Here is a 57434-nt window from a genome sequence, read left to right on the forward strand (position 1 = left end):
TTGTTTCGTAGAGTTACGGTGGTTATAGCGCCAGGGAAACGCCCGGTCCCATTCCGAACCCGGAAGCTAAGCCTGGTAGCGCCGATGGTACTGCAGTCGAAGGATTGTGGGAGAGTAGGACACCGCCGGACACAATTTAAAGAGACCCGGAACCCCGGTTGAGGACCTGCATGGTTCTCCCGGGGTTCCGGGCTTTTCTGCGCCCACAACCTTTCGCCCTGGAATGCTCGTATCCGTGCGCAGATCGCGTTCACGCGGTCAGGGAGTGCACTTACCCGTGCACAGACTGCGCTTACCCCGGATCGGCTCGAGTGCAGTCTGTGCACGGGTGAGTGCGGGGTGTGCGCGGGTGAGGGCAGGCTGGGGACGGGGTGGGTAGCCTGGCGGGGACTGGGTGGGGGTGAAGTGACGCGGGTCGAAGCGGTGAGTAAGCGGTACGGGTTTGGCCGGTGGGTGCTGAGGGACGTGAGTCTTGAGGTGTCCGCGGGTGAAGTCGCGGCGGTGGTCGGCGGTAACGGGTCGGGGAAGTCGACGTTGTTGCGGATGCTGGTCGGGTTGTCGCGGCCGACGAGCGGGACGGTGTCGGGGCGGCCGGCGGTTGTCGGATATGTGCCGGACCGGTTTCCGCCGAACGAGCGGCTGTCGGCGATGGCGTACCTCGGGCATATGGGCCGGATCCGCGGTCTCAGCACTCGTGACGCGGAGAGTAAGGCGGCGCAGCTGCTCGAACGGCTCGCGTTGGTGGGCGGGGTCGGTACTCCGTTGCGCACGTTGTCGAAGGGAAATGCGCAAAAAGTCGCGTTGGCCCAGGCACTTTTGATTCAGCCGAGACTGCTGGTGCTCGACGAGCCGTGGTCGGGGCTGGACGCTTCGGCGCACGGAGTCCTCGCGGAGATCATCGGCGAGGTGGCCGGCGCCGGGGGAGCCGTGGTTTTCACCGACCATCGTGAACAGGTCACCAGGACACACGCTTCACGGATCTACGGCATCAGCGAAGGTCGAGTCACCGCGAGTGAAACGGCCGAAATCGGAGCCGCTGTGGAAATCGTGCTCGCCAAGCGTGCGAACGCGGTCGAAACGGAATGGTCCGCGATCGACGGCGTGATCACCGCGGCAGAGAACGGCGAGAATGTCGCCATCAGAGTGACGCAGGCCGATTCCGACGCGCTGCTCATGGCCGCGCTGAACCAAGGCTGGTCGGTCAAAAGCGTTGCGCCCCAACGGGGAGGCGCTCGGTGATCGCGCTCTTCCGCTACACGCTCTCCACCATGCTGCACGCGCAGCGCTACCTCGCCCCCGTCCTGTTGTTCATGGGCGCCGTTGCCGTCGTATCCAGCAACGACTCCGGCCCGCTCGCCCCTACCTACGCGTTGTGCGGCGCGATCCTCCTGCTCTGCTCGACCTGGCTGACCATCGCACTGATCAGCGTCGACGACCCCGTGCACCGCGCGATCACCGTCGTCAACGCGGGCCGGTCGCACAACGTGCTGCTCGCGTCCATCGCCGTCGCGTTCGCCAGCAGTCTCGTGCTGACGGCGTTCGGCCTGGTCTTCCCTCTGCTGGTCGGCTCGCACGTGCTCACCGCCGACGACCTGCTCCTCGGCGTCGAAGCGCATCTCACCTGTGCGTGTGCCGGGATCGCGATCGGCCTGATCTGCTCACGGCTGGTGATCCGGCGCCAGGGGTATGCGCTCGTCGTCGCGATCGGGCTTGTCGCCGCGGTCCTGCTGGTCCCCGGCCTGCCGCCGGTCCACGTCCTGTTCCAGAAGATGGCGAACGTCCAGCGCGCGGCGGACCTGGTCGCGCCGGCCGCGGGTTACACCGCGATGGGGATCGCGCTGCTCGTCGTCAGCGCGATCGCCACCCAGTTCGTCACGACCCGGCGGGACTGACCGCGCCCACTAAAGATCGACTCAGTGCTGCGGGTCGAAATCGGTGATACCGCCCCAGCGTCCCGGCGGAAGCACGATGACCTGCGCCTTTCCGACGACGTTGCCCACCGGCACCAGTCCGTTCTGGCCACCACCGCCCTGGCAGCGTGAGTCGCAGGAGTTGTTGCGGTTGTCGCCCATCACCCAGAGGTAACCCGGCGGCACCGTGACCGGCTCGAACGGCTCCTGCGTCGGCGCCATGTCCGGCCGCCAGTAGACGTACGGCTCGTCGAGCGGCTTGCCGTCCACGATCACCCGGTTCTGGGAGTCGCAGCACTGCACGGTCTGACCGCCGACGGCGATGATCCGCTTGACGAAGTCGTCCTCACTCGGCTCGGCCATCCCGACCAGCGCCCCGAGCTTGCGCAGACCCGTCGCGACGAAGTTGCCCGACTCGGCCGCCTGGAACTCCGTGTTGCCCCAGCTGGCCGGGCGATGGAACACCACCACGTCGCCCGGCGAGGGGTCGACGAAGTCGTAACTGACCTTGTCCACGAGTATCCGGTCACCGGTACATCCGGTGCAGCCGTGCAAAGTTGTTTCCATCGACGCCGACGGGATGACGTACACGCGGGCGACGAAAACCTGAAGCAAGATCGAGAGCACCAGCGCGACCCCGATCAGGATCGGCAGCTCGCGCCAGAAGGACGACTTCTTCTTCGGCTTACGGCGCCTGCCAGGCGATTCGTCCCCTTGGACCGCCTCTGTCACCGGGTCGTCCGAGTGTCCTTTTTCGTCGCGCGCGTTCGCGGGTTCGTCCACTTCGTGAGTGTAGCCAGGGGAAATAAGGCCGCGGTGTCGTCGGAAACCGCTGTCGTGGCAGAGCGTCACACCACACGAACGGCCTAGCACGAACCGGTGAATTTTTGGCAGTATGCGCAGCGGGACGATCTTTCGCGTGCCTAAGCGATGGTGCTAAGGGGTGTTCGCATGGCTGAGTTGACCGGGCTGTGGCTGATCGGCGCGAGAGGGTCCGTCGCCACGACGGCCGTCTGCGGCCTGGCCGCGTTGCGGGCGGGTCTCGCGCCGGCCACCGGGTGTGTGAGCGAGCAGCTCGAGTTGGACCCGGCGGTCTTCCCCGGCTGGGACCAGCTTGTCGTCGGCGGACACGACATCTCGTCGACGCCGTTGGAGAAGCGGGCGGACGAACTGGCCGAGGCCGGGGTCATCCCGCGCCGGATCCTCGCCATGATCGGCGACGAACTCCGCCGGGTCGACGACGCCATCCGCCCTGGTTATCACCCGTCCTCGCATCCCGGAGCGCAGGCGGCCGCGGCCGCGCGGCTGGTCGAAGATCTGCTGGAGTTCAAGCGCCTCAACAACTTGGCGCGGGTCGTCGTGGTGAACGTGTCGTCCACCGAGCCGCCGGTCCCGCCACTTCCGGAGCACGAAGACCTCGACGCGTTGAAGCGCGCATTGGCCGATCCCGAACGTTGTGTGCTGACACCGAGTTCGCTCGCCGCCTATGCCGCGTTCACCGCCGGCTGCGCTTTCGTCGACTTCACGCCGTCGCCCGGTCTCCTGCTTCCGGTGCTCACCGACCTCGCGCGCAGCGTCGGCGTGCCGTACGCCGGCCGCGACGGCAAGACCGGGGAAACGTTGCTGCGCAGTGTGCTGGCGCCGATGTTCAGCGCGCGGGGCCTGCGGGTCCACTCGTGGTCGGGCACGAACCTGCTCGGCGGTGGCGACGGCGCGAACCTCGCCAATCCCACCAAGGCGGAGGGCAAGCTCGAGTCGAAGGCGCGTGGGCTCGCCGCGCTGCTCGGCCCGGACGTCACGGCCCCGCTGCATATCGACAATGTGCCTGACCTCGGTGAACGCAAGGTCGCTTGGGATTACGTGTCGTTCGAAGGGTTCTTGGGTGCCCGGATGAGCCTGCAGTTCAGCTGGGACGGCTACGACTCCGCGCTGGCCGCACCGCTGGTGCTCGACCTCGCCCGTCTCACCGCGGGTGCGCAAGTCGCCGGGCAGGCAGGCCCGTTGGGGGCGTTGGGGTTCTTCTTCAAGGATCCGCTCGGCAGTGACGAACACCGGCTCGCCGAACAGGCGCGCGAGCTGACCGAGTGGGTCCGGGCGACCGCCGCATGAAGGCCTGGTTGCAGCTGGTGCGGGCGCCCGCGGCGCTCACCGTCCTCGGTGACACGGTCGCCGGCGCGGCCGCGGCGGGCAAGCCGTTGCGGGGTAAGCGACTCGCGCTGCCGTTGTCTTCCGTCGCGCTCTACTGGTCGGGCATGGCGCTCAACGACTGGGCGGACCGCGAACTCGACGCGGTCGAACGTCCGGAGCGGCCCATCCCGTCCGGGCGGATTTCTTCGGAGCAAGCGCTTGCGGCGGCCGGCGCGCTCAGCTTGTCCGGTCTTTGTCTCGCCGCGTTCGCCGGTGGCCGTGACGCTTTGCGCGTGGCGGTGCCGCTCACCGCGGCGATCTGGGCCTACGACGTCAAATTGAAGTCCACCCCGGCCGGTCCGGCCGCGATGGCGTTGTGCCGCGCGCTCGACGTCACGCTCGGGGCGGGCGCCGGACGGTGGAAGTCGGCGCTGACCCCGGCTGCGGTGCTCGCGGGCCATACCTTCGGCGTGACCGCGGTTTCGCGCGGCGAGGTCCATGGCGGTTCGCCGGCCAGCGCGCGCTTGGCGTTGGCGGGAACCGTGTCCTCGGCGGTTGTCGCTGGTAGCGGCCGGATGAGCGCACCTTTGCACCGGCTCGCGGCGACGGCGTTCGCGCTCGGGTATGGCGGTTTCGTGGGGAGCGCACAGCTCGCGGCGAGCCGGGACCCGTCGGCGGCATCAGTGCGCAAAGCGACGGTGGCGGGTATACACGGCATGGTCCCGCTGCAGGCGGGATTGGCTGCCAGGCGGGGTTCCGTGCTCGGCGCGGTGCTCGTCGCGTGTGCGCTGCCGCTCGCTCGCCGGCTTTCGAGGAGGAACAGCCCGACATGACGTCGTTCCGGCTCGGTTATGGCACCAACGGATTTTCCAACCACCGCCTCGACGACGCGCTGCGGCTGATCGCGGAGCTCGGGTACACCTCGGTGGCGCTCACCCTCGACCACCAGCACCTGGATCCGTTCGGTGACAACGTCGTCACCGAAACGGATCGGGTGGCGGGGCTGCTTTCCGAGCTGGGTCTGCGCTCGGTGATCGAGACGGGCGCGCGGTATCTGCTGGACCCGCGGCACAAACACCATCCGACGCTGGTCTCGGCCGACGCCGGCGCGAGGATCGACTTTCTCGTGCGCGCGATCCGGATCGCGGAGTCGCTCGGCGCCGACTGCGTTTCGTTCTGGTCCGGGGTGAAAGCGTCCGATGTGGACGATCAGCTCGCCTGGCGCCGGATGACCGAGCACCTGAAACCGGTGCTGGAGGAAGCGCAGCGGCGGGACATCCGGCTGGGCATGGAACCCGAGCCGGGCATGCTCGTGCAGCATCTGCAGCAAGCGCTTACTCTCCGCCGCGAACTCGGCGAGCCCGACGCCTTCGGCATCACGCTCGACATCGGGCACTGTGTCGCTGTCGAGCCCGTCGACGCCGCGGCCTGTGTGCGGCTCGCCGGTGACCTGCTGGTCAACGTGCAACTGGACGACATGCTGCCCGGGGTCCACGAGCATCTCGAATTCGGCGAAGGTGACGTCGACCTGGCGGGGACGCTGGCCGCGCTGGCGGAGGTCGGGTACACCGGCGTCGCCGCGGTCGAACTGCCGCGGCACAGTCACGCGGCACCGGACGTCGCCCGGCGGGCCATCGAAGCGTTGCATGCCGCGATGCCGGTGGGCGCTCGGTGAACGACTCCTGGCTCGCGGACGCCTGGCTCGCCGACGCCGAAATCCGGATCCGGGCCGACCCGGCCGCCATCCACACGCTCTTTCCCGAGGTGGGCCGCAAGGTCGGCCGCGGGCCGCGGTATCCCGACAAGGACCCGGAAGGACTCGTCTACGGCACCGTCGACGACCAGGTGCGGGCCCGGTTGCTCGGTCTCCTCGCCGAGGTTCTCCCGGCGGAGACGATTGACGCTGAGGTCATCGACCTGTACCGCTACGGCGACGACGCGGAACGCCGTGGCGTGTTGCGTGGCCTGCCGAGACTGCCCGAATCCACGGTGCCTTTGGGGCTGGAACTGGTCGCGGACGGCCTGCGTACCAACGACATCCGCTTGGTTGCGGCCGCGCTCGGCGCGTTCGCGGCCGAGCATCTGGACCAGCACCAGTGGCGGCACGGCGTGCTGAAATGCCTGTTCGTCGGCGTGCCACTGCTCGCTGTCGTGGACCTCGACCTCCGGGTCGACGCCGAGTTGCGGCGCATGGTCGCCGACTACGCCGACGAACGCCGTGCGGCCGGTCGTGAGCTCGGGCCCGACGTCCTGACCTTGCTGGAGGAGCGATCATGAGAATCTTCGATCCGCATATCCACATGACCTCCCGCACCACCGACGACTACGAGAACATGTACCGGGTCGGCGTCCGCGCGCTGGTCGAACCGGCGTTCTGGCTGGGGCAGCCGCGCACCGGGGTGGTGGCGTTCACCGACTACTTCGACAGTCTCATCGGCTGGGAGCGGTTCCGGGCGGCCATGTTCGGTATCCGCCACCACTGCACGATCGCGTTGAATCCCAAAGAGGCCAACGATCCCCGGTGCGTCGAGGTGCTTGACGTGCTGCCGAGGTATCCCGCGCTCGTGGTGGTGGACCACCTCAACGAACCCACGGTCGGGCTTGTCACCGATTCCGGGCGCTGGATGGGCTTTTCGATCTACCCGGACACCAAAATGGACGAACACCGGATGGTCGCGCTGCTGCGTGAGTACGGAACCAGCCGGGTGCTGGTCAACTCGGCCGCGGACTGGGGCCGGTCCGATCCGCTGAAGACACACCACGTCGGTGTCGCGATGCTCGAAACCGGGTTCAGTGAGTCCGATGTGGACACCGTGCTGTGGCGGAACCCGGTCGAGTTCTACGGCCAGAGCGGCAGGCTCGTCCTGGACGAACTGCCCGGATTCACCGCGAGCACGGACGTCTTCGCGGGTAACTCGGTTCTCCGGGGCGGGGGCAACGACTGATGGGCGGCCTCTGTTACTGCACGAACGTCCATCCGGCCGAAGACCTCGCGGGAGTGCTCCGGCAGCTGGACACCCACGCGGCTCCGGTGCGGGAAGCGGCGGGTTTCGACCGGCTCGGACTCGGCTTGTGGCTCGCGGCCGACGTCGTCGCGGCACTGGCCGCGGATCCCGCCGAGCTGACGAAGTTGCGCCGTGAGCTGGACGCGCGTGAGCTGGATGTGCTGACCCTCAACGCTTTCCCGTACGGCGGTTTCCACGCCGAGGTCGTCAAGCATTCGGTCTACCGTCCACGATGGACGGACCAGGCGAGACTGGACTACACCGCCGGTTGTGTCACGGTGCTCGCCGGGTTGCTGGCGGAAAACGCCGACAGCGGCAGCATTTCCACGTTGCCGCTGGGCTGGCGGGAGCCGTGGACCGGTGAAGACGACGAGGCCGCGGGCGCGGCCATGAACGCGATCACCGAGATTCTGCGTCAGACGTCCAGCCGATTGGGCAAGCCGATCCGGCTCGCGGTGGAACCGGAACCGGGCTGCATCCTCGACACCGTCGCCGACGCCGTCAGCTGGCTCGCGCCGCGCGTCGATCCCGAATTCATCGGGCTGTGCCTGGATACCTGCCATCTCGCGGTGTCGTTCGCCGAACCGGCGGAGACCGTGGCGTCGATCTATGACGCCGGGTTGTCGGTGGTCAAGATCCAGGCTTCGGCGGCGTTGCACGTCGAACAACCCGCTGAGCGGGAGTCCCGGCGACTGCTCGCCGAGTTCGTCGAACCCCGTTACCTGCACCAGGTCCGGGAGCTCACGGCGTCCGGCAAGGTACTGGCGGCGGACGATCTGCCGGACGGGCTCGACGACTTGCCCGCTGAGGGCCCGTGGCGGGTGCACTTCCATGTGCCGCTGCACGCGGAACCGCAGCTCCCGCTGACGTCGACGACCGAGGTGATCCGCCAGTCGGTCGCCGCGGTACCGGCCGGGGCGTTGATCGAAGTGGAAACCTACACCTGGGAGGTCCTGCCGGAACGTCACCGGCAGGACCTCGTGCACGGCATCGCGGCCGAACTGCGTTGGGCCGCAAAGGAACTCCGATAGCTAGGATGGTTGTCGCATGAAACCACTCGTGGTGCTGGACGTCGTGGGGATGACCCCGCGGCTGCTCGCGCATATGCCGAATCTCGCCAAACTGGCCCAGCGCGGCTGGCAGGCGGAACTGGGCACGGTGCTGCCCGCGGTGACGTGCAGCGTGCAGTCGACGCTGCTCACCGGGCTGACGCCGGCCGAACACGGCATCGTCGGCAACGGCTGGTATTTCCGCGAGCTGGGTGAGATCCACTTGTGGCGCCAGCACAACAAGCTCGTCCACGGGGAAAAGCTGTGGGAGTCCGCGCGTTCGGCGCAGCCGGGCTACCGGGCCGCGAACGTGTGCTGGTGGTACGCGATGGGGGCGTCGACGGATCTTCTGGTCACCCCGCGTCCGGTGTATCACGCCGACGGCCGCAAATCGCCGGACTGCTACACCCGGCCGCCGTCCCTGCGCGACGAGCTCACCGCCGAACTCGGCACGTTCCCGCTGTTCCAGTACTGGGGGCCGACCGCGACGATCGAGTCCAGCCGCTGGATCATCGGTGCCGCCCGCCGGGTGCTGAAAACCGAGAAGCCGGACCTACTGCTGGTTTACGTGCCGCACCTGGACTACGACCTCCAGCGGTTCGGGCCGGACTCACCTCAGGCCGTCGAGGCCGCGAAGCTCGTCGACGCCGAAATCGCGCCGCTGCTGGATGATGCCGAAGCCGCGGGCGCGACCGTGGTGGCGCTGAGTGAATACGGCATCACCAACGTTTCGCGGTCGGTCGACATCAACCGTGTCCTGCGTACCGAAGGGCTGCTCGAGGTCTACACGCAGGCGGGCATGGAGTACCTCGACCCGTGGGCGTCGCGGGCGTTCGCCGTCGCGGACCATCAGGTCGCGCATGTGTACGTCGCCGACGACGCGGATCTCGAGAAGGTGCGAGACATCTTGGCCGCGCAGCCCGGCGTCGACGAGGTGCTCGACCGCGCCGCGCAGGCACGCTACGGCATCGACCATCCGCGCGCGGGGGAGTTGGTGGTGGTCGCGGAGCCTGATTCGTGGTTCACCTACTACTACTGGCTCGACGACGAACGCGCGCCGGATTTCGCCCGCGGTGTCGAAATTCATCGCAAGCCCGGCTACGACCCCGCCGAGCTGTTCTTCAACCCGGCCGACCCGCTGGTGAAGGCCAAGGCCGGGCTGACGCTCGCGCGCAAGAAGCTCGGGCTGCGCTACACGATGGGTGTGGTCCCGCTGGACGCCCACTGGGTCAAGGGATCCCACGGCCGGCTGCCGGATTCGCCCGCAGACGGTCCGGTCCTGTTGTGCTCGGATCCGCGCCCGTCGGAAGGTGTTGACAGTACTGGGAAAATCCGGGCGGTCGAGGTCGCCGACCTGTTACTCCGATTGCAGGGCTTTTCCGGAAGGGGCTGAATACCGCCGTCGCCGTTGTATCCTGATGGGCCAGGTACGCACCGGCGACGACTGGAGAATCCCATCGCACGCAGCAGCGGCACCTCCGGCGATGCGCTGCGCATCGATTTCGAGACCGACGCGGACGGTTGTACCCTGGTGCGGCCGTCGGGGCCTTTGAACGCCGTTACCTACGGCCATTTGCGCGACGTCGTACTCGAATGCGCCACGGCGATGCCCGCGGCGGTGATCGTCGACGTCGACACACTGGCAGTCCGGTCACCGGTGTCGCTGCTTGCGTTTTCCGTCGCCTGGGCACGCACCACGAAATGGCCGGGAGTGCCGATCCTGCTGGTCGCCGGGAAACCGACGAATCGTGCGTTGCTGGCGGAGAGCAGGGTCGCGCGATACGTGCCGGTGCACCCGGACCTGCGGTCGGCGAAACGTTCGCTGATGCCCGTGAAGCCGCGGCAGCGGGTCACGTTGCCGCTGGCTTGGGACAGTCGCAGCCCGCGCAGGGCGAGCCGGTTCGTCACCCAGACGTGTACATCCTGGGGGATTGGCCATGAAGCCACCGCGGACGCGGCTGCCGTCACCACTGAACTGGTGGAGAACTCCGTGGTGCACACCCATTCGGCGCCATTGCTGCGACTCGAACTCCACCGCAGCGTGCTGACCGTCGCGGTGTCCGACGGCGATCCGGCGCCCGCGGTGCTCGGCGACTGCTTCCAGGCACGCGGACTGAACCTGGTGGCCTATTTCGCGCGGGCGTGGGGATGTATGCCGACGTCGGAAGGCGGGAAGGTGGTCTGGGCGGTGCTTCGCCAGGCGAGGACTCCCTGACGCCGTGGATCGCGTCCGGGTGCGCGTGGATCGCACTCGGGTGTGCACAGACCGCACTCGGGTGCGCGTGGATTGCGAACACTCGAAGCTGACCGGTTGCTGACAGGATTCGAATAAAGTTCCGCGATGCTACTGGCGTGTGGAAAAGAATCTTGGTGCTGGTGACGGTATTCGGCGTTGTTTGTGGCGGGGCGGCGAGTGCGTCGGCGGGGGTGGGGAGTGACGGGATCGGGGATCCGGCGTTTCCGCAGGACGGGAATGGGGGATATCGGGTTTCGCATTATGAGGTGAAGCTGGATTATGATCCGGCGAAACCTGATTTTTTGTTTCGCGACCTATGCGGAATGGCTGTGGAACGAAGCCAAAGAAGGCCACGACCTCGACGCCGACTACCGCAAGATCGTCGCGGAGCGGAAAGGCGACCCGGAGTTCTGGAAGTACCCGCTCGCCGAGCCCGGTGATGCGTTCTACGGCGGCTCGTACACGGTCGGCCCGCTGATGCTGCACGCGTTGCGGCGCACAGTCGGTGACGACGTCTTCTTCCGGACGCTCAAGGACTTCCTGCGGCAGAACCAGTACGGAAACGCTTCTTGGCTTGACTTCGAGAAGCTTGTGGCGCACGAATCCGGGCGGAATCTGTCCGCGTTCTTCCAGGCCTGGGCGCACAGCGACAAGGTGCCCGCCGACGAATTCCTCTATCCCAGCTCATAGAAAGTGTTGTCCATGTGGAAAAAACTCGTCACCACGGCGGTGGTCGTCAGTACCGGCATCGCCCTGAACGCGGCTCCGGCGTCGGCCGGTTTTTCGGCGGGGTCGGATGGCTTGGGTGATCCCTATTTCCCGCAGGACGGGAATGGCGGCTACCAGGTGTCGAACTACGACGTGAAGGTCGGCTTCGACCCGGCCAAGCCCGAGTTCCTGGCCGGGGACACCACGGTGAACGCGATCGCGACCCAGGACCTGGACCGGTTCAACCTCGATCTCGAAGGGTTCGAGATCGCCAGTGTCACGGTGAACGGTGTGCCCGCCAAGGCTTTCAGCCGGGCGGGAGCGCATGAGCTGGTGATCACGCCCAAGAACCGGGTCCACAAAGGATCGAAGCTCGACGTCCGGGTCGTCTACCACGGCAAACCGGTGGGACCGAGCTGGCACAAGCTCACCGGCGGCGGGGTGAGCGTCACCGGCGAGCCACACTCCGCGACGGCCTGGTACCCGCTCAACGATCACCCGTCGGACAAGGCGACCTTCCACCTGACGGCGACCGTGCCCGACGGCTGGACGGTCATCGGCAACGGCCTGCCGGGACCGACGACCGAGCGAAACGGGCAGAAGACGTTCCGCTGGAACGAAGACCGGCCGATGGTTTCGTACGCGAGCACCATGGCCATCGACAAGTTCACCGTGCACACCACGAAACTCGCCGACGGCACGCCGGTCGTCAACGCCTACGGCCAAGGCACCTCGATCATCCCGGATTCCGAAGGGCAACTGCCCGAGATCCTCGGCTTCCTGTCCTCGAAGTACGGCAAGTATCCGTTCTCCTCCACGGGATCCATCGTCGTGAGCTCCTCGGACGCGAACGTGATCGGCGCGCTGGAAACCCAGACCCGGCCGACCTACCAAGGCGCGTTCTTCGACGTCTCGGCCGTGCACGAGCTGACGCACCAATGGTTCGGCGACAGCGTCTCGTTCTCCGACTGGCGCGACGGCTGTCTCGCGGAATGCTTCGCGCAGTACGCCGGGCAACTGTGGGACGAGTACAAGTTCGGCGCGAACCTGGACGAGAGCTATCGCGCTATCGTCGCGGAAAACAAGGACACAGCGCCGTTCTGGGACGTCACGCTGTACGACCCGGGCAAGGACCAGCCGCTCCCTCCCGCCATCTACGACCGTGGCGCGCTCATGCTGCACGCGCTGCGGCGGACCGTCGGGGACGACAAGTTCTTCGGAATCCTTCAGGGCTGGACGAAACAGCACCAGTACGGCAACGCCTCCTGGCCCGACTTCGAGACGTTCGCGGGTCAGCGATCAGGCCAGAACCTGACCGGGTTCTTCCAGGCCTGGGCGCACGGCACCACGATCCCGGCCGAGCAATACCTTTATCCCGGCACGCTCAAGCCGTAGCGGCACTTTCGGCGGGGAGGCGCAGGATGAACGTCGAGCCCTGGCCGGGGACGCTGGTGGCGGTCACGGTCCCGCCGTGGCCTTCCGCGAGTTTGCGGACGATGGCGAGGCCGAGACCGCTGCCCCCGGACTGCCGGTTACGCGATTTGTCCGCCCGCCAGAAGCGGTCGAACACGTACGGCAGGTCCTCCTCGTCGATGCCGACCCCGGTATCGATGACCTCGAACACGACGTCGTCACCTTCGCGGCGGTCCTGGACGGTGACGGTGCCGCCGCCCGGGGTGTGCCGGATGGCGTTGGACACCAGGTTGTCGACGGCCTGCCGCAGGCGCACCGGATCGGCCGACAGGTCCAGCTCCGGGCTGGAGTGCACGACGAGTTCGACGTTCGCGGCGGCGGCACGCGGGCTGTGCGCGGTGGCGACCTGGTGCAGGATGTCCGACGCGCTGATCGCCTCCTGGTGCAGGCGCAGCGTTCCGGCGTCGGCCATCGCCAAGTCCTGCAGGTCGTCGATGATGTGCTGGAGGTGCAGGGCCTCCTCCAGCAGGGACGACACGAGCGTCTGGTCGAGTTTGCTGACGCCGTCCTGGGTGGCTTCGAGCCAGCCGCGGATGTTGCTCAGCGGCGTCCGTAGCTCGTGGGCGATGTCGCTGACCATCGCTTTCCGGGTGCCCTCAAGGCGTTCACGGCTTTCGGACATCGCGTTGAACGCCGCCGCGAGCTTCCCGATCTCGTCCTTGCTCTTCACCACGACCCGCGCGCCGATGTCGCCCTCACCCATTCGCTGGGCCGCGCCGGTCAGCGCGCGCAGCGGCCGGATCAGCCGCGAGCCCGCGAGCACGGTCACCACGATGGTGAGCAGCAGAACCCCGCCGGCCACTCCCGCGATCCGCGACCAGTTCTGCGACGACAGGTCGAACGCGCTGGGCGGGACACCGCTCGGGTTGGTGATGAACAGCAGCGCGGGCGGCGCGACGAACGGCGTCAGCTGCTCGTGGCGGGCCGAGGTGATGCAGCCCTGGACCAGCCGGTCGGTGTCCGGGCCGGCCGGCTCCTTCGTGAACCAGCTGAGGTCCAGCTGTACGGCTATGGCGGTTTGGCCGCTGCGGGCGAGACAGTCGTTGACCAGCTGGTTGAGCTGGTTCAGCGCCACCTGTTCGGTTTTGGTCGGCTGGGAGAGCACCCGCGCCTTGCACGTGTTGTCGACGTACGGGTCGGGGCTGACGACCGTGGGATGGCCGCTGGGCGAGGTGACGATGTTCCCGAAACCGGCCCGGTCTTGGACGCATTTCAGCACCCGCGTGGCGAGGGCCTGGAGATCGTCCCGTTCGGCTTGGGACAGGTCGAACGGGCCGACGGCCTGGGGATCGATGCGGTCGGCCGCGGAGTCCGCGACCAGGCTGGAGTCCACGGACAGCGGATCGACCGTCGCCGACGCCTCGATCGGCAGCGGGCCGGGGCTCTTCGCCGAGTCGGCGATCGGCGCGCGCTCCGGGGTGGTCAGCACGACCCGGCGACCGGTGATCTGCGAGTAGGTGTCGACGAGCGGGCCGACGTCGGCCCAGTTCTGGTGCTTCGAGGCGTATCCGAGCAGGCCCTGGTAGATCTTGCTGTCGTCGGCGAGCGCCTGGCCCTGTTCCTGCTGGATCGCGCCGGACGTCGTCCGCGCCGCGAGCCACGCGGTGGCCGCGATCGCGCACACGGCTACGAGCGCGGACACCGCCAGCAGCCTGACCAGCAGACTACGATGCACCGTTCTGCCTTTCCTCGCCCGCGGTGAGCTTGTAGCCGACGCCGTAGACGGTCATCAGCCGGGCGGGTTTGCGCGGCCGGGTCTCGATCTTCTTGCGCAGGTTCATCACGTGGACGTCGATGGCGCGGGTGGTGATGTACCGGTCGAACCCGTGCAGGTGCTCGAGCAACTGGCCGCGGGTGAACACCCGATCGGGATGCGCGGCCATCACCTCGAGCAGCCGGAACTCGCCGGGAGTGCACTCGATCGGCTTACCGTCGACGGTCACCTCGTGGCGTACCGGATCGAGGGTGAGCGTGCCGACGCGCAGCAGCGGATCGGGCGGGGTGGCCGCCACACGGGTGCGGCGCAGCAGGGTGCGGACGCGGGCCATGAGCTCGCGCGGGCTGTACGGCTTGGTCACGTAGTCGTCCGCGCCGAGGTCGAGACCCAGCAGGAGATCGTCCTCTGTGGAGCGTGCCGTCAGCATCAGCACCGGCAGATCGGTTTCCTGGCGCAGGATGCGGCAGACGTCCAGACCGTCCACTTTGGGCAGCATGATGTCGAGCACGAGCAGGTCCGGCGGCGTCCGGCGGACTTCGTCGAGCGCGGCCCGCCCGTCGGAGACGACGATGACCGAATGCTGCTCGCGCTCGAGATACCGGCGTACGAGTTCGGCCTGTTTTTCGTCGTCTTCGGCCACCACGATATGCGCGCACATGCCGCTGATCATAGGTCGGCGCGGCGGTCTCGGCCCGGCCGTCATGGGAGTACTACCGGCTCCTGACCGCTTCCTGACAATCCTTGGTGATAGTGGCCGTCATGACCTTCTTCCTCGACAGCGCCGGCCTTCGCTGGGGCGCTGTGCTGTTCGCTTCCATCGCGGTGCTGAGTGCTTGCGGCGGCCAGCCCGCCGGCCAGCCCCAGGTGGCCTCCTTACCGAGTGCTTCGGCCCCTGCGCCGACGTCGTCCACAGTGGACGAATCACAGCGGCCGCAGTTGCGGCTGGACGACACCGACGAGGAGATCAAGCAGGCGTGGGCTGGCTACAACAGCTGTCTGAAGGAGCACGGGCACAAGGTGATCGCGGCTCGCGGGGACAGTCCCGACCAGAACGACAACAGTCCTGCGGGGAAAGCGGCCACGGTGGCCTGCAAGGGAAAGCTCCCGCTGCAGCCGCCCGAAATGGACGCCGGCAAGAACCCGCGGTTCCTCGACGACTACCGGGACTGGATCACCTGCCTGAACCAGAAAGGCGTGCCCGTCAAGGCCACCGACCCGCCCGGCAGCGGCTGGACGTACACCGCGCAGCCCAAGATGTCCGCTACCGCGAGCCGCAAGATCGAGCTGGACTGCAAGATGGAGGCCTTCAGTGGAAAGTGAGGACTCCGCAGGTCGCAAGAAGGCCGTCGTCGTGGTCCTGTCGGTAGCGGTCGTGGCCGCCATCGCGGTGGGCGCGTTCGTGGTGATCAGCCACGGCAAGGCCACCCAGGCCGCCGCGAGCCCACCGGCCGCGGTGAGGACGGTCGCGATCGAGAAGACCGACCTCACCGACACCCAGTCGTTCTCCGGCACGCTTGGTTTCGGCACCCCGCAAACACTCAAAGGCGCCGGTGAAGGCGTGGTCACCAAACTGCCCAAGACCGGGGATATCGCCCAGCGCGGCGAATCGCTGTATTCGGTCAACGGCAAGGAAGTCCCGGTCTTCTTCGGGGACACTCCGTTGTTCCGCAAGCTCGACAACCCGGATCTGCAGGGCACCGATGTCGCGATGGTCGCGGACAACCTCGCCGCGCTGGGTTACAAATCCGGGACCCGCGCCAAGGATCCCGAGAAGGCGAAGTTCACCGCGGCGGTGTCCGACGCGCTCAAGCGGTGGCAGAAGAAAGCCGGGCTCGACGACACGGGCACGCTCGACGTCGGCCAGGTCGTGGTGCTTCCGGGCGCGGTGCGGGTGAACGCGGTTTCGGTGCTGCTGGGCGATTCCGTCGCCGCGCCGCTGATGACGGTCACCCCGACGGACAAGGTCGTCACGGTACCGGTGGACGCCACCGAGGTCGGCTCGATCAAAACCGGGGCCGCGGTGACGATCGTGCGGCCCGACAACAAGGAGATCCCGGCGAAGGTGACCGCGATCAGCACCACGGTGAACGGTGCGAAGGATCCCACCGGCGGACTGGGCACGCAGGGGCCGCCGAAGGTCGACATCCTGGTCACCCCTGACGACGAACAGGCCGTCGCCGACCTCGATTCCGCGTCGGTGCAGGTCCAGGTCACCACGCAGACGCATCCCGGGGTGCTCGCGGTGCCGGTCGGCGCGCTCGTGGCGTTGCGGGAGGGCGGATACGCCGTGCAGCTGCCCGGAGGCCAGCTGAAAGCGGTGCAGACGGGGATGTTCTCCCGCGAACTGGTCGAGATCACCGGCGACGGGCTCGCGGCGGGGATGCAAGTGGTGACGACGTCGTGACGACTCCGGTCCTGGCCCTGCACGGGGTGAGCAAGATCTACCCCGGTGACGTGGCCGCTTTGGACGACGTTTCGCTGGCTGTCCACGCGGGCGAGCTGCTCGCGATCGTCGGGCCGTCGGGGTCGGGCAAATCCACGCTGCTGAACATCATCGGCACGCTGGACCTGCCGAGCCACGGCGTCGTGGAGATCGGCGGACAGGACGTCACCCAGCTGTCCGACCGGCGGCTTTCGGCGTTGCGCGGGCGCTGGCTGGGCTTCGTGTTCCAGCAGTTCCACCTCACCGACGGGCTCAGCGCGACCGAAAACGTCGCGACCGGGTTGCTGTATGCCGGGGTGCCCCGCAAACAACGCCGTCCGCTGGCGCTGGAGGCGTTGGACCGCGTGGGGCTTTCGCACCGTGTCGACCATCTGCCGCACCAGCTTTCCGGTGGCGAGCGGCAGCGGGTGGCCATCGCGCGGGCCGTGGTCAACGACCCCGCGCTGGTGCTGGCCGACGAGCCGACCGGCGCGCTGGACACCGCCAACGGGCAGGCGGTTCTTGACCTGCTGATGGCTTTGAATGGTGAGGGCACGACGATCGCGATCATCACCCACGACCGCGACATCGCGGCGCAACTGCCGCGGCAGGTCGAATTCCGGGACGGGCGCGTCGTTTCCGACACCCACGCGGGGAGCCCGGTATGACGGACACACAGCCCGTCCGGCTGGCCCTGACCGACATCCTGCGGCTCGGCATGCTGGGCATCAGCACCCGTAAACTGCGCGCGGCGCTTTCGGCGCTGGGGATTTCGATCGGTATCGCGACGATGATCATCGTGACCGGCATCCCGGCGTCGAGCCAGGCAGCGCTACTCGAAGAGCTTTCGGCGTTGGGTACCAACATGTTGCGCGCGGAACCCGCGCCGAACCAGACGCCGCCGGTGTTGTTGCCGGAGAGCTCGCTCGGCAGCGTCGAGCGGATCGGGCCGGTGACCGGGGCGGCGATGGTGGCCAACACGCACACGGTCGTCCGCCGGTCCGACCGGACCGATCCGAACGACGGGTCCGGGCTGACCGTGTTGGCCAGCAGCCTGGGATTGCTCGACGCGATCAACGGGAAGGTCCACTCCGGAAAGTTCCTCGATCCGTCCACACAGGACTTCCCGACCGCGGTTCTCGGTTACGTGGCCGCGACCCGGCTCGGGATCAACCAGCTCGTTCCCGGGCAGCAGGCACCGCAGGTGTACATCGCGAACCACTGGTTCAGCGTGATCGGGATCCTGGACCCGATGCCGCTGGCGCCCGACGTCGAGCGGGCGGTGATGGTCGGCTGGGGCGCGGCGAAGAGTCAGCTCGGCTTCGACGGGCATCCGACGGTGATGTACGTGAAGGCGAGGGAAAACGCGATCGAGGACGTGCGCGCGGTGTTGCCCGACACGCTCTACGCGCAGCTTCCGGGACTGGTCCAGGTGAGCCGCCCGTCCGACGCGCTCGCCGCGAAACGCGCGTCGGAGAGCAATTTTTCCGCGCTGTTCCTGGGTTTGGCCGGGGTCGCGCTGCTCGTCGGCGGGGTCGGGGTGGCCAACACGATGTTCATCTCGGTGCTCGAACGGCGTCGCGAAATCGGGCTGCGACGGGCTTTGGGCGCGACCCGCGGGCAGATCCGGAGCCAGTTCCTCACCGAGGCGGTCGCGTTGTCCGGGCTCGGCGGGCTCGCGGGGACCGTGCTCGGGGTGGTGGTGACGCTCGGCTACGCGACGTACCAGGGCTGGCCGCCGGTGATTCCGCCACTCGCCGTGGTCGGCGGGGTGCTCGGGGCGGTGGTCGTCGGCGTGGTGGCCGGGATCCATCCGTCGATCCGGGCCGCGCGGCTGACGCCTACGCAAGCGCTTGCATCGACATGACAAGGGGGAAAACGATGAGGTATTTCGTCTGTGGCGGGGTGCTGCTGGCGCTGCTCGCCGGGTGCGGCACCGCTGAGCAGAAGGCGCCGGAGGTGGCGTCGCTCGCCACGCCCAGCGCCAGTTCGCCGAGTTCGCCCAGTTCATCCGGTTCGCCGACGGCCACGCCGGAGGACGAGCGGCCGCGGCACCGGGTGGACGAGACGAAAGAGGAGTCCATGCGGCTGATCGAGCCGTGGCTCGCCTGCATGAAGAAGAACGGCGCGGACATGGACGAGCAGCCCAACTCGTCGATCAAGGCCGCGGAGGAGTGGAGCGCGGCGCACCAGGACGCGAGGAACGCGTGTATCGGCAAGCTGCCGCTGCTGCCCTGGGGCGAGGACCGCGAGAACCCGGCGTACCGGGACAACGTCCACAACTGGGTGAAATGCATGACCGACCAGGGGATGGACGTCGTCGAGACACCGGATGACGCCGAGTCGCCGTGGCACTTCGGGGATGGCAAGCAGCCCGCCGACGCTCCGGCGATCGAGCAGCGATGCGAGGTCAAGGTCATGGGGCCGAGCGACAAATGACCGTCCGGTTGAGCTTCGAAACGGAAACGGTTGCGCCGGAGGAAGAGGTCGCCGAGGGCGAGGAGGTCGACGAAGCGGTCACGGGGTCTCCTGAGTAGCGTCAGGGGACGCACGAAAAGGGAGAACCGGATGTCCTGCCGACGGATCGGGCTTGTTGTACACCAAGGTCGGCCCGCCGCGGTCGCTGCCGCGGAGGTCGTCCGCCGCTGGTCGGGCGAGCGCGGGATCGACGTCCGCGACGTCGACGTCTGGAAGACCGACGGTGACCCCGGCATCCGGCGGCACGCGAAGGACGAGGTCAGCTCGACGGGTCATCCGGACCTCGTGGTGACCATCGGCGGCGACGGGACGTTCCTGCGCGGCGCCCGGGTGGCCGCCGTCGACGGGGTGCCGGTACTCGGGGTCAACTCCGGGCGCGTCGGGTTCCTCACCGAGATCGAGCCGTCGGAGATCGCGGAGTCGCTGAGCGCGTTCGAGGCCGGTGAAGCCGTTATCGAGGAGCGGCAGGTGCTCACCATGGAGGCGTCCCGGCCGCTGGAGATTCCCGGCGGGATGGGCGCGCTGCTCTGCTACAGCCGCGGTCCGCTGTTGCCTCCGCCGCAGCTCAGGCCCTATTCCGGGGTCGGATCGTCCGCCGGGGTGCAGCTCGACGTCACCGCGGTGAACGACGTCGTGTTCGAGAAGCTCGCCCGGGATCGGCAGGCCAGTCTCGGGGTCTATATCAACGGCGAGCTGTTCGCGTCCTACTCGGCCGACGCGCTGATCGTCGCGAGCCCGACCGGGTCGACGGCGTACAACTTCGCCGCCGGCGGGCCGGTGCTCTCACCACGGATGCGGGGGATCGTGTTCACCCCGGTCGCGCCGCACATGGTGTTCAACCGCAGCGTCGTCGTCGCGCCGGACGAGACGGTGGCCGTCCGGGTGCTGGAGGGGTCGGGGCAGGTCGCGGTCAGTGTGGACGGTCAGCTGCGCGGCGTGCTCGACCCGGGGGACTGGGTGAGCGTGCTCGCGGCGGAGTGGCTGATCCGGCTGGTCAGGCTGCGCCCGGCGAACTTCTACTCGCGCCTGCGGCAGCGGTTCGGCCTCAGCGACGCGCCCGCCGCCATCGCCGACACCAACCACACCGGCGAACCCCGCTAGCCCTGGGCCGCCATCTGTCGACAGATGGCGATTTCTCGCTAGCCCTGGGGGAATGTGTCGACACTTTTCCCGGGTCAGGGGCGGAAGGATTCGGCGTAGTGGACGGCCGCGTCCATGGCGAGCGTGAACGGCTTGGGGTCGCGCCGGGCCTGGGACAGGAGCAGGCCGCCCTGCATGGCGGACATGAACGCGGTGGTGATGTCGGCCGGGTCGGCGCCGGGTATCAGTTCGCCGCGGGCCCGCAGTTCGGTGAAGCCGTCCAACAGGTAGCGCTCCCACCGGTCGAAGGCGCGGACGATGTCGAGCCGTGCGGTTTCGTCGTGGTCGACGATCTGGCGGGCGAGTGAGCCGATCGGGCAGCCGTGCCGGCAATTGCGTTGCTGCCCGAGCTGCACCATCCGGTCGGCCCAGTCGCGCAGGTTCTCCCAGCTGTCCAGGTTGTCGAGCAGCGGACGCTGCGAGTCGAGCAGCCGGTCGGTCTGGAACGCGATCACGGCCCGGACGAGGTCGGACTTGTCCGCGAAGTAGTGGTAGAGCTGCGATTTGCTGGTCCGGGTCGCTTCGCGCACCTGGTCCAGGGTGGTCGTGGTGATGCCCTGGTCGAAGATCAGGCCGGCCGCGGCCTCGATGATCCGCTGCCTGGTCACCTCGCCCCGGCTGGTTAAGGGCTTGACGGCGGTGGACGATGACATACCGTCCACGGTACGCGCGAATGGACCGCTGGGTCCAGTCGGCGAAAACTGTACAAACACTTGACGTAACGTCATGTCACTGTAGAAGATTGGGAGATGCCTGAGCTGTTCGCTTCGCCGGACGTCAGCGTCGTCGCAGACGGCCCGGACGGCAGTGTGGTGCTGACCGCGCGTGCCGAACTCGGAGACTATCCGGTCAGTGTCGTCCACGCGTTACGACACTGGGCCGACGTCGATCCCGGGCATCCCCTGATCGCCCGTCGCGTCGAGGGCGAGTGGGAGACGCGCAGCTACGGCGAAGTCGTCTCAGCGGCGAACGCGGTAGGACAGGCGATGCTCGATCGCGGACTCGGTCCCGAACGGCCGTTGCTGATCCTGTCCGGTAATTCGCTCGAGCATTTCGTGGTGAGTTTCGGCGCGCTGACCGCGGGCGTGCCGGTGATCCCGGTCAGCGTGGCGTATTCGCTGCAGAGCAAGGACCACGCCCGCGTCAAGGAAATAGCGCTGCTCACCGAACCCGGCGCGGTGTTCGCGGACGACGCGGCCAAGTTCGCGCCCGCGTTGCGCGCGCTGGGCGGTATCCCGGCGATCGTGTCGGTGCCATCGTCCGAAGTGGACGGTGAAGAACTCGGCACGTTGTTGCGCACCGAACCGGGCAAGGAGCTGGACCGCGCTTTTCGGGCGCTCACCCCGGATTCGATCGCGAAGATCCTGTTCACCTCCGGGTCCACCGGCGCCCCGAAAGGCGTGCTGAACACCCATCGCATGCTGAGCTCCAACCAGCAGTCGATCCGCCGGGCGTGGCCGTTCCTCGGCCGGAGCCGCCCGGTGCTGGTCGATTGGCTGCCGTGGAGCCACACCTTCGGCGGCAATCACAACGTCAACCTGGTGGTGACCAACGGCGGAACGCTGTACGTCGACGACGGGCGGCCGAGTCCGGACCTGATCGGCACCACCATCGCCAATCTCGCCGAAGTCCGGCCGACCGTCTACTTCAACGTCCCGGCCGGCTGGGCGCAGCTCGTGCCCGCGCTGGAAAACGATCGCGAGTTCGCCGCGCGGTTCTTTGCACGCCTGGACCTGATGTTCAACGCCGCCGCCGCGCTGCCCGCCACCTTGCGGACCCGGCTCGAAACACTGGCGGCGGAGGTGACCGGCAGGCGGATCCCGGTCACCGGATCCTGGGGCGCCACCGAAACCGCGCCCGCGGTGACGAGCGCGCACTACGACTTCGCCGACGCCCGGTGCCTCGGCGTTCCCTTGCCCGGCGCCGAAGTGAAGCTGGTGCCGGATCAGGACGCCTACGAGATCCGCGTCCGCGGGCCGATGGTGACACCCGGCTACCTCGGCCGCCAAGACCTGACCGACGCCGCTTTCGACGAGGACGGCTTCTACCGCACGGGTGACGCCGTCGCGTTCGCCGATCCCGAAGACCTCAACGCCGGGCTGGTGTTCCGCGGGCGGATCGCGGAGGACTTCAAGCTCAGCACGGGGACCTTCGTCCGTGTCGGCGCCGTGCGGACGACGTTGCTTTCAGCCGCGCGAGTGCTGGCGGACGTCGTTGTCGTCGGCGAGGACCGGGCGCAGGTCTGCGCGCTGGCTTGGCTCAACCAGGCCGAAACCGTGACGTTGCTGGGCGAAGAACCGGCGGGCACCGGCGACCTCGTGGCGCACACGGCGTTGGCCGCGCACCTCGCCGGGATACTCGCCGAGCTCAACCGGAGCGCCGGGTCGGCGTCACGGATCGAGCGTTTGCTTGTGCTCGCCCGGAAACCGGACCTCGACGCCGGTGAGATCACCGACAAGGGCTACGTCAACCAGCGCAAGGTGCTGGCGAACCGGGAGCATCTCGTCGAGCTGCTGTACGCCGACCCGCTGCCGCCCGAAGTCGTGACGGCGTCATAAGAACAGGCAGAACGGGTGCCCCGCGGGATCCAGGTAGACACGCACGTCGTCCTGCGGCTGGAACTCCGCGAGCACCGCGCCCGCCTCGATGGCGTGCGCTCCCGCGACGTCGAGGTCGTCGACGTGGAAGTCGAGATGGATCATCATCTGCTGATCGCCTGAACCGGCGGGCCAGGTCGGCCGGACGTACGTCGTTTCGGTCTGAAACGACAATCCGGGGCCGTCGCCGGGCGGCATGATCTTCACCCAGTCCGGCTCGTCCTGCGTCACCTTCCAGCCGAGAAGCCGTTGGTAGAAGGCAGCCAGCTCGCGGGGATCGGGCGAGTCGAGCACGATGCCCGACAGTTTCAGGGACGGGGTCACTGGGCCTCCTCGGTCGGGGCTGAGGACAAGACCTAGACCCTAACGCCGGTCAGAGCGGCTCGCGCGCCGCGCCGGTGATCGTCGTGAGCTACCGTCCGGCGAACGGCGGAGGGACAACGGCGTGGATGCCCGGCAGCGGGATCTCGGGCATCAGCTGTTGGGACCAGGAACATATCGATGCCTTGTGCGCCAAGGTGGTCCTCGATCCGAAACGGTTCGACGTCATCGTCGCGTCCACTCTCTTCGGGGACATCTTGAGTGACGTCGCCGCGGCCGTCGCGGGCAGTATCGGCATCGCGCCGGCGGCGAACATCAACCCGGAACGCGAGTTCCCGTCCATGTTCGAACCGGTCCACGGCTCCGCACCCGACATCGCCGGGCGGGGCATCGCGAACCCGCTCGGCGCGATCTGGACCGCCGCCATGATGCTCGGCCACCTCGGGTTTCCCGAGGCCGCCGCCGACGTCGAACAGGCGATCGCCGCCGTACTGGCGAAGACTGAGGTGCGTACGCCCGACCTCGGCGGCACCGCGCGCACCGAGGACTTCACCAAAGCCGTCCTGGAGGCACTGCGATGAGCGTCCCGCTGCCGAGCGGTTTCCGCTATCGGACTATCGACGCCGACGGCGTTCGCATCAACTGTGCCGTCGGCGGGGATGGCCCGCCGTTGCTCCTGCTGCACGGCTATCCGCAGACCCACCTGATCTGGCACCGGGTCGCGCCGGAACTGGCGTCCGAGTTCACCGTGGTCGTCGCCGATTTGCGCGGTTACGGCGACAGCGACAAACCAGACACCGGGTACTCGAAGCGGCTGATGGCGCGGGACCAGCTGCTTGTCATGCGGGCGCTCGGGTTCGAGCGGTTCGCCGTCGCCGGGCACGACCGCGGCGGCCGTGTCGCGCACCGGCTGGCACTGGACAGCCCGGAGGCGGTGACGGCGCTGGCCGTGCTCGACATCGTGCCGACGCGGTTCGCGTTCGAGCACGCGGACAAGGCCTTCGGGCTGGGCTTCTCCGATCCGGCCGCGATCCGGGCTTCGTGCGAGGACTACCGCGCGGCGGCGTCGATCGATCTCGAGCACGACGCCGTGGACGCCGGCCGGAAACTCACCTGCCCCACGCTGGTGCTTTGGGGCGAGCACAGTTTCGTCGGCACCAACTACGACGTCCTCGCCGCGTGGCGCGAGTACGCCGCCGAGCCGGTCGGTGAAGCCCTTCCCTGCGATCACTATCTGCCCGAGGAGCAACCCGGCTCGACGGCTTCGGCGATGCGAAGGTTCTTCGGCGGGCCGATTTCCCGGTGATCGGTGTCACTTTTCTCGCGTGAAGAAGTCTTCCAGGGAAAGCAACAGTGCGCACTCGGGCACGAAGTGTTCCGAATCCCCGGTATCTGGCGGGGAATACGCTGGTCGGCGCCTGAACTCGTGTTTTGCCTCCAAATGGCCTCTGTCATGCTTCGGGGGTGATGTGGCAAGGCGGGCGCCGATGGTCGTCCAGTTGGGTAGTGGGTACCGCGGTCCTGGCTGTTGGCGCGGTCGTTTTCGGCGTCGTGGGCTACGGATTCCTGACCGGCGGGCACACCGTCACGTCGGCGGCTGTCTACGTCGACATCGCGCAGGCCCCCGCGGTTCCGGTGCCGCCCCCGGTGCTCCCGGGCGCGTCGACAGGCACGTGGCGGGCCGAATGCGGCCGCAACGAGCGCGGTGTCCGGAACTCGGACAACGTTGTCGCCAGCCCCGGCCAGCCCGGGCAGGCGCATCACGTCCACGACTACGTCGGAAACGTGTCCACCAACGCGTTCTCCACCGACCAGACCCTCGCCGCGGCGGAGACCACCTGCCAGGACGACGATCGGTCCACGTACTACTGGCCGGTCCTGCGGGTGCCCGACGACAACGGGGACGTCATCGCGCCCCACGACATCGCCGACGGCAACCACGGCCGGATCCTGACGCCCGACGCCGTGCTGCTGGAGTTCCGCGGCAGCCCGGTCGGGAACGTCATCAGCATGCCGAGGTTCATGCGGGCGAGCACCGGCAACGCGAAGGGGTTCTCCAGTGGTGGCGTCAACACCGAGCGTGTGCAATGGAGCTGCTCCGGCAGCCGCGAGAAGGTGGTCAACACCTATCCGCGCTGCGCCGACGGCCAGCAGGTCGTCCGGATCTTCGACTTCCCGAGCTGCTGGAACGGGCTGACCACCGACAGCGCCAGCCACCGCACCCACGTCGTCTTCCCGAACGCGCTGGGCGCCTGCCCGGCCGGGATGTTCCCGGTGCCGCAGCTGCACATGGAACTCAGCTATTCGGCACCGTCCGATGTGGACTACACCATCGACACCTTCCCCGAAGAGCGGCACAGCGCCCTCGCGGACCACGGTGACTTCATCAACGTCATGCCGGAAACCCTGATGTCGACCGTCGTCGGCTGTCTCAATACCGGCAGGGCCTGCTGAGCACTAGCTCACGCGTCGGACGCTCCAGCGGAAACCGCCGGTGCAGACGACCGCACCGGCGGAATTGCTGACGTCGACAGTGGTCTTCAGGCTGATCTTGTCCGTCTCGCCGTCGAGCAGCGAGCGCACGGTCGTGATATCAGCTTCGCGAAGGTTGCAGCGCGCGACCAACCGGCCCCGGGCCGGTGCGAGGAACTGGAGCTCCGCGGCGGCGCCGAGCGGGATGACGCCGTCGAACTCCTTCTCGGTGCGTGCCGTCGCGATGATCGCGGCGAGGCCGGCGGCGTCGAGCAGCGCGATCAAGCCGCTGGAGTGGAGCGAGCCGATGACGTTCGCCAGCTGCGGCGGGGCGTCGAGGGCGACCTCGGCCTCCCCGTTCTTGGCACGCGTGACCTGAAGGCCGAAAGACTTGTTGGCGGGGATGGGCTCGAGCAGTCGCCGGGCCAACTCGGTGAGATCCACCCTTGTTGTTATAGGCCGCGTCGCTGTCTTCCCGGGAAACTGGGAAGGAACACTCAGGCCAGGCTGTCTTGCCGGATCAGCCAGGCCAGCGTGACCACGGTCCCTTCCGGTCCGCAGGTGATCTCGGCGTAGTCGGTCAGGGTGTGGATCAACGGCAAGCCCCGGCCGTGCAGGCCCAGGGGGTCAGGTGCCGGTGCGTGCCACTGGCCGTGGTCGGTGATGGTGACTTCGACGCGCTCGGTGCCGACCTTGGCCCGCAGGTCGAACGCGCCTTCGCCGTCGGGGTACGCGTGGGTGACGACGTTCGCGAGCGCTTCGTAACTGGCCAGAGTGAGCGCTTCGACCTGTTCGACATCCAGGCCGGCCTGGGCGGCCCAACGGGACAAGGAGTGGCGGAGTGCGATCAAGCCGTGCGCGTCAGCCGGAACATCGCGATAGCGCAGGTCGACTGTCCGGAGCTGCGGAGAGGGATCGTCACCTCGTTCGAGGTGCATACGCGGTACTGCCTCCCACCATCGCCGTCTGGGGAATCCGCTGACGGTGTACCCGCTACGCGACCGAGTCAATCGCGGTTTGAGGGACAAGTGGCCAGGGAACATTTCCGAGGAGGGTTCGAACACCACGAACGGAGCAGTGCATGGCTATCGCGACGGTCAATCCGGCTACCGGCGAGCAGGTGCGCTCCTTCGACGCGCTCACCGACGCCGAGGTGGACGCCAAACTGTCGAAAGCGGCCGAAGCGTTTCGCGAATATCGTAAAACCTCCTACGCCGAACGTGCCCGCTTGCTGCGTCGCGCCGCGGACATCCTCGACGACGAAGCCGAGGACCTCGCGCGGCTCGCGACGCTCGAAATGGGCAAGACCCTCGCCTCCGCGGTCGCCGAAGTGCACAAATCCGCGACAGGCTGCCGGTGGTACGCCGACCACGGCGAGGAGATGCTCGCCGACGAGCCGTGGCCGGTGAAGAGCGGGACGGCGTATACCCACTAAGAACCGCTCGGCCCGGTGCTGGCCGTGATGCCGTGGAACTTCCCGTACTGGCAGGTCTTCCGGTTCGCCGCGCCGGCGTTGCTGGCCGGGAACGTGGGCCTGCTCAAGCACGCCTCCAACGTTCCGCAGGTCGCGCTCGCCATCGAAGACGTGCTGAGCCGCGCCGGGTTCGCGGACGGCGTGTTCCAGACGTTGCTGATCGCGTCCTCCGCTGTCGAAGGCATCGTCGGCGACGACCGCGTGCGCGCGGTGACCCTGACCGGTAGCGAACCGGCCGGACGCAAGGTCGGCGAAGCGGCCGGGCGCAACATCAAGACGAGCGTGCTGGAACTCGGTGGCAGCGACGTGTTCATCGTGATGCCCAGCGCCGATCTCGACGCCGCCGTCGACGGCGCGGTGACCTCCAGGACGCTCAACAACGGCCAATCGTGCGTCAACGCCAAGCGATTCGTGGTGCACGAAGACATCGCCGACGAATTCACCCGGCGGTTCGTCGAGCGCCTGGCCGGGTTGAAGGTCGGCGACCCGATGGACTCCGACACCGAGATGGGCCCGTTGTCCTCGCAAGATGCCCTCGAAACCCTGGACAAGCAGGTCCACGACACCGTGGCGGCCGGCGCGACCCTCCTGACCGGCGGGAAACCGCTCGGCGGCCCCGGCAACTTCTACCCGCCGACGGTCGTCACGGACATCCCGGACGGCTCGCCGGGACACCACGAGGAGTTCTTCGGCCCGGTCGCGCTGCTGTGGCGGGTTCGCGACGCGGACGAGGCGATCCGGATCGCCAACGACTCGCCGTTCGGTTTGGGGGGCAGCGCCTGGACCACGGACCCGGCCGAACAGCAGCGGTTCGTCCACGAGGTCGAGACCGGGATGATCTACGTCAACAAGTTCACCGAGTCGACCCCCGAGGTGCCGTTCGGCGGGGTCAAGAACTCCGGCTACGGCCGGGAACTCGCGTCGTTCGGCCCGCGTTCGTTCGTCAACGCCAAGACCGTCTGGATCGCTTGACCCCTAAGGGGAAAGATCAGTACTGAGCCCGATGCGGCTTTCGAGGCGGTCCGGCAAGCTTGGTCTTACCGAAAGAATCCCAGGAGGGAAACCATGAAGACCGCAACGCTCGCCCGCCCGCGTCACGGCCGCAAGATCGGCGGGGTCTGCGCCGCGATCGCCCACCGATTCGGCATGAAGCCCAACACGGTCCGTCTGCTGGCGGTGCTTTCCTGCATCCTGCCCGGGCCGCAGTTCATTCTCTATCTGGTGCTGTGGGTGGCGCTGCCGGAAGAGCGCTGAGCCGGGCGGCCCGGGCGTGAAGATAGCGCTGCTTGGGCAGGCTCGTCGTCCGCTCGGCCGCCGCGAGGTAAGCCTCCCGCGCGACTGTGTCTTTTCCGTCCAGCTCCAGCAGATGCGCGCGGACCGCGTACAAGCGATGGTCCTCCGCGATCCGTTCGTCGGCCTCGAGCTCACCGAGCAGTTCGAGGCCGGCCAGCGGCCCCTCGGCCATCGCCACCGCGACGGCGTGATTCAGTGACACGATCGGGTTGTCGGAGAGGTTCAGGAGAAGCCCGTACAGAGCGACGATCTGCGGCCAGTCGGTCTCCGCGGCGGTAGGGGCTTCGTCGTGGACAGCCGCTATCGCCGCCTGAAGCTGGTACGGCCCGACAGGCCCCTTGGGCAGCGCGTCCGTGATGAGCGCGACGCCCTCCTCGATGTCGGCGGCGTTCCACCGGCTCCGGTCCTGGTCGGCCATCGGAACCAACTCGCCGTTCGTGTCCGTCCGCGCCGCCCTGCGCGCGTCGGTCAGCAGCATGAGGGCGAGCAACCCCGCCACCTCACTGTCGTCAGGGAGCAACGTGTGCACGATGCGCCCCAGCCGAATCGCCTCCGCCGACAGCTCTACGCGATGCAGACTCGGCCCTGACGTCGTGGCATACCCCTCGTTGAACACCAGGTAGATCACGTGCAGCACCGCCCCGAGCCGCTTGCTTTGCTCAGGCGGCATTCGGAACGGAATCCCGCTGGCCTTGATGCTCTGCTTGGCGCGGGTGATGCGCCGGGTCATCGTCGCCTCCGGCACCAAAAACGCCCGGGCGATCTCCGCCGTGCTCAACCCGCCGACCGCCCGCAACGTCAGCGCGATCTGCGAAGCGGGCGACAACGCCGGATGGCAGCACAGGAATAGCAGCACCAACGTGTCGTCGGCGTCTTCGGTCGGGCCAGTCTGCTCGGGAAGCGCCCGGACCGCGTCCTCACGACGTCGACGAGCTTGCTCACCGCGCAGCAGATCGGTCAACCTGCGCGAAGCGACCGTGATCAGCCACCCACGCGGACTCTCCGGAAGGCCCTCAGCGGGCCACTGCGTCGCCGCCGCCAGCAACGCCTCCTGCACCGCGTCCTCCGCGGTGTCGAAGTTCCCGAACCGCCGGACCACCGCGCCGAGCACCCGCGGCGCCAACCGGCGCAGCAGGCCCTCGACCTCGGTGTCAGACATCCAGTTCGTGCCGGGACTCGACGATCGGCCGCACGTCCGCGTACGCACTGCCCGCGATGAAGTCCGGCGCCGGACACTTCGCCAGGCGCCCCGCGATCTCCGTCGCCCGGTCGAAGCTCTCGCACTCCACGATCCAGTACCCAGCGAGCACCTCCTCGGTCTCGGCATACGGCCCGTCCGTAACCACCGAAACCCCGTGCTTCGACCCCAGGCGCCGCGTATGCACCGGCGCCGTCAACCCCCGCGTCTCCACCAATTCCCCGGACGCCTCGAGCTCGGCGTTGAAGGCCTCCATGAACGCCCCCATCGCCGCGAAGTCCTCCGGCGCCCAGGCCGGCTTGTCCGTCGGCTTCCCTGCCATGCCGTCGTAGTCCTGCTGGGAGGCGTAGCTCAAGATCATGTACTTCATGGGGTTCTCCTCTCGGCTGGCACCTTCGTAGTGCCTTTCACCCGAGACGTCGAGGCCACTCACCCGGTCCGGACATCGTGTGGCCGACTTTTTCGGAAACCGCGGTCAGACCGACTCGTCAGCTCGGCCGGTATTCGGAAATGTGTCCGCGCGTTCATTCTCAGTTTGTCAGTGGATCTCCATTCTGGCGTTAATGGGCCAATTCGCCACAGCCTAAAGAGGTTCTCGGATAATTCTTCATCTATGGATCGGACCTGTGCATCCCGCGTGGCCATCACGGCCTGGACTGACCAGCCGGTCTCGGCGCTGCGAGCAGCGTCCACCTCTTGGCGACGGGATGTGGGGTCCAGCTGTGTCTGGAGTCACATCGATGTGAAGGGCGGTACGAGTGCCTGAATGTCAGTGCTCGGGCTCGGCGAGCGAGACGATCGGCGTGGAGGTTCACCGAAGATCTGGACCCGTAGTGGAGCGCTCACGCTTGGCATTTGGATCGGAGGGTGGACTGTCCACAAAGTCTGCATTGGCGCGTGCGGCTTCGTATGCATAGCGTGCTTCGTTACGCCAGTCGGTCTATCGAAGGCGACTCGAACGAGGTTCGGAAATCTCTTGCCGGTGGCGTGTTCTCAGCTCGGCAGGATTGCCCCGATATCAGTCCGGCGGCGTCAAAACCCCTGGTCAACCATGTGACCAGGGGTGTGGGTGCCCCCAGCAGGACTCGAACCTGCGACCTAGAGATTAGAAGGCTCTTGCTCTATCCAGCTGAGCTATGAGGGCGTGGCGCCGGCTACTGCTGCTGGGCAACCAGCAGCAGTTTACTGACCGCCACTCTCTCGATCGTTCGATACCGGCGAATCGTTTCAGGTTCGCTCACATGGTGACTGAATCGAGTCCGTGGGCGGGCCGGCAGGGGCACTGCCGGCCCGCCCACGGGTGGGGTCGCCTCGGGGCGCGACCCCTGGGTTCGTCCCCGTCTCCCAGGAGTGGACGGTGGGCGAACCCGGCCAGTGGTGGCGGTCAGTCCCAGATCTGGATGCCGCGCGCGACGAAGGGGGCTTGGGGTACGAAGGTGCCGCCGCCCGGGTAGGTGGTGAAGTCGCCTTCGGTGGAGCAGTCCCGGCCTTGGTAAACGGTGATCATGCGGTCTGTCCTATTGGCGAAAGAAAGGCCGTCGAAGTCTTCCGGCAAGGGGATGCAGTCTCCCGGATTCGCCGTTCGCAGGTCGATCCGCTCGACTCTGTCGTTGTAGAACTCGCCGTCCCAGGCGCAGAATTCCCCTTTCAGGCAGGCGAACTCCGGCGGGTGCGGGGCCGGGTTCAGCGTTGCTGCCTGGGCGAATCCGGCGCCGCCGAGGAGGCTGACGGTGGCGAGCAGGAGGATCTGCGGCAGGCGCGAGCGAAGGTTCAGAATGCGTCGTGACATGGTTCTTCTCCCCTTATGAATTGTGGTGTGGAGTTCCACTGCATTTGACAATGCCGTCTCGTGATCGATTTGTCAGCCCGTATTTCTACTTCTGTGGATAAGTAGTTTTGGATCGCTCGAAAGGGGCGATTTGTCCACAGATAGCTGGACGGTCTTGCCTCTCCGGCAGGTGGCTGCTAAGGAAGATCGGTGGACTTTCTGAAGCGCTTCAGTCATCCTGAAGGCACAGGTGAAGGGAGTCTGGGGTGGATCGGGAGCGGGTGGCGGTCTTCGTCGTGTTCGCGCTGAACGGGGCGGTGCTGGGGTCGTGGGCACCGCGGGTGCCGGCCTTGACGGCGCAGGTCCAGGCCGCGCCGGGGGCGTTCGGGCTGGCCTTGCTGGGCGGCAGTGTCGGGATGGTGCTGGCGGCGGCGGTCTCGGGGCGGCTGCTCGAGTGGGTGGGGAGCCGGGCGCTGATCGTGATCGCCTCGGTCGCCGCGTTCGTCATCCTGCCGTTGCTGGGCGTCGCCGGGTCCGTGCTGTGGCTGGGGATCACGCTGGTCGGGCTGGGTGCGGCCATCGGAATGGTGGACGTCGCGATGAACATGGCGGCGGTGCTCGTCGAGCGTCGCGTGGGCAAGCCGATCATGCCGGTCTTCCATGCCGGGTTCAGTTTTGGCGCGCTTGCGGGGTCCGTTGGGGCGGGTGTTGCCGCAGGTCATGGGCTTTCGCCGCTGAGACATCTGGCGCTTGCCGGAGTTGTCGGCGTGGTGGTGCTGGTGGCGTTCACCCGGTGGTTGCCGGGCGGGGGAGCGCCGGTTCGGTCGTCGGAGGCGGCGCCGGCGGGGGGAGCGGTGCCGGTGCGGCGGGTGGTGTTGTGGCTGCTGGCGGGGGTCGCGATGTGTTCGGCGATCGCGGAGGGAGCGAGTTCGGACTGGTCGGCGCTGTTCATGGTCACCGAGCACGGGCTCAGCGAAGGGGCCGCGGCGCTGGCGTTCTCCGGGTTCGCGCTGGCGATGGCGTTGGCGCGCCTCGGTGGGGCGTGGTTGCAGCAGCGGTTCGGCGCGACGCGGACGCTGGTCGGCGGGGCTGCTGTCGCGGCTGTCGCGTTGTGGACGGCTGCGTTGGTGCCGTCGCCGATCGCCGGGTACATCGGGTTCGCGTTGGGCGGAGCCGGGTTGGCCGCGGCCTTTCCCATCGCGCTCAGTTTGGCTGGTGAGGCGGGTAAACGGGCCGACGATAGTGGCGGCGAGCGCGAGATCGCTTTCGTCGCGGGGGTCGCTTACAGCGGGTTCCTCGCGGGGCCGCCCGCCATCGGGGCGATCGCGCAGGTCACGTCGTTGTCAGTCTCGTTCATCGCTGTCGGGCTCGTCAGCGCGCTGATCGCCGCTGCTGCCATTGGGGCTCGGCGGGCTCGTGACCGGGAACGTGTGCCCGCGCATTGCCCCACACCGTCACCCACCACCCTCAACTGAGACGCTTCGCGCCACTGATTTGCCTTGGGTTTCCCCGTCCGGCGAATCGCGCCACTGGCGAAAGGGCTGGTCGAGCGTCCATTCGCCGTCTACCTGCTCCACGATGCGGTATTCGCAGGTCTCCATATTGGACAGTGACTCGAACAGGTCGACGCTCCAGCCGAACATCCGGCGGCACAGCAGGCGCAATGTCAGCCCGTGCGAGACGATCACCACAGTGTGAGGGTGGTCGCGGCGGCGGTGTTTGAGGTCACTGAGGAACCCGGCCACGCGGTCGTCGACGTCGGCGCCGGACTCGCCGAACGGCAGCCGGTAGAAGAAATGCCCGAAGTCGTGCCGTCGCCGCTTCTGGATTTCCTGGTCCAGCGGGTCCTGCAGATTGCCCCAGTCCTGCTCCCGCAGCCGCGGCTCGGGCACGACCCGCTCCGACATCGAACCGAGGTCGAGCAGCTTCAGAGTTTCCCTGGTCCGCAGGTAGGGACTCACATAGACGGCCACCTGTTCGCCGTTGAGGAGTTCCTTGAGCCCCGCCCCCGCCGCACGGGCCTGCTCGCGACCGGTGTCGGTCAGTGGCAGCGCGTGGTCGGGGATCCGGGTGTAGGCCAGTTCGTCCACATTGCCGAGTGACTCGGCGTGACGCAGCAGGATGATCCGCACACGATCCATCTTGCCCGCCGATCCCGCGTACCGAAGCCGCCGGGCTCGGCCTACCCTCGTCGAGTGGATTCAGACCCTGCGGTGACGCCCACGGAAACCCCGCTCCGGCGTGTCAGCCTGCTTCCGTTGCTGTCGGTGGGGGTCGTGCTCGCCGCGCTGGTGGCCGTCGGCTTGATCGTGATCGCCGGCGGCAGCGGCTACGTGATTCCCGGACTCGTCGACCCAGGTCTGCTCACGCGCTATGGGATCGTCGTGGTCCGCGTGCTCGCCGAGGCGGCGTCCGTGGTCTGCGTGGGCTCGTTGCTGCTCGCGGCCTTCCTGGTTCCGCCACAGAAATCCGGCACGCTCGGGGCCGAGGGGTACGCCGCTTTGCGGACAGCGGGCACCGCCGCGTGGGTCTGGTTCGTCGCCGCCGCGGCGTCCGTGGTGTTCACCGCGGCCGATGGCGCTGGCCGTCCGGTGTCGGAACTGATGTCACCGAGGGTGCTCATCGACCTCGTCGACGCGATCGAGCAGCCGAAGGCGTGGGTCTTCACCGCGTTGATCGCGCTCCTGCTCGCCCTCGGCTGCCGGCTGGCGCTGACCTGGGGCTGGACGGCGACGCTGTTCTTGCTTTCGGTCGGCGGGCTGATCCCGGTCGCGGTGACCGGTCACTCGGCCAGCGGCGGCTCGCACGACATGGCCACCAACAGTCTTCTGTTCCATTTGGTCGCGGCTTCGCTGTGGGTCGGTGGGCTGGTCGCGCTGCTCGCTCTCGGCTGGCGTCGAGGCAGTCATCTGACTCTCGCGGCGACGCGGTTCTCCCGGCTCGCACTGGTCTGCTGGATCGTCATGGCGATCTCGGGCACGGTCAACGCGCTGGTCCGGATTTCGATCGCCGACCTGTTCACCACCGACTACGGCCTACTGGTCGTCGCGAAGATCGTCGCGTTGCTGCTGCTCGGGGTTTTCGGTAACCAGCAACGCCAGCGCGGCGTTCGTGCGCTGACCGACGGTGGCGGGGGAGGGCAACTCGTCAAGCTCGCCGCGGTCGAGGTGCTGATCATGTTCGTCACCATCGGCATCGCGACGGCGCTGGCCCGCACCCCGCCACCGCAGGAGGTGTTCCAGCAGCCGTCCAACACCGAACTCCTCATCGGTTACGACCTTTCCGGGCCGCCGACGGTGGCGAGACTGCTGTTCGACTGGCGTTTCGACCTCATCTACGGCACCGCGGCGATCGTGCTGGCCGCGTTGTACATCGCCGGGGTGCGCAGGCTGCGCAAGCGCGGTGACGCCTGGCCGGTGGGCCGTACGGTGGCGTGGCTGAGCGGCTGTTTCGTCCTGCTGATGGCGACTTCTTCGGGTATCGGCCGGTATTCGCCGGCGATGTTCAGCGTCCACATGGGCAGCCACATGCTGTTGTCGATGGTCGCGCCGGTGCTGTTCGTCCTTGGCGGGCCGGTGACGCTGGCGTTGCGCGCGCTGCCGACGTCGGGCAAGGACGGCCCGCCGGGACCTCGTGAGTGGCTGGTCGCGTTCGTGCATTCGCCGGTGTCGAGGGCGTTGACCCATCCGCTGGTCGCGCTCGCCCTGTTTGTCGGTTCCTTCTACGGCCTCTACTTCTCCGGGCTTTTCGACTCCGCTTTGAAGTACCACTGGGCGCATCTCGCGATGAACGCCCACTTCCTGCTCGTCGGCTACGTCTTCTACTGGCCTGTTATCGGCGTCGACCCGGCACCGCGGCGGATCCCGCATCTGGGCCGCCTCGGCATGATGTTCGGCGCGATGCCGTTCCACGCCTTCTTCGGTGTGATCCTGATGAGCATGCAGACAGTCATCGGCGAGACGTTCTACCGCGGGCTGAAACTGCCTTGGGCTAGTGACCTGCTGACCGACCAGCGGCTCGGCGGCGGGATCGCGTGGGCGTCCGGCGAGGTTCCCGTGCTGCTCGTGCTCATCGCGTTGCTGGTGCAGTGGGCCAGGACCGACGAGCGCGAGGCCAAGAGATCCGATCGTCGCGAAGACGCCACCGGTGGCGAGGATTTGGCCGCCTACAACGCGATGCTCAAGCAGATGTCCGGGCAGGGCGAGAAACGCGAGTAGGGGCCTAGCACAGGGGACTGACAGATTCGGGCTTCCGGGCGCGAATCGGGCCGAGTTGTGCACAGGGGTCCGGGTTGTCCACAGATTTCGGAGGGGCGCTTCCCTGGCGGCTTTCACGCGGCAAGCTGGTTTCACGGACGTCACGGGCAGCGGGCCCGGGATGAGGCGGAACCGGCGAGTGAAAGGCAAAGTCATGGCGGTAGGGGAAACCACGGTCACCATGGTCGGCACGGTGGCCAGCGACCTGATCCGGCGCACCACGAAGGGGCATGACGTCGTCAGCTTCTGGCTCAGGAGCACGGAGCGGCGGCGGGACAAGGAAACCGGGACCTGGGTCGACGGGCGGCAGTTGTCGGTCAGGGTGACGTGCTGGCGCAAGCTCGCCGAGTCGGTGCTCACCTCACTCGGCAAGGGCGACCCGGTCATCGTGACCGGCCGGATGTACACCGGTGAAGACGAAACCGGCGAACCTCGGTCTATACCTGAGCTTGAGGCCTCGGCGGCGGGACCGAATCTGAACCTGTGCACGGCGACGCTGAGACGCACGCGGAAGGCCCGGGCGGTGGAGCGCCCGGAGTTCCTGGCCTGGCGGCCGATGCCGCGCCCGGTACCGAGGCCACCGGCGAATTCGCCTGTCAGCGCGGCGGAAACCCGGTCGGCGGCGTGAGCTCGCGGTGACGCGCCGCCCCGTTATCAGGGACGCCCGGCGGTCCCGGTGGGCTAACGGTGGGTGTGGCTGTGGTGACCGCCGTTAGGCCGCCGGTGAGCTCGCTCTACGATCGCTCGTATGGCCGAGTACATCTACACCATGAAAAAGGTGCGCAAGACCGTCGGGGACAAGGTCATCCTCGACGACGTCAGCACCGCGTTCTACCCCGGCGCCAAGATTGGCGTGGTAGGCCCGAACGGTGCGGGTAAGTCCACCGTTCTCAAGATCATGGCGGGGTTGGAGCAGGCCAGCAACGGCGAGGCGTTCATCCAGCCCGGCGCGTCGGTCGGCATCCTCATGCAGGAGCCGATCCTCAACGAGGAAAAGACGGTACGCGGCAACGTCGAGGAGGGCCTTGGCGAGATCAAGGTCAAGCTCGACCGGTTCAACGAGATCGCCGAGCTCATGGCCACGGACTACAGCGACGAGCTCATGGAAGAGATGGGCAAGCTGCAGGAGGACCTCGACCACGGCGACGCGTGGGAGATCGACTCCTTGCTCGAACAGGCCATGGACGCGCTCCGATGCCCGCCTCCCGAGGAAGGGGTGACCCACCTTTCCGGTGGTGAGCGCCGCCGGGTGGCGCTGTGCAAGCTGCTGCTGTCGTCGCCCGACCTGCTGCTGCTCGATGAGCCCACCAACCATTTGGACGCGGAGAGCGTGCTCTGGCTGGAGCAGTTCCTCGCCACCTACCCCGGCGCAGTCCTCGCCGTGACGCACGACAGGTACTTCCTGGACAACGTGGCCGAGTGGATCATGGAACTCGACCGCGGCCGGGTCGTCGGGTACGAGGGCAACTACTCGACCTACCTGGAAAAGAAGCAGGAACGGCTCGCGGTCCAGGGCAAGAAGGACCAGAAGCTGGCGAAGCGGCTCAAGACCGAGCTCGAATGGGTCCGGTCGAACGCCAAGGCACGGCAGACGAAGTCCCGGTCGCGGTTGGACCGGTACGAGGAGATGGCGGCCGAGGCGGACAAGTTCCGCAAGCTCGACTTCGACGAGATCCAGATTCCGCCGGGCCCGCGGCTCGGCAGTGTCGTCGTCGAGGTGGACAAGCTGCGCAAGGGCTTCGACGACAGGGTCCTCATCGACGGCCTGTCGTTCGACCTGCCGCGTAACGGCATCGTCGGTGTGATCGGCCCGAACGGTGTCGGTAAGACGACGCTGTTCAAGACGATCGTCGGCCTCGAAGAGGCGGACGACGGCCGCGTCCGGATCGGCGAGACGGTCAAACTGTCCTATGTGGACCAGAACCGCGCCGGGCTGGACCCGAAGAAGACGGTATGGGAGGTGGTTTCGGACAAGCTCGACTACATCCACGTCGGGCAGGTCGAGATGCCTTCCCGGGCGTACATCAGCGCCTTCGGCTTCAAGGGTCCGGACCAGCAGAAGCCCGCGGGCGTCCTCTCCGGTGGCGAGCGGAACCGGCTCAACCTGGCGATGACGCTGAAGCAGGGTGGAAACCTGATCCTGCTCGACGAACCGACGAACGACCTGGACGTCGAGACCCTCGGCTCGCTGGAGAACGCGCTCGAACAGTTCCCCGGCTGCGCCGTGGTCATCTCGCACGACCGGTGGTTCCTCGACCGCGTGGCGACCCACATCCTGGCGTGGGAAGGCACCGACGACAACCCGGCGGCGTGGTACTGGTTCGAGGGCAACTTCGAGGGGTACGAGAAGAACAAGATCGACCGGCTCGGCGCCGACGCGGCGCGCCCGCACCGGGTGACCCACCGCAAGCTGACGCGAGACTAGGGACTTTCCCCCCGCGGCCTGCGTGTTCCTGCGACGATGTTCAGTGACGACGACATGGAGAAAACTGTGGTAGGTCTGAGCACCGCTGAGCGAGCACGCCTTAGACGACACTGAGCGGAGTCCCCTCGTGGTAGCCAGCAGCAACTATTACCCACCGAGCTCGCCCGCCGGATACCCGGCGGGCGCGCACGGTGCTGCTGTTGCCCCGGGGGCGCTCGACGCGGTGCGCCAGCTCGTCGACCAGGCCGAGGCGTTGTACCTGCGCGCGCCGGAACTCGCTCTCGTATTGGGGGAGCGGGCCGCCGCGCTCGCCGAGTCGGCCGGTTCGGACGAGCTGTGGATCCACGCGGAGAGCCTGGTCGTTTCGGCCAAGGTGCGCCTCGGGGATCGGCCCGGCACGGTCGGCCGTGCGGTGGCGGCGTTGCGTGCCGCGGAAGACGCGGGTTACACGGCCATCGCGGCCCGGCTGCGGATCGATCTCGTGGTGTGCGCGCGCAGTGTCGGGGCGCCGCTCAACGCCCTTGCCGCGTTGCGCCCGGTACTCGCGAACACGGAACTCGCCGGGGCACAGCGCGCGGAAGCCTTGTGCCATCTCGTCGGCTGCATGGCCCAGTTCGGCCGCAAGGCGGAACTGGACAGGGTGCTCGTCGAGGCGGACAGGCTCTGTTCGTCGGACGACAGCATGGACGCGGACGCGTTGCTGCTTCAGCGAGCGCTGCTACGGGTCGGGACTTCGGCGCATCGCCGTCGCCACGGCGACCTCACGGCCGCCGCCGACGCGGCCCGGTCGGGGATCGCCTTTCTCGACAGGATGCAGAATCCGGAAGACGACGGCGGTCTCGTCCGGATCCGGCTGATCCTCCAGCTGGCGTGCACGTTGCTCGATCGCGGTGACACCGAGATGGCGATGGAGATCAGCCAGCCGCTGCTCGCCGCGCCGTCGAGGGCGGCCGGCGTCGGGCCCGCGGGGTGGCTTCGGCTCGCCATCGCTACCCGGGTGCATCTGCCCGCCGGTTCGGGTGAAGCAGCGACCATGCTGCTACGCGAGGCGGTGTACAGCACCGATCAACACGGGCTGAACGCGTTGACGGCGAAACTGTGGCTGGAACTCGCCCAACTGGAAGAACGCCTTGGCAGGCCGAGTGAGGCCATCGAGTGCTTGCATCGGTCTCGGGCCGCCGAGCACCTGCACGGCCGGGTCCGCCGCCAGGCGTTCAGCCTGCTTTCGGGTGAGTTCGGCTCGGGGCAGCAGGCTCCGGTCGACCTCGACGAGGTGCTTGCCGCGAACACCAAGCGGGTGGCTCCGACGCTGGTCCGGCCGGTCGAACGACCGACCGAACGGCGAGCGGATCGACGCGCGGCACAAGCAGCCGAGCGCCCGGCGGAGCGTCCGGTGGAAAAGCCGGCCGAACCCAAGATCGAACCCAAGGTCGAACGCGCAGTGGAAGCGCCGGTCGAGCGTCCCGTCGAACGACAGGCCGAGCGTCCGGCCGAACGACTGGTGGAGCGCCCCGCCCCGGAAATCTCCGCGCTGCCCGAGCTGCAGCTGGCGCCGGCACCCGCCGCCGAACCGGCTCCGCGGGTCACCATCGCGCGTGACCCCGAGCCACCTCGGCCACCCGAACCCACGGAGTCGAGTGCGCAGCGCTGGGACACCGGCGAAGCGGCTCGGCGCGAGCGTCAGCGCAACATCACCGGCCGGACCACCCGGCACGATTCCGACCACGGCTCGGTAGCGGCCCGTTCGGTGCTCGACAGGCTGGGCATCTCCTCCGGTGGAGGCGGTGGCCGCCGCCGCGCGACCGACGAAAACGCACCGGGCGAACCCCCGAAGAGCGAAACCCCGAAGCCCGAACCCATGAAACCGGAACCCGTGCAGCGTGAGCCGGAGCCGCCCGTGGCCGAGTCGTGGGCGCCCGCACCGGCCCCCGAGCCGGCTCCGGAACCGCCACCCGCGCCGGCGGTACGGGAAGAGCGGCCGGCCAAGGCCGAGCGGCTGACCGACGACGAGTACCGCGATCAGGTGGCCGATCCCTGGCTGCCGCGGCTGAAGATGCCGCCGTCCCTCGAACCATTGGAAGAGCAGGCCTCGGCCTGGGCGCCTTTGGAGAACTACAGCGACAGCAAAGCCGATTTCGGCTCGCCCTTCTCCGACAGCAGCTATGCCCGGGCGATCGCCGAGGACGAGCCCGCGCCCGACGCGGGACTCGCCGAATTGCTCGCGCGGGCACTCGCCGAGCACCAGGCCGGAACGGCCAGCGCGGCCGCGTTGGTCAAGCGGCTGGGTTCGAAGAGTGACGAACCGGCCGGCAGTCATCCGGTCAACGGGCATCGCCGTTCGGGCGCGATGGGCCCGGACAGCGGCCGTCACCGAACTGGCGAGTAGCTGAATCCATCACGAAAACCCTTTTGTACTAAACCTTTCTTAAGTCCTGGGGCATTCGCGAGTCGCCCGGGAGCCGCGCACTAGGGTGGAGACCGTTCGACACATCGTTGTGTCCAGCGCGGTGTCAATCACGCACAGTGGAGAGTTGCTCAATGAGCTCGACGGGAGTCTCGTCCCCGCCCGCAAAAGGCGTCGGCACCGAAAACGGTGGCAGCCAGCGGCGGTCAGCAAGCCCGGAACAGATCCGGGACGAGCTGATCGACGCCGCAGCCGCCCAGGCGCCGGAGATCGGCGACCTGATTCGCCTGTACTACCGGCATATTCCGGCTGAAGAAATCATCGGCGACGATCCGGTGGATCTCGTCGGCGCGGTGCGTTCGCACCAGCAGCTGGCCAAGCAGCGGGTGCCCGGACGGCCCGCGGTGCGGCTGCTCAACCCGACGACCGCCGAGGACGGCTGGACCCGTGAGGCCACCGTCGTGCAGCTCGTCACCGACGACATGCCGTACCTGGTCGACTCCGTCGCCGCCATGTTCGCCCGCGACGGCGTGCAGGTGCAGCGGATCGTCCACCCGATCGTGGTAGTGAGCCGGGATCTGACCGGTGAGCTGCGCGCGGTCTACCCCACGGCCGACGCCGCCGAGCCGCCAGAGGGTGCCGCGGCCGAGTCGTGGATGTACGTCGAGATCGACCTGATCACCGACCCGAACCGCGCCCGTGAGCTGGACACCCGGCTTTCCTCGGTGCTCGGGGACGTCCGCGAGGTCGTCGAAGACGCCGACAAGATGGGCGAGACCGCCTGCCAGCTCGCGGACCGCCTCGACGCCGACCCGCCCCAGCTGCCCGAGGACGAGGTCACCGAGGGTGCACGGCTCTTGCGCTGGCTCGCCAGCGGGCATTTCACCTTTCTGGGTTACCGCCGCTACGAACTGGTCGAGAACCCGCATCCCGACGCCGACGAGCCCGCCCTGCGCGCGGTTCTCGCGTCCGGCCTGGGTGTTCTCCGCCAGGACAGCCTCGCCGCCCGTAGCCTGACAGCGGGCCCGGACGCTGCTGCGAGCGCATTGGCGCCGACGCTGCTGGTGCTGACCCAGGCCAGCGCGCGGTCGACGGTCCACCGGCCGATCTACCCGTACTACGTCGGCGTGAAGACGTTCGACGAGTACGGTGTCGTCACCGGTGAGCACCGCTTTCTCGGCATGTTCACGACCACCGCGCTGCACGAGAACGTCCTCGACATCCCGGTGATCTCCGGCCGGGTCCGCGAGGTCATCCACCGCGCCGGGTTCCCGATGGAGTCCTTCTCCGGCCAGCGCATGCTCGAGGTGCTGCAGAACTGGCCGCGGTCGGACCTGTTCTCGGCGGATTCCGACTCGCTGTACACGACGACGACCGGCGCCATCGCGCTGTCGGACCGCCGCCGGCTCCGGCTGTTCCTGCGCCGCGACCCGTACGGCCGCTTCTACTCCTGCCTGGTGTTCCTGCCGCGGGATCGCTACACCACCCGCTCGCGGCTCGCGATGCAGGAAGTGCTGCTCGAAGAGCTCGAAGGCACCAATCTCGAGTACAGCGCGCGGATCGGCGAAACCGTCCTGGCGCAGGTGCACTTCGTCGTGCACACCGATCCGGCTCGCCGGATCGAGCCGGACACGCTGCACATCCAGGAGCGCCTGAACACCGCCGTCCGCAGCTGGGACGACTTCATGACCGAGGCGATCCTGGCCGAACGCCGCGAGCGGGCCGGTGACGGCGGCGCGGCACTCGGGGTCCTCGGCGAGGAGTCCGCCACCGAGCTGGGCCAGCGCTACACGTCGGTCTTCCCGGAGGGCTACAAAGAGGACTTCAGTGCGGCCGAAGCACTTGCCGACCTGCGGAAGCTGGACTCGTTGTCCGGTGACGGCGACCTGGCGATGTCGTTCTACGTGCCGGCCGACGCCGAACCGGGGGAGCGGCGCTTCAAGCTGTACCTCCTCGGCGAGGGTGTGACGCTGTCCAAGGTGCTGCCGATGCTGCAGAAGATGGGCGTCGAGGTCGTCGACGAGCGCCCGTACGAGCTGCGGCGGGAAGACGGCAGGAGGTCGTGGATCTATGACTTCGGCCTGCGCATCGAACAGCGGGTGCTCGACGGGATCGCCCAGGCTTCCGAGACCGATCTGCAGGTGCGGTTCCAGGACGCGTTCAGTGCCGCGTGGTCCGGGCTCGCCGAGGTCGACGGGTTCAACGCGCTCGTCCTGCGTGCCGGGCTGACCTGGCGTCAGGCCGTCATCCTGCGGGCGTACTCGCGCTACCTCCGCCAGGCGAAGAGCCCGTACTCGCAGGAGTACATCGAGAACGCCGTCCTCGCGCACACCGATATCGCCACCGCGCTGGTGCACCTGTTCGAGATCCGCTTCGACCCGGCTTGCCAGGAGGTCGAGCGGCTCGCGCGGGCCGAAACGCTCGTCACGGAGATCAGCGCGCTGATCGACGAGGTCACCAGCCTCGACGAGGACCGCATCCTGCGGCGCCTGCTCGCGGTGATCGGCGCGACCCTGCGCACGAATTACCACGTCACCGACCTCGACGGGAATCCCCGCCCGTACCTGGCGATCAAGCTCGACCCGGCCGCTGTGCCGGAGCTGCCGAAGCCCCGGCCGCGGTTCGAGGTCTTCGTGTACTCGCCACGGGTCGAAGGTGTCCACCTGCGGTTCGGCGAGGTCGCCCGAGGCGGGTTGCGCTGGTCGGACCGGCGTGAGGACTTCCGCACCGAGGTGCTCGGCCTGGTCAAGGCGCAGGCGGTGAAGAACGCCGTGATCGTGCCTGTCGGCGCGAAGGGCGGCTTCGTCGTGAAGCGGCCGCCGATACCCACAGGCGACGCCGGTCTCGATCGCGACGCGTCCCTGAAGGAAGGCATCGCCTGCTACCGGATGCTCATCTCCGGTCTGCTGGACCTGACCGACAACCGGGTCGAGGGCAAGACCGTGCCCGCGCCCAACGTCGTGTGTTACGACGAAGAGGACAGCTACCTCGTCGTCGCCGCGGACAAGGGCACCGCGACCTTCTCCGACATCGCGAACGAGGTCTCGGCGAGCTACGGCTTCTGGCTGGGTGACGCGTTCGCGTCGGGCGGTTCGGTCGGCTACGACCACAAGGCCATGGGCATCACCGCGAAGGGAGCGTGGGAGAGCGTCAAGCGCCACTTCCGCGAACTCGGCAAGGACACCCAGACCGAGGACTTCACCGTCGTCGGCATCGGCGACATGGCCGGGGACGTCTTCGGCAACGGGATGCTGCTCTCGGAGCACATCCGGCTCGTCGCGGCCTTCAACCACATGCACGTCTTCCTCGACCCGGACCCGGACGCGGCCTCGACGTTCGCCGAGCGCCGCCGCTTGTTCGATCTGCCGCGTTCGTCGTGGGACGACTACGACCGTTCGCTGATCAGCGAAGGCGGCGGGATCTACAAGCGCAGTGCGAAGACGATCCCGATCACCCCGCAGGTCCGGGCCGCCCTCGGCCTGCCCGAGGACGTCGTGAAGCTGGCGCCCGCGGATCTGCTGAACGCGATCCTCAAGGCGCCGGTCGAGCTGCTGTGGAACGGCGGCATCGGCACGTACGTCAAGGCGGAGCGGGAAAGCCACGCCGACGCCGGCGACAAGGCCAACGACTCGCTGCGCGTCAACGGCAAGGACCTGCGGGTCAAGGTCGTCGGTGAGGGCGGGAACCTGGGGCTCACCCAGCTCGGCCGGATCGAGTTCGCCCGGGGCGGCGGCAAGATCAACACCGACGCGCTGGACAACTCCGCCGGGGTCGACTGCTCCGACCACGAGGTCAACATCAAGATCCTGCTCGACCACCTGGTCAACGGCGGGAAACTCGAGCGGGAGAAGCGCAACGAGCTGCTCGAGGAGATGACCGACGAGGTCTCCGCGCTCGTGCTGGCGGACAACTACAAGCAGAACGCGGTGCTCGGCGTCAGCCGCGCGCACAACGGCCCGATGGTTTCGGTGCATCAGCGCCAGGTGGCCGCGCTCGAAAAGGCGGGCGCGTTCGAGCGCAAGCTCGAAGCGCTGCCCAGCACATCCGAGTTCAAAGCACTGGAGAAGGCGGGCGAAGGCCTCAGTTCGCCCGAGCTCGCGACGCTGATGGCGCACGTGAAACTGGAGCTCAAGGACAGGCTGGTGGCCACCGATCTCCCCGAGTCGGAGGTCTTCTCGCGCCTGCTGCCGTCGTACTTCCCGAAGCCGCTGCGTGAGCGGTTCGAGACGGCGATCTCCGAGCACCCGCTGGAGCGGCAGATCATCACCACACTGGTGGCGAACGAGGTCGTCGACGGCGCCGGTATCTCGTTCGTCTTCCGCCTGAGCGAAGAGATGAACGCGACCGCGAACGACGCCGTGCGGGCGTACGCCGTGGTCAGCAACGTCTACGACCTGCCGTCGCTGTGGGCCGAGATCTCCAAGCTCGACAACGTGGTCACCACGGAAGTCGCCGACACGATGATGCTGGAGACGCGCCGCCTGCTCGACAGGGCGGCCCGGTGGTTCCTGACCAACCGGCCGCAGCCGCTCGCCGCGCTGTCGGAGATCAACCGGTTCGGCTCGGTCGTCGCGGAGCTCGCGCCGAAGGTCGGCGACATGCTGCACGGCCGTGAGGCCGAGACCCTGCAGAACCAGATCGACGACTACGTGGCGAAGGGCGTGCCGCTGGAGCTGGCGCGCCGGATCGCGGTCCTGCTGCACACCTATGGCCTGCTCGACGTCACCGAGGTGGCGGAACTGGCCGAGCAGCAGATCGGCGTGGACGACGTGCACAGCCCGGAGGAGACGGCCGAGCTGTACTACGCGGTGTCGGACCACCTCAACGTGGACAAGATGCTGACCTCGATCAGCGCGCTCGAGCGGGGCAACCGCTGGCACGCGCTCGCCAGACTTTCGCTGCGTGACGACGTCTACGCGTCGCTGCGGGCGATCACCCTGGACGCGTTGCGGCACAGCGAGCCCAGCGATTCCGCGCAGGAGAAGATCGCGCAGTGGGAGAAGACGAACTCGTCGAGGCTGTCGAGGGCGCGCGTCGCGCTCGAAGAGATCGACAATTCCGGCCGGCTCGACCTCGCCACGCTTTCGGTCGCGGCGCGGCAGATCCGAAGCACGGTCAGGTAGCGCGTGGCTGACTACGTCTCGCTGGTCCGGCCGCGCTGGTCCGATCAGGACCTCTTCGGGCACGTCAACCACGCCAATATGGTGACGCTGCTCGAAGAGGCCCGCGTGCCGCTCCTGTTCGTCGACGGGCTCAAAGCCGGTCTCACCGAACTGGTGAAAGGGGTGGTAGTGGTACGTCTCACGGTGAACTACCACGCCCCGGTGCTCGCCGACGGACAGGACGTCCGGATCGCGATTTCCGTTACTCAGCTGAGGTTCGCGTCCTGCACCTTCTCCTACAAGGTCCACAGTGGACCGTCCGAACTGGACAAGGTGGCGGTGACGGCGGAGACAGTGCTGGCTCCTTACGACACGACCACCGGCCGGCCGCGTAGATTGAGTGGAGCCGAACGGGATTTCCTGCGGCAATTTGAACCAGCCGTAACGGGGGACTAAGGGTGTCTGAGCTCCGCATCGCCGACGAAGCGGACCGGGAAACGTTGGGTGCCTTCGTCGCCCGCGCCGTCCGCCTCGACGGTTCCACGTTCGTGCGGCTGCGCGAACGCCCGGGTGCCGGGATCGTCGAAGCCTGGACGTCGACGCCGTTCGAGGTGCTGGCGACCAGGGCGGTTCCCGGCAGCGTCACGCCGTCCGACATCACGGTGTCGGGTAACGAGCTGCTCGCGGCGCTGACCGTGGCCGGTGGTCCGAAGATGGATCCCGGCCCGGCGCGCGACATCATGTGGCACTCCGAGCTGCCGATGTCGAGCGGCTGGCAGCTCGTCGACGAACTGCCGGTGATCGTCGTCGCCGACCTCGCCGATCGCGGGGTCACGCTCGCGAAGGACAACGTCGGTCCGCACGGCACGCCACCGGCGTCGCTGATGGACCAGTCGGTGCTGACGGTGACCGGCGAGAGCATGGAGATCAAGGTCCAGCTGAGGTGTTTGTTCGCCTTGTCCGGTATGGGTTTCCTCGACTCGTCGATCGAGAACGACGTCGTCCGCGTGACGGCGAACGACTCGTGGCTGCGGCTCGACGCCCGGTACGGTGCGGTCCTCAAGCGACGGCACGCGCTGCTTCCGCTGCTCTTCTGAACACGAGCCCGGCGCGGAGGTGGCTTCCGGGCCGCCTCGGTGCCAGGCTGGGGTCATGACCGAGCGGGACAAGAAGCCTGACGACGATCCGACGGCGGATTTCCTGGCCGAGGTCCGGCCGGAGGAAACGCCGTGGCGGACCGAGCGGCCGCCCGTGCCGGAGGTCGAGGCCGGTCCGGCCGTCGCGGGCCCGCCGGAGAAGTGGCGCAAGACCAAGGCCGTCGGCCGCGTGGCCGGGCAGGCCGCGCCGTACGTGCAGGCCGCGGCCTTGATCGGCTGGTTGGCCACCGGATCCTTCGACGACGGTTTCGACGGCGGCGACAGTTCCGACGACGGTTAACAGGATGCCGTGGCGAGAACGGCGGACAGAATGGTCAACAGTTATAGTTAACCGGGCGGGCAATCAATACTTGGCGCTCAATGCCCGCATCCGCTCGATTTCGGCGCTCTGACCGGTGATGACCTCCTGGGCGAGCTCCTGCGCCTTGGTCTCGACGCCGCCCGAAAGCTGCGCTTCGGCCATCGTCAGCGCGCCCTGGTGGTGGGCGATCATCAGCTTCAGGAACATCTTCTCGAATTCGGCTCCGGTGGCCGCGCGCAATTGGTTGAGCTGCTCCGCGGTCGCCATTCCCGGCATCGAAGCGTGCTCGGCCGCGCTGTGCCCGCCGTGCTCCCCGTGTCCCGAAGGGTCGTTGCCGGGCACCGGTTTCCCGTACTTCGTGAGCCAGGTGCCCATCAGTTTGACCTCGGCGTCCTGGCTGACCGCGATTCGCTCGGCGATCGCGCGGACCTGCTCGTCGGCGGCCTTCTCGGCGACCAGTTGAGTCATCACCGCGGCCTGCTGGTGGTGCGGGATCATCATCGTCATGTAGTCGACGTCGGCGCTGTTCGGTGTCTCTTTTGTCCTATTTGGATCAACCTGGTCCGGCCGGACGACGTCACCGGTTTCCCCGGGCCTGCCAGGCAGCACGACGGGTGCTTCGAGGGCGGGGGACTCGGCGGGCGGACTCGAGCAGCCGGCCGCCGCCAGCGCGACGATCATGAGCGCGGCCATGCTGGTTCGCATCTTGAAACCCTCCTAAGGTTGCTACCGACACTAGGTCAAAGGTTGGATAATCGGATAGTAAAGTTGTGTCGAGAGGAGATCCACATCGTGTGGAAGCCCCGCAGTAGCCGTTTGCCTCGGATCTTCGCCACGGCGGTCGCCGTCGTCGGCCTCGCCGCGTCCAGTGCCCTCGCCGCCCCGGCGGTGATCGCCCAGCCCGCGCAGAACGATATCCCTGGCGTGGACGAGATCGTGCACAGCCCGAACCTCCGCCAGATCGCCAACCTGCCCAATGTCGCGCCGGTGGACGCTACCGGAACCGACATCGCCTTCACCAAGGGTCACGCGATCGTCGGTAACTACAACGGTTTCGTCATCTACGACGTCCGGGTCCCGTACAAGCCCAAGGTCGTCAGCCGGATCCTCTGCCCTGGTTCGCAGAACGACGTCTCGATCTCCGGAGACCTTCTGTTCGTGTCGACGGACTCGTCGCGCAGTGACGACTCCTGCTCCAGCGTCGCGCAGCCGGCGTCGGTGAAGGAGTCCTGGGAAGGCATCAAGGTCTTCGACATCTCCAACCTCGCGAAGCCGAAGTACGTCTCGTCGGTCGAGACGGCCTGTGGCTCGCACACCCACACGATGGTGCCGGACAAGAACCGCGACGCGGTCCTCCTGTACGTCTCCTCGTACTCCCCGGCCGCCAACCTGCCGGACTGCCAGCCCCCGCACGACAAGATCTCGATCGTGAAGGTCCCGATCAAGCACCCGGAGCAGGCCGCCGTCGTCGCGACGCCGGTCCTGTTCCCGGACGGCGGCAACGTCGGTGGCCCGAACCCGGACGGCACCAACCGCTCGGCGACGACCGGCTGTCACGACCTCACGACCTACGTCGAGAAGGACATCATGGCCGGTGCCTGCATGGGTGACGGCGTGCTGTTCGACATCTCCAACCGGCTGGCGCCGCGCGTCATCGACCGTGTCCAGGACAACGTGAACTTCGCGTTCTGGCACAGCGCCACCTTCAACAACAACGGCACGAAGGTGATCTTCACCGACGAGCTCGGCGGCGGCGGTCTCGCCACCTGCAACACGAAGTTCGGCCCGACCCGTGGTGCCGACGGCATCTACGACCTCACCGGCCGCGGCGACAACCGGAAGCTCGAGTTCCAGAGCTACTTCAAGATCCCGCGGATGCAGGCCGACAGCGAAAACTGCGTCGCCCACAACGGCTCGCTCGTGCCGGTGGCGGGTCGCGACATCATGGTGCAGTCCTGGTACCAGGGTGGCATCTCGGTGTGGGACTTCACCGACTCCAAGCACCCCAAGGAGATCGGCTTCTGGGAGCGCGGTCCGCTGCCCGCGAACGGCGGTGGCGGCACCTGGTCGGCGTACTACTACAACGGCTACATCTACTCGTCCGACCTGGTCAAGGGCTTCGACGTCCTCGACCTGACGGACTGGCGGACGCTGCCCGCGAAGCAGGTGCGGTTCAACGAGTTCAACGTGCAGTCGCAGCCGAAGTACGGCTGGTTCTGAGGATCTCCGCTTAGCTGAACCAACAACGCTATGAAGGGTCCCTTCCTCTCGTTTCTTGAGAGGAAGGGACCCTTCATAGCGTTTGGGGCTAAATCCGGTCACGCAGCTCGGTCCGGTGCTATGAACGGACCGTTCCTAGCGTCTCGTGCAAGGAACGGTCCGTTCATAGCACTCGATCCCGCTGGCCACGAGATGTCGACATCTCGTGATACCCGCGTCCGCAAGTACCGCCATCTGTCGACAGATCGCGCCCGTCACCGCGAAGGCGTTTGGGGCCCTGGAGCGGGTCAGGCACGACCTAGCCAGGCGGCGGAGTCGGGTGGGAGCTTGCCGTCGACGAGTGGCTCACTGGAGAGCAGGACTTCGCCAGGGGGCAACGGGATCGGCGACGCCGACGTGTTCAGCGCGCAGATGAGGCCACCGGTCTTGCGGCGGAAGGCGAAGCAGCCCGCGGGAGCGCCGTACCACTCGATCTCGTCGCCGCGGAACGCCGGATGGTCCTTCCGGATCTCCAGCGCGTGCCGGTAGAGCGACAGCGTCGACGCCTCGTCCTCGAGTTGCGCCGCGACGGTCAACGCGGCCCAGTCTCGGGGCATCGGCAGCCAGGTGTGCGGGGTGCGGGAGAACGCGAACGGTGCTTCCGTTCCCTCCCAAGGGATCGGCACCCGCGCGCCGTCGCGGCCGTGCTCGGCGCCGCTGATGCGGGCGCGCGGATCCGTGAGCGCTTCGGGCGGGAGGTCGACGTCGGGCAGGCCCAGTTCCTCGCCGTTGTACAGGTACACCGCGCCGGGCAGGCCCAGTTCGACGATCGCCATCGCGCGGGCCCGCCGCACGCCCTGCGCGCCGCCGCCGTAGCGGGTGACCTGGCGCCGGACGTCGTGGTTCGACAGTGTCCACGTGGCGGGCGCGCCCGCGGCCAGCGGGACGGCGAGCGAACGATCGATGGCGGTGCGCAGGGCGTCGGCGTCGAAATGTGCCAGCACCAAACGGAAGTTGAACGCCAGGTGCAGCTCGTCCCGGCGGAGGTAGCGCGCCAGCCGTTCTTCGTCGGTCACCCAGATCTCGCCGACGGTCATCGTCTGCGGGTACTCGTCGAGCACCTTGCGGATCATCTGGTGGATCTCGTGCACGCCGTCGTTGTCGAACCGCGGGTCGTAGAAATCGCCGCTGTGCATCGCCGTGACGCGCGGATCCATGTCGGGCAAGCCCGGCGGTTTCGCCATGCCGTGCGCGACGTCGATGCGGAAGCCGTCGACGCCCCTGTCGAGCCAGAACCTCAGCGTGCGCTCGAGATCGGCGGCGACCTCGGGGTTGAGCCAGTTCAGATCCGGTTGCTGCGGCGCGAAAAGGTGCAGGTACCACTGGCCGTCGGGCACGCGCGTCCACGCTGGTCCGCCGAAGACGCTGACCCAGTTGTTCGGCGGTTCCTCGCCGTTCGGGCCCTTGCCCTCCCGGAAGACGTAGCGCTCGCGTTCCCGGCTGCCCGCGGGCGCGGCCATCGCGGACTTGAACCAGGCGTGGGTGTTGCTGGTGTGGTTGGGGACCAGGTCGATGGTCACCTTGATGTCGCGCGCGTGCGCTTCCTCCACCAGCGCGTCGAAATCGCCAAGGTTGCCGTAGATCGGGTCGACCTCACGCGGGTCCGCGATGTCGTAGCCGTGGTCGGCCATGGGGGAGCGGTAGAATGGCGTCAGCCAGAGAGCGTCGACGCCTAGCAACTCCAGGTAACCGAGGCGGCTGCGGATCCCTTCCAGGTCGCCCACCCCGTCGCCGTCGGCGTCGGCGAAGGAGCGGACATAGATCTGGTAGAAGACGGCGTCATGCCACCACTGGGAACCGGGAGCCTCCGTGCGCCGGTTCTCGGACGCCCTGCGCACCGGCCTCACTCAAAACTGTTCATCATGCTGTGTGCGGCCATCTCGAGGTAGTTCCACAGTTGCTGCCGGTGCGGCTCGGCCACACCGACCTCGTCGATGGCGATCTCCATCGCCCGAAGCCACGCGTCCCGCTCGATCGGGCCGACCTTGAACGGCGCGTGCCGCATTCGCAGCCGCGGGTGCCCGCGCTGGTCGGAGTAGGTGTGCGGACCGCCCCAGTACTGCATGAGGAACAGCCGGAACCGCTCCTCGGCCGGGCCGAGGTCCGCCTCCGGGTAGAGCGGCCGGAGGATTTCGTCTCCGGCCACTTCCACGTAGAAGCGCGCGACGATCTTGCGGAACGTCGGTTCGCCGCCGACGGCGTCGTAGAAGCTCTGTGGCTCTTCGGGTCCGCTCACGTCTGACACATCTCCATTTTGCCCCCTCGGGGCTACTTCCCGGCGGGCGGCGTCGAAAGGTACCGGCCCATCGGGGGTTCGAAGCCCGCTTCTTCGAGCGCTGTCATGATCTTGGCGCGCAGCGCGCGCTGCACCGTCCACTGCTTGCCCGGCCGCACCTTCGCCGTCAACCGCAGCTGGATGCCTTCCGGCGTAACGCTTTCCACGCCGAGGACCTCCGGCGGCTCCAGCATGAGGCCGGCCAGTTCCTCGCTCTCGGCGGCAGCCGAAGCGGCTTCCGCGAGCAGTGCGGTGGCCCTGTCGACGTCGGCGCTGTAGCTCAGCGGGAAGTCGATGACGGCGACCGCGAAGCCCTGGCTCGAGTTTCCGACGCGCAGCACTTCACCGTTGCGCATGTACCAGACGGTGCCCTTGACGTCACGCAAAGTCGTGATCCGGAGGCCGACGGCTTCGACCGTTCCCGTGGCGCCGCCGAGGTCCACGACGTCGCCGACGCCGTACTGGTCTTCGAGCATCATGAAGATCCCGGACAGGAAGTCCCGCACCAGGTTCTGCGCGCCGAAACCGATCGCGACCCCGACCACCCCCGCCGAGGCGATGATCGGCCCGAGGTTGAGTCCCAGTTCGCCGAGGATCAGCACGAAGGCGAGTCCGTAGATGAGGAACGTGCTCATCGACTTCAGCACGGACCCGATCGTGGTGGCGCGCTGGCGGCGCCGCTCCACGACGGCGTTGCCGAGCACGTCCGGGGCGCGGTCCCGCAGGGGCCGCAGCAGCGCCGGGATCTTGCCGCCGTTGCCGCGGGGGATCGTCGTGAGCCGGTCGATGACGCGCTTCGCGAGGTACCGCATGATGAACGCGACCAGCAGGATCAGCAGGATCTGGACGGGCTTTTCGATCAGCCACGCCGCCGATCCGGCGAGCCACTCGCTGCCGGTCCAGCTGAAGATCTGCGCGCACCACGAGCCCGCGTCCTTGATACAGGCAGGCGGTTCGGTGAGCTGCGGAATCACGGGGTGAAGCCTTCCTCTGCGTATCGGTTTCGGGTGGGTTCGGGCGGCGTTAAGTGACCTTCATGTGACACGTCTTCCAACACACGTGCGCTTTGGGGCAGATCTATGGTCGACTATGGATGTATTGGTGGAGGTGGTCGAGTGCCAGACCGACAACCCATCCCCCTCGGCGTCCCCGGCCAAGCCGTGGTCGGGCAGTCGTCGGAGGTCGTTCTGTGTGCCCATTCGAGTGGGCCCGGATCGCGGCCAGGGGGTGTAACCCGCCCGCCCGGACAGCGTAGAGGGCGGGACCCGGCGACCGGAGCCGCACCCTCCTGGGGGCGGCGAAGGGTGCTGCTGCTCAACGCCACATTCGAGCCACTGACGGCCCTGCCTTTGAGGCGCGCTGTGGTGCTCGTCATGTGTGGTAAGGCCGTGGTCGTCCACGGCGATCCGGCGGGCCTGACGCTGCATGCGGCGACGGTCTCGCTACCGGTGCCTTCGGTGATCCGGCTCAGTAGTTACGTCCGGGTCCCGTATCGCGCCCAGGTGCCGCTCACGCGGGCCGGGCTGATGCATCGGGACCGGTTCAGGTGCGCCTACTGCGGAGGGCGGGCCGAGACCATCGACCATGTCCAGCCGCGAAGCCGTGGCGGACCTCACACGTGGCAGAACTGCGTGGCCTGTTGCGCGAAGTGCAATCATCGCAAGGCCGATCATCTGCTCTCGGAGCTGGGCTGGCGGCTGCGGGTGGTGCCGCGCGCGCCACACGGGCCGCATTGGCGGCTTCTGGCGCATTCGATCGAGGCCGACCCGCTATGGCAGCCGTATCTGGGCGTGCCAGCCGCTTGAGGGCTGTTTTTTCGGCGCCCCGGCCGGTCGACGGCCGGGGCGGGCCGATGGAGCTTCCGGTTAACGCGGTGGTTCAGGACTGTTCTTACGGTGCTGTCGAGTGTCAGGCGGCGAGTTCGTACGCGCTCTGGCAGGTGACACGGGTGCCCATCGTGACCCTGGTCCCCATCGTGACTCGGGTGCCCCTGGTGACGCGCGTGCCCATCGTGACCCTCGTGCCCATGGTGACTCGGGTTCCCATGGTGACGCGGGTGCCCGCGGTGACCCGTGTACCCCGGGTGACGCGCGTGCCCATCGTGACGCGGGTGCCACGGGTAACCCGTGTTCCCCTTGTGACGCGCGTCCCATTCGTCACGCGTGTACCTCGGGTGACCCGGGTTCCGGCGGTGACACGTGTACCGCGAGTAACCCGTGTTCCCCGAGTAACCCGTGTGCCCGCCGTCACACGGGTGCCGGGCTCGATCGGGGCCTCGCTAAGTGACGCAACGTGTTCGGTGTTCGCCTGAGTGGGTGCTTGGAAGCTCTGCATGGCGTGTCCTCCTGAGACCGGTGCGTTACTTTTGGGGAAGGGGCGCTGGGCGCAAGGCCCGTACAGGTGAAAAAGCTACGAGGATTTCACCGGACAGACAAGGCAATCTCGTCGGGTGCGGCCGCCCGTACGTTGAGTTGCAACCTTTCGCGCCATCGGCTTCGGCCCAAAGTGGGAGTCTCAGCGCGGCAAGCGGCGGACGGCGGGTTTCGCGCGGCGAATGGACACTGATCCGACAGGCCGAGTGGTTGGCACGAACGGAGTAGGAATCACCCCGCCATGGGGCCGAGGTCGGCGGGTGGGCCGAACGGCGATCGGATACGCTGCCGCCGTGAACCTTGTCGAGACGATTCTGGTCTTCGCGGTGATCCCTTTGGCCATTTACGGCGCGGTCGGTCTGTCCACGCTGAGGTCGAAATTCGCTGGTACGCCTAGGTACCGGTCGGGACAGCCGTGGGAGCACCCGCCGATGTGGTGGAGCGCCAATCCTGATGGAGTCGGCGCCGGCCATGTTGTTACGAGCGGGCACACCGGCGCGGACAGCGCCGCGCCGTCCGGTACCTCTGCCCGAGGAGGCGCTAGTGGCAACTGGTGACACCACGCACGGCACGACGTCGTCGACCGACGTGGCCCTGCGCGAGAACGAGTCCGAATACGGAGTCGCCGTTACGGCCTCCGGTCGGCGCTCGGTAGCCAAGATGTACGAACCTGATAGGCCGAATGGCCCCTTTGGGGCGGTTCAGCTTGCCAGGCTCGACGAGGCGCTGACGCTGGCGAGCCGGGAAACCGGCCTCGACTACAGCGTGTACCTCGGTGAACTCGGCGAGGACAGCCGGGCGACCGCGGAGAAGCTGCACGAGTCGATCGGTGAAGGCGCGACCAACGCCGTCCTGGTCGCGGTTTCCCCGGGGGAGCGGCGCATCGAGATCGTCACCGGTGCGCAGGCCTTCGAGCGGCTGCCCGATCGCGGTGCCAAGCTGGCCGTGGCGAGCATGGTCGCGTCCTTCAAGGAAGGCGACCTCGTCGGGGGCCTGGTGAACGCGCTGCGGATGCTCTCCGACCAGGCGGGCCCGGCCCCCAAACACTGATTCCCGCACTCCCTGAAGTGCCACCATGGCCACCTTGGTCGCGTTCAACGCGACCAAGGTGGCCATGGTGGTTTTTGTGCCGTGAAGTCTTGCGCGCGAGAGGCCGCCATCTGTCGACAGATGGCGGCCTTCGGGCGTCAGGATTTGTGTGAGTCGAACTCCCTTGCCGCCAGGGCCCGGAGGATGCCCGCACGGCCTTCGGAGACGAGTCGCAGGAGCGCGGCCGGTTCCCCGCCGCTCAGCCAGGCGTCGGCCGCTTCGACGGTGGCCGGCTCGACGGCCCACGACGGGAACAGCCCCACGATGGTCGGCTGGGCGCGCTCGCTGGAACGCCTCTGCCAGACCTCGTCGATGACCTCGAAGTACTTGGTCACGTAGTCGCCGAGCAGCGCCTTCTGACCCGGGTGGGAGAACCCGGAGATGAGCGCGTCGCTCACCGCGTTGGGCAGCTCGTCGTCGTACACCGCGCGCTGCCAAGCGTCGGCCTTGGCCTCGGCCGTCGGACGCAGGGCGTGCGAACGCTCGGCGTGACGACGGCCGGCCGCGGTGTTGTCCCGCTTGAGCTCGGCGTCGATCTCGGTTTCCCCGGCCTTGCCGTGCGCGACCAGCGAGTGCAGCAGCCGCCAGCGCAGGTCGGTGTCGACCGTCAGGCCCTCGAGCGGGGCCGAACCGTCGAACCAGCCCTTGACGACCGCGGCCGTCTCGTCGTCGAGCACCGAACCCGCGAGCGAGTTGACGAACGACAGCTGGTGGTCGGAACCGGCCTCGGCACCGCGGGCCAGCTCCAGCAGGCGGGCGCTGAACGCCGGCCAGCCCTGGGTCTTGGCCCACTCCTGCTCGGCGTACGAGTTCAGTGCCGTCTGTGCCTGCAGCAGCAGCCGCTGGACGACGCCGACCTCGGTCTCCGCGTGGATTCCCCGCGCGACCAGTGTGACGAAGTCGCGGGCTTTGAGCTCGGCTTCCCGCGTCATCTCCCACGCCGCGGACCAGCACAGCGTCCGGGGCAGCGAGTCGGTGATGTCGCCGATCCGGTCGATGAGCGTCGTGAGCGACGCCGGGTCGAGCCGCATCGTGCAGTACGTCAGGTCGTCGTCGTTGACGAGCACGAGCTTGCCCGCCGAGACGCCGACGAGCTCGGGGACCTCGGTGCGCTCGCCGGAGACGTCCAGCTCGATCCGCTGCGTGCGGACGAGCTTGCCGTCGCTGTCGTCGTCGTAGACGCCGACAGCGACGCGGTGCGTGCGCAGCTCACCGGCGCCCGGCTTCGCGCCGCTCTGCACGACGGCGAACGAGGTGAACTTGCCGGCGTCGTCGAGCTGGTAGCGCGGGCTGAGCGAGTTGAGGCCGGTCGTCTCCAGCCACTGCGCGCTCCACCACGACAGGTCGCGGCCGGACGCCTCTTCCAGCGCCGACAGCAGGTCCGCCAGCGTCGCGTTGCCCCAGGCGTGCTTGCCGAAGTACACCTTCAGGCCGTCGAGGAAGTGATCGAGGCCGACGTAGGCGACGAGCTGCTTCAGGACACTGGCGCCCTTGGCGTACGTGATGCCGTCGAAGTTCACCTCGACCGCGTGCAGGTCCACGATGTCCGCGGCGATCGGGTGCGTCGACGGGAGCTGATCCTGCCGGTACGCCCAAGACTTCTCGATGTTCGCGAAGCTGGTCCACGCGTTCTTGTACTCGGTCGCCTCGGCCTGCGCGAGCACACTGGCGAAGGTCGCGAACGACTCGTTCAGCCAGAGGTCGTCCCACCAGCGCATGGTGACGAGGTCGCCGAACCACATGTGCGCCATCTCGTGGAGCAGCGTCTCGGCGCGGCGCTCGTACGAGTAGCGGGTGACGCGGCTCCGGAAGACGTAGTCCTCCAGGAAGGTGACGGCGCCGGCGTTCTCCATCGCGCCCGCGTTGAACTCCGGCACGAACAGCTGGTCGTACTTCGAGAACGGGTACGGCGTGCCGAACTTCTGGTGGTAGAAACCGAATCCCTGCTTGGTTTCGGTGAACAGGCGCTCGGCGTCCATGTGCTCGGCGAGCGAGGAGCGGCAGTAGATGCCCAGCGGGATCGTGCGGTGCTCGTCGCTGAACTCGTCGTGCCATTCCGAGTACGGACCGGCGATCAGCGCGACGAGGTAGGTCGAGATCCGCTCGGACTCCTTGAACACCGTGCGGACAGCGCCCTCAGGGGTTTCCTCCGCGGACTCCACCTGTGCGTTGGAGATGATCTTCCAGTCCTTCGGCGCGGTCACCGCGAGGCGGTACACCGACTTCAGGTCCGGCTGGTCGAAACAGGCGAACATCCGCTTGGCGTCGGCGGTTTCGAACTGGGTGTACAGGTACACGCTTTCGTCGACCGGGTCGATGAAGCGGTGCAGACCCTCACCGGTGTTCATGTAGCGGCAGTCCGCGTGCACGACGAGTTCGTTGGCCTCGGCCAGCGCGGGCAGTTCG

50 protein-coding genes, 1 tRNA gene, 1 rRNA gene and 3 pseudogenes (1 of these 55 running past the window's edge) are annotated in these 57434 nt (G+C 67.7%); 37 read left to right on the plus strand and 18 right to left on the minus strand.

The genetic code is table 11. From position 1 onward, the window contains the following. The first annotated feature begins 14 nt into the window (after positions 1-14). From rrf to VGP60_RS02340, 3 genes are all read left to right on the plus strand, one after another. Positions 15-131 (plus strand): 5S ribosomal RNA (rrf, locus tag VGP60_RS02330). A gap of 274 nt (positions 132-405) precedes the next feature. Continuing rightward, positions 406-1239, plus strand: coding sequence for an ABC transporter ATP-binding protein (locus VGP60_RS02335; RefSeq protein WP_327546143.1), 834 nt, complete (start codon positions 406-408; stop codon positions 1237-1239). Next, positions 1236-1892 carry a hypothetical protein gene (locus VGP60_RS02340; protein WP_327546144.1) on the plus strand — a complete coding sequence of 219 codons (657 nt, stop codon included), beginning with the start codon at positions 1236-1238 and terminating at the stop codon, positions 1890-1892. The genes VGP60_RS02335 and VGP60_RS02340 overlap by 4 nt, the downstream gene beginning before the upstream one ends. A gap of 21 nt (positions 1893-1913) precedes the next feature. Here the strand turns inward: VGP60_RS02340 and lepB are convergent, their stop codons facing one another. Beyond that, positions 1914-2693: a signal peptidase I gene (gene lepB, locus VGP60_RS02345; protein ID WP_414640275.1), complete on the minus strand. Its 780-nt coding sequence runs from the start codon at positions 2691-2693 to the stop codon at positions 1914-1916. Between the two features lie 168 nt (positions 2694-2861). Here lepB and VGP60_RS02350 point away from each other — a divergent pair, with 168 nt between their 5' ends. From VGP60_RS02350 to VGP60_RS02390, 9 genes and pseudogenes are all read left to right on the plus strand, one after another. Beyond that, positions 2862-4019 carry an inositol-3-phosphate synthase gene (locus VGP60_RS02350; RefSeq protein WP_327546145.1) on the plus strand — a complete coding sequence of 386 codons (1158 nt, stop codon included), beginning with the start codon at positions 2862-2864 and terminating at the stop codon, positions 4017-4019. After that, positions 4016-4870 carry an SCO3242 family prenyltransferase gene (locus VGP60_RS02355; RefSeq protein WP_327546146.1) on the plus strand — a complete coding sequence of 285 codons (855 nt, stop codon included), beginning with the start codon at positions 4016-4018 and terminating at the stop codon, positions 4868-4870. Before VGP60_RS02350 ends, VGP60_RS02355 begins: the two co-directional genes overlap by 4 nt. Beyond that, positions 4867-6314: pseudogene (locus tag VGP60_RS02360) on the plus strand (EboA domain-containing protein). The gene VGP60_RS02355 and the pseudogene VGP60_RS02360 overlap by 4 nt, the downstream one beginning before the upstream one ends. Next, complete coding sequence (locus VGP60_RS02365) at positions 6311-6982, plus strand: hydrolase TatD (protein ID WP_327546147.1); 672 nt, start codon at positions 6311-6313, stop codon at positions 6980-6982. The pseudogene VGP60_RS02360 and the gene VGP60_RS02365 overlap by 4 nt, the downstream one beginning before the upstream one ends. Then, a complete protein-coding gene (gene eboE, locus VGP60_RS02370) occupies positions 6982-8073 on the plus strand; it encodes a metabolite traffic protein EboE (protein ID WP_327546148.1) in 1092 nt (363 codons plus the stop codon). Before VGP60_RS02365 ends, eboE begins: the two co-directional genes overlap by 1 nt. Positions 8074-8089: 16 nt before the next feature. After that, positions 8090-9484 carry an alkaline phosphatase family protein gene (locus VGP60_RS02375; protein ID WP_327546149.1) on the plus strand — a complete coding sequence of 465 codons (1395 nt, stop codon included), beginning with the start codon at positions 8090-8092 and terminating at the stop codon, positions 9482-9484. 180 nt (positions 9485-9664) lie between these two features. Then, the gene (locus VGP60_RS02380; RefSeq protein WP_327546150.1) at positions 9665-10306 is read left to right on the plus strand and encodes an ATP-binding protein; all 642 of its coding nucleotides are present in this window, start codon (positions 9665-9667) and stop codon (positions 10304-10306) included. A 300-nt stretch (positions 10307-10606) separates the two neighbouring features. Continuing rightward, on the plus strand, positions 10607-11017 hold the full coding sequence (locus VGP60_RS02385) for a M1 family aminopeptidase (RefSeq protein ID WP_327546151.1): 411 nt from the start codon (positions 10607-10609) through the stop codon (positions 11015-11017). A gap of 12 nt (positions 11018-11029) precedes the next feature. Further along, on the plus strand, positions 11030-12430 hold the full coding sequence (locus VGP60_RS02390; RefSeq protein ID WP_327546152.1) for a M1 family metallopeptidase: 1401 nt from the start codon (positions 11030-11032) through the stop codon (positions 12428-12430). On the opposite strand, the gene VGP60_RS02395 is transcribed toward VGP60_RS02390, so the two are convergent. Continuing rightward, a complete protein-coding gene (locus VGP60_RS02395) occupies positions 12420-14183 on the minus strand; it encodes a HAMP domain-containing sensor histidine kinase (protein ID WP_327546153.1) in 1764 nt (587 codons plus the stop codon). The two genes, VGP60_RS02390 and VGP60_RS02395, sit on opposite strands and share 11 nt — an antisense overlap. Then, positions 14173-14883, minus strand: coding sequence for a response regulator transcription factor (locus VGP60_RS02400; protein ID WP_327546154.1), 711 nt, complete (start codon positions 14881-14883; stop codon positions 14173-14175). The genes VGP60_RS02395 and VGP60_RS02400 overlap by 11 nt, the downstream gene beginning before the upstream one ends. Before the next feature lie 101 nt (positions 14884-14984). Here VGP60_RS02400 and VGP60_RS02405 point away from each other — a divergent pair, with 101 nt between their 5' ends. From VGP60_RS02405 to VGP60_RS02430, 6 genes are all read left to right on the plus strand, one after another. After that, positions 14985-15545: a hypothetical protein gene (locus tag VGP60_RS02405; RefSeq protein WP_327546155.1), complete on the plus strand. Its 561-nt coding sequence runs from the start codon at positions 14985-14987 to the stop codon at positions 15543-15545. Continuing rightward, positions 15535-16629: a peptidoglycan-binding protein gene (locus VGP60_RS02410; RefSeq protein WP_327546156.1), complete on the plus strand. Its 1095-nt coding sequence runs from the start codon at positions 15535-15537 to the stop codon at positions 16627-16629. Before VGP60_RS02405 ends, VGP60_RS02410 begins: the two co-directional genes overlap by 11 nt. Beyond that, a complete protein-coding gene (locus tag VGP60_RS02415; protein WP_327546157.1) occupies positions 16626-17315 on the plus strand; it encodes an ABC transporter ATP-binding protein in 690 nt (229 codons plus the stop codon). The genes VGP60_RS02410 and VGP60_RS02415 overlap by 4 nt, the downstream gene beginning before the upstream one ends. Next, positions 17312-18514 (plus strand): ABC transporter permease, encoded by a 1203-nt coding sequence (locus VGP60_RS02420; RefSeq protein ID WP_327546158.1) that lies wholly within the window; start codon positions 17312-17314, stop codon positions 18512-18514. The genes VGP60_RS02415 and VGP60_RS02420 overlap by 4 nt, the downstream gene beginning before the upstream one ends. A gap of 14 nt (positions 18515-18528) precedes the next feature. Beyond that, positions 18529-19086 (plus strand): hypothetical protein, encoded by a 558-nt coding sequence (locus VGP60_RS02425; protein WP_327546159.1) that lies wholly within the window; start codon positions 18529-18531, stop codon positions 19084-19086. Positions 19087-19215: 129 nt separating this feature from the next. Continuing rightward, entirely contained in the window at positions 19216-20226 is a 1011-nt protein-coding gene (locus VGP60_RS02430; RefSeq protein ID WP_327546160.1) for an NAD(+)/NADH kinase, read from the plus strand. A 74-nt stretch (positions 20227-20300) separates the two neighbouring features. Here VGP60_RS02430 and VGP60_RS02435 read toward each other — a convergent pair whose 3' ends face one another. After that, on the minus strand, positions 20301-20918 hold the full coding sequence (locus tag VGP60_RS02435) for a TetR/AcrR family transcriptional regulator (RefSeq protein WP_327546161.1): 618 nt from the start codon (positions 20916-20918) through the stop codon (positions 20301-20303). Positions 20919-21014: 96 nt separating this feature from the next. Here VGP60_RS02435 and VGP60_RS02440 point away from each other — a divergent pair, with 96 nt between their 5' ends. Further along, positions 21015-22823: a feruloyl-CoA synthase gene (locus VGP60_RS02440; RefSeq protein WP_327546162.1), complete on the plus strand. Its 1809-nt coding sequence runs from the start codon at positions 21015-21017 to the stop codon at positions 22821-22823. On the opposite strand, the gene VGP60_RS02445 is transcribed toward VGP60_RS02440, so the two are convergent. Next, positions 22818-23186 (minus strand): VOC family protein, encoded by a 369-nt coding sequence (locus VGP60_RS02445; RefSeq protein WP_327546163.1) that lies wholly within the window; start codon positions 23184-23186, stop codon positions 22818-22820. The two genes, VGP60_RS02440 and VGP60_RS02445, sit on opposite strands and share 6 nt — an antisense overlap. Before the next feature lie 161 nt (positions 23187-23347). On the opposite strand from VGP60_RS02445, the pseudogene VGP60_RS02450 reads away from it, so the two are divergent. The 3 genes and pseudogenes from VGP60_RS02450 to VGP60_RS02460 all read left to right on the plus strand — a co-directional run. Further along, positions 23348-23764: pseudogene (locus VGP60_RS02450) on the plus strand (isocitrate/isopropylmalate family dehydrogenase); the annotation flags it as partial. Further along, positions 23761-24489: an alpha/beta hydrolase gene (locus VGP60_RS02455; protein WP_327546164.1), complete on the plus strand. Its 729-nt coding sequence runs from the start codon at positions 23761-23763 to the stop codon at positions 24487-24489. The pseudogene VGP60_RS02450 and the gene VGP60_RS02455, both read left to right, overlap by 4 nt. Before the next feature lie 200 nt (positions 24490-24689). After that, complete coding sequence (locus VGP60_RS02460) at positions 24690-25637, plus strand: DUF1996 domain-containing protein (protein ID WP_327546165.1); 948 nt, start codon at positions 24690-24692, stop codon at positions 25635-25637. 3 nt (positions 25638-25640) lie between these two features. On the opposite strand, the gene VGP60_RS02465 is transcribed toward VGP60_RS02460, so the two are convergent. Continuing rightward, entirely contained in the window at positions 25641-26099 is a 459-nt protein-coding gene (locus VGP60_RS02465; protein WP_327546166.1) for a DUF4442 domain-containing protein, read from the minus strand. Between the two features lie 53 nt (positions 26100-26152). After that, positions 26153-26593 (minus strand): ATP-binding protein, encoded by a 441-nt coding sequence (locus VGP60_RS02470; RefSeq protein ID WP_327546167.1) that lies wholly within the window; start codon positions 26591-26593, stop codon positions 26153-26155. Between the two features lie 143 nt (positions 26594-26736). On the opposite strand from VGP60_RS02470, the pseudogene VGP60_RS02475 reads away from it, so the two are divergent. Then, positions 26737-28101, plus strand: a pseudogene (locus VGP60_RS02475) (NAD-dependent succinate-semialdehyde dehydrogenase). Positions 28102-28194: 93 nt separating this feature from the next. Then, positions 28195-28383: a PspC domain-containing protein gene (locus VGP60_RS02480; protein WP_327546168.1), complete on the plus strand. Its 189-nt coding sequence runs from the start codon at positions 28195-28197 to the stop codon at positions 28381-28383. Here VGP60_RS02480 and VGP60_RS02485 read toward each other — a convergent pair. The 4 genes from VGP60_RS02485 to VGP60_RS02500 all read right to left on the minus strand — a co-directional run bounded on the left by VGP60_RS02485 (position 28337) and on the right by VGP60_RS02500 (position 31409). Next, the gene (locus tag VGP60_RS02485) at positions 28337-29581 is read right to left on the minus strand and encodes an RNA polymerase sigma factor (protein WP_327546169.1); all 1245 of its coding nucleotides are present in this window, start codon (positions 29579-29581) and stop codon (positions 28337-28339) included. The genes VGP60_RS02480 and VGP60_RS02485 overlap by 47 nt on opposite strands. Then, entirely contained in the window at positions 29574-29990 is a 417-nt protein-coding gene (locus VGP60_RS02490) for a YciI family protein (RefSeq protein ID WP_327546170.1), read from the minus strand. Before VGP60_RS02490 ends, VGP60_RS02485 begins: the two co-directional genes overlap by 8 nt. A 700-nt stretch (positions 29991-30690) precedes the next feature. After that, positions 30691-30764 (minus strand) — tRNA-Arg (locus VGP60_RS02495). A 240-nt stretch (positions 30765-31004) separates the two neighbouring features. Then, entirely contained in the window at positions 31005-31409 is a 405-nt protein-coding gene (locus VGP60_RS02500; RefSeq protein ID WP_327546171.1) for a peptidase inhibitor family I36 protein, read from the minus strand. A 245-nt stretch (positions 31410-31654) separates the two neighbouring features. Here VGP60_RS02500 and VGP60_RS02505 point away from each other — a divergent pair, with 245 nt between their 5' ends. Further along, entirely contained in the window at positions 31655-32863 is a 1209-nt protein-coding gene (locus VGP60_RS02505; RefSeq protein WP_327546172.1) for an MFS transporter, read from the plus strand. On the opposite strand, the gene VGP60_RS02510 is transcribed toward VGP60_RS02505, so the two are convergent. Then, positions 32843-33520: a histidine phosphatase family protein gene (locus VGP60_RS02510; protein WP_327546173.1), complete on the minus strand. Its 678-nt coding sequence runs from the start codon at positions 33518-33520 to the stop codon at positions 32843-32845. The genes VGP60_RS02505 and VGP60_RS02510 overlap by 21 nt on opposite strands. 63 nt (positions 33521-33583) lie before the next feature. Here VGP60_RS02510 and VGP60_RS02515 point away from each other — a divergent pair, with 63 nt between their 5' ends. The 8 genes from VGP60_RS02515 to VGP60_RS02550 all read left to right on the plus strand — a co-directional run bounded on the left by VGP60_RS02515 (position 33584) and on the right by VGP60_RS02550 (position 47012). Further along, a complete protein-coding gene (locus VGP60_RS02515) occupies positions 33584-35605 on the plus strand; it encodes a bifunctional copper resistance protein CopD/cytochrome c oxidase assembly protein (protein WP_327546174.1) in 2022 nt (673 codons plus the stop codon). A gap of 193 nt (positions 35606-35798) precedes the next feature. Further along, positions 35799-36272: a single-stranded DNA-binding protein gene (locus VGP60_RS02520; protein ID WP_327546175.1), complete on the plus strand. Its 474-nt coding sequence runs from the start codon at positions 35799-35801 to the stop codon at positions 36270-36272. A 120-nt stretch (positions 36273-36392) separates the two neighbouring features. Further along, positions 36393-38069, plus strand: a complete 1677-nt coding sequence (ettA, locus tag VGP60_RS02525; protein ID WP_327546176.1) for an energy-dependent translational throttle protein EttA — start codon at positions 36393-36395, stop codon at positions 38067-38069. Between the two features lie 127 nt (positions 38070-38196). Further along, positions 38197-40455, plus strand: a complete 2259-nt coding sequence (locus VGP60_RS02530; protein ID WP_327546177.1) for a hypothetical protein — start codon at positions 38197-38199, stop codon at positions 40453-40455. Between the two features lie 152 nt (positions 40456-40607). Beyond that, a complete protein-coding gene (locus VGP60_RS02535) occupies positions 40608-45596 on the plus strand; it encodes an NAD-glutamate dehydrogenase (protein ID WP_327546178.1) in 4989 nt (1662 codons plus the stop codon). Positions 45597-45599: 3 nt separating this feature from the next. Further along, on the plus strand, positions 45600-46031 hold the full coding sequence (locus tag VGP60_RS02540) for a thioesterase family protein (protein ID WP_327546179.1): 432 nt from the start codon (positions 45600-45602) through the stop codon (positions 46029-46031). Between the two features lie 2 nt (positions 46032-46033). Then, entirely contained in the window at positions 46034-46672 is a 639-nt protein-coding gene (locus VGP60_RS02545; RefSeq protein WP_327546180.1) for a hypothetical protein, read from the plus strand. A gap of 55 nt (positions 46673-46727) precedes the next feature. Further along, positions 46728-47012: a hypothetical protein gene (locus VGP60_RS02550; protein WP_327546181.1), complete on the plus strand. Its 285-nt coding sequence runs from the start codon at positions 46728-46730 to the stop codon at positions 47010-47012. A gap of 63 nt (positions 47013-47075) precedes the next feature. Here the strand turns inward: VGP60_RS02550 and VGP60_RS02555 are convergent, their stop codons facing one another. Further along, positions 47076-47738 (minus strand): DUF305 domain-containing protein, encoded by a 663-nt coding sequence (locus VGP60_RS02555; protein WP_327546182.1) that lies wholly within the window; start codon positions 47736-47738, stop codon positions 47076-47078. Positions 47739-47849: 111 nt separating this feature from the next. On the opposite strand from VGP60_RS02555, the gene VGP60_RS02560 reads away from it, so the two are divergent. Then, positions 47850-49253, plus strand: coding sequence for an LVIVD repeat-containing protein (locus VGP60_RS02560; RefSeq protein ID WP_414640278.1), 1404 nt, complete (start codon positions 47850-47852; stop codon positions 49251-49253). 287 nt (positions 49254-49540) lie between these two features. On the opposite strand, the gene VGP60_RS02565 is transcribed toward VGP60_RS02560, so the two are convergent. Genes VGP60_RS02565 through VGP60_RS02575 form a run of 3 tightly spaced genes read right to left on the minus strand, consistent with a single transcriptional unit; the run spans position 49541 to position 52541 of the window. Then, complete coding sequence (locus tag VGP60_RS02565) at positions 49541-51130, minus strand: glycoside hydrolase family 13 protein (protein WP_327546184.1); 1590 nt, start codon at positions 51128-51130, stop codon at positions 49541-49543. A 5-nt stretch (positions 51131-51135) separates the two neighbouring features. Continuing rightward, the gene (locus tag VGP60_RS02570) at positions 51136-51537 is read right to left on the minus strand and encodes a globin (protein ID WP_414640276.1); all 402 of its coding nucleotides are present in this window, start codon (positions 51535-51537) and stop codon (positions 51136-51138) included. A 23-nt stretch (positions 51538-51560) separates the two neighbouring features. Then, complete coding sequence (locus tag VGP60_RS02575) at positions 51561-52541, minus strand: mechanosensitive ion channel family protein (RefSeq protein WP_327546186.1); 981 nt, start codon at positions 52539-52541, stop codon at positions 51561-51563. Between the two features lie 330 nt (positions 52542-52871). Between VGP60_RS02575 and VGP60_RS02580 the strand changes: the two genes are divergently transcribed. Next, positions 52872-53372 carry an HNH endonuclease gene (locus VGP60_RS02580; RefSeq protein ID WP_327546187.1) on the plus strand — a complete coding sequence of 167 codons (501 nt, stop codon included), beginning with the start codon at positions 52872-52874 and terminating at the stop codon, positions 53370-53372. A 103-nt stretch (positions 53373-53475) separates the two neighbouring features. Here the strand turns inward: VGP60_RS02580 and VGP60_RS02585 are convergent, their stop codons facing one another. Then, positions 53476-53667: a hypothetical protein gene (locus VGP60_RS02585; RefSeq protein WP_327546188.1), complete on the minus strand. Its 192-nt coding sequence runs from the start codon at positions 53665-53667 to the stop codon at positions 53476-53478. Between the two features lie 565 nt (positions 53668-54232). Between VGP60_RS02585 and VGP60_RS02590 the strand changes: the two genes are divergently transcribed. Both VGP60_RS02590 and VGP60_RS02595 read left to right on the plus strand, forming a co-directional pair. After that, a complete protein-coding gene (locus VGP60_RS02590) occupies positions 54233-54496 on the plus strand; it encodes a hypothetical protein (protein ID WP_327546189.1) in 264 nt (87 codons plus the stop codon). Then, positions 54483-54989, plus strand: coding sequence for a DUF5130 family protein (locus VGP60_RS02595; RefSeq protein ID WP_414640277.1), 507 nt, complete (start codon positions 54483-54485; stop codon positions 54987-54989). Before VGP60_RS02590 ends, VGP60_RS02595 begins: the two co-directional genes overlap by 14 nt. Positions 54990-55126: 137 nt before the next feature. Here the strand turns inward: VGP60_RS02595 and pepN are convergent, their stop codons facing one another. Then, positions 55127-57434, minus strand: the 3' portion of a protein-coding gene (gene pepN, locus VGP60_RS02600) for an aminopeptidase N (RefSeq protein WP_327546190.1). It continues 263 nt past the right edge of the window; the window shows 2308 of its 2571 coding nt (coding positions 264-2571); its start codon lies off the right edge, out of view — the gene reads right to left on this strand; its stop codon occupies positions 55127-55129.

The sequence above is a fragment of the Amycolatopsis sp. genome (assembly GCF_036008905.1).
GTDB lineage: Bacteria > Actinomycetota > Actinomycetes > Mycobacteriales > Pseudonocardiaceae > Amycolatopsis.

Coding starts and splice junctions, on each gene's coding strand:
- VGP60_RS02350 (WP_327546145.1), top strand. CDS start 2,862: ATGGCTGAGTTGACCGGGCTGTGGCTGATCGGCGCGAGAGGGTCCGTC.
- VGP60_RS02355 (WP_327546146.1), top strand. CDS start 4,016: ATGAAGGCCTGGTTGCAGCTGGTGCGGGCGCCCGCGGCGCTCACCGTC.
- VGP60_RS02365 (WP_327546147.1), top strand. CDS start 6,311: ATGAGAATCTTCGATCCGCATATCCACATGACCTCCCGCACCACCGAC.
- eboE (WP_327546148.1), top strand. CDS start 6,982: ATGGGCGGCCTCTGTTACTGCACGAACGTCCATCCGGCCGAAGACCTC.
- VGP60_RS02375 (WP_327546149.1), top strand. CDS start 8,090: ATGAAACCACTCGTGGTGCTGGACGTCGTGGGGATGACCCCGCGGCTG.
- VGP60_RS02385 (WP_327546151.1), top strand. CDS start 10,607: ATGATCCGGCGAAACCTGATTTTTTGTTTCGCGACCTATGCGGAATGG.
- VGP60_RS02390 (WP_327546152.1), top strand. CDS start 11,030: ATGTGGAAAAAACTCGTCACCACGGCGGTGGTCGTCAGTACCGGCATC.
- VGP60_RS02400 (WP_327546154.1), bottom strand. CDS start 14,883: ATGTGCGCGCATATCGTGGTGGCCGAAGACGACGAAAAACAGGCCGAA.
- VGP60_RS02405 (WP_327546155.1), top strand. CDS start 14,985: ATGACCTTCTTCCTCGACAGCGCCGGCCTTCGCTGGGGCGCTGTGCTG.
- VGP60_RS02420 (WP_327546158.1), top strand. CDS start 17,312: ATGACGGACACACAGCCCGTCCGGCTGGCCCTGACCGACATCCTGCGG.
- VGP60_RS02425 (WP_327546159.1), top strand. CDS start 18,529: ATGAGGTATTTCGTCTGTGGCGGGGTGCTGCTGGCGCTGCTCGCCGGG.
- VGP60_RS02430 (WP_327546160.1), top strand. CDS start 19,216: ATGTCCTGCCGACGGATCGGGCTTGTTGTACACCAAGGTCGGCCCGCC.
- VGP60_RS02435 (WP_327546161.1), bottom strand. CDS start 20,918: ATGTCATCGTCCACCGCCGTCAAGCCCTTAACCAGCCGGGGCGAGGTG.
- VGP60_RS02440 (WP_327546162.1), top strand. CDS start 21,015: ATGCCTGAGCTGTTCGCTTCGCCGGACGTCAGCGTCGTCGCAGACGGC.
- VGP60_RS02455 (WP_327546164.1), top strand. CDS start 23,761: ATGAGCGTCCCGCTGCCGAGCGGTTTCCGCTATCGGACTATCGACGCC.
- VGP60_RS02470 (WP_327546167.1), bottom strand. CDS start 26,593: ATGCACCTCGAACGAGGTGACGATCCCTCTCCGCAGCTCCGGACAGTC.
- VGP60_RS02480 (WP_327546168.1), top strand. CDS start 28,195: ATGAAGACCGCAACGCTCGCCCGCCCGCGTCACGGCCGCAAGATCGGC.
- VGP60_RS02485 (WP_327546169.1), bottom strand. CDS start 29,581: ATGTCTGACACCGAGGTCGAGGGCCTGCTGCGCCGGTTGGCGCCGCGG.
- VGP60_RS02490 (WP_327546170.1), bottom strand. CDS start 29,990: ATGAAGTACATGATCTTGAGCTACGCCTCCCAGCAGGACTACGACGGC.
- VGP60_RS02500 (WP_327546171.1), bottom strand. CDS start 31,409: ATGTCACGACGCATTCTGAACCTTCGCTCGCGCCTGCCGCAGATCCTC.
- VGP60_RS02520 (WP_327546175.1), top strand. CDS start 35,799: ATGGCGGTAGGGGAAACCACGGTCACCATGGTCGGCACGGTGGCCAGC.
- ettA (WP_327546176.1), top strand. CDS start 36,393: ATGGCCGAGTACATCTACACCATGAAAAAGGTGCGCAAGACCGTCGGG.
- VGP60_RS02535 (WP_327546178.1), top strand. CDS start 40,608: ATGAGCTCGACGGGAGTCTCGTCCCCGCCCGCAAAAGGCGTCGGCACC.
- VGP60_RS02550 (WP_327546181.1), top strand. CDS start 46,728: ATGACCGAGCGGGACAAGAAGCCTGACGACGATCCGACGGCGGATTTC.
- VGP60_RS02555 (WP_327546182.1), bottom strand. CDS start 47,738: ATGCGAACCAGCATGGCCGCGCTCATGATCGTCGCGCTGGCGGCGGCC.
- VGP60_RS02585 (WP_327546188.1), bottom strand. CDS start 53,667: ATGGGCACGCGCGTCACCCGGGGTACACGGGTCACCGCGGGCACCCGC.